Genomic DNA, 57671 nt, shown 5'->3' on the forward strand with positions numbered 1-57671 from the left:
AGGTCCTCGGGCCGGTCCCCCACCACCACGACCGACGCGACGTCGAGGCCGTGCTGGCGGAGCTGCTCGGCCAGCCAGGGGCCGTTGCGGTCGGTCACCCGCCCGGTGAGCACCTCGGTCCCGGTGACGACGACGCCCGCGCGCATACCCACGGGCCGACCCTAGGTGCGCGGGCCGGAACCCGCCGTCGCGGGCTCAGTCCGGCGGGGGCGTCGTGGTGCCGGTGGACGTGCTGGTGCTCGTCGTCGTGGTCGGCCCGGTGTCCGTCGTCGTCGGGCTGCTGGTACCGGTCGGGGTGGTCCCGGTCGGGGCCGTCGAGCCGGTCGGGGTCGTCCCGGTCGGCGCCGCCGTCCCGGACGGGGTCGTCCCGGTCGGAGCGCTGGGCGGAGCGGGATCGGTCGAGGGGGCGGGCGGGACGGCGACCGTGGCCGGGGTGTCCCCGTCGACGACCGCGACCCCGCCACCGCCGGGTCCGCTGCTCCCGGTGGTCCGGCGCGCGGCCGGTGCCACGGCGTACCAGACCGTCACGTCGTCGCCCGGCTCGAGCGTGGTGCCGGTCGGGCTGATCCGCGTCACCGTGCCCGGCGCGACGAGGCTGGTGACGTCGGTGCGGCGGAACACGCTCAGCCCGAGGGCGGACAGCTCGCCGGCGACGTCCTCGATCGACCGGTCCACGTAGTCCCCCGCGACCAGCACGAGGGTGTCGGCCTCCTGCGTCTGCGCGGCCGCGACGGGCGTCGACGGTGCCGGACCCGACAGCGCGAGGAACACCCCTGCGGCCGCGGCGGCACCCAGCAGCAGGGCGACCAGCGGCACCAGCAGCGCGGTGGCGCGGCGGCGGGCCGGCGGCGGCGGTGTGCGCCGCGCGCCGACGAGCGCGGTGTCGGGACCGTCGCCGGCCGAGGACGGCGGCGGGGACGCCGGCACCGCGACCAGGCCGGTCTCCCGCGGCTCCCAGGCCGGCACCCGCCCGGCCCGCACGGCGGCGACCGCCTCGGCGAACGCGTCGCCGTCGGGCATGCGCGCGGCCGGGTCCTTGGCCAGGGCCCGCGAGATGATCGTGCGCACCCCGGTCGGCAGCTCACCGGACAGCGGCTCCGGGTCCTCGCGGAGCTGCTTCAGCGCGATGGTGACGGCGTTGTCGCCGTCGAACGCCGGATGGCCGGCCAGGCACTCGTAGCCGACCAGGCCCAGCGCGTAGACGTCGCTGGCCGGGGTGGCCAGCCGGCCCTCCGCCTGTTCCGGCGACAAGTACTGCGGGGTGCCGATGACCTGGCCGGTGCGGGTCAGCGGGACGCTCCCGGCCGACCAGGCGATGCCGAAGTCGGTGATCTTCACGCTGCCGTCGGGGCAGACCAGGATGTTGCCGGGCTTCACGTCTCGGTGCACCAGGCCGACCCGGTGGGCCTCGCCCAGCGCGGCGGCGGTCTGCTGCAGCACCGACAGCGCGGTGGCGGTGTCGAGCCGGCCCTCCCGGTGGAGGACCGCCGACAACGGCTCGCCCTCGACGAGCTCCATCACCAGGTAGGCCAGCGTCTCCCCGTACTGCGACTCGGTCTCGCCGTAGTCGAAGACGCCGGCGATGTTGCGGTGCGACAGGGCGGCGGCGTGCTGGGCCTCGGCACGGAACCGGGCGAGGAAGGTCGGGTCGCCGGTGTACTCGCTGCGCAGGACCTTGACCGCGACCGGCCGGCCGAGCAGCACGTCGGTGCCACGCCAGACCTGACCCATGCCTCCGGAGGCGATCAGCTGGACGAGCTCGTACCGCTCACCCAGGTCCTGCCGCCCCGGCTCCACCACCGCGGTTCCCCCCTCGCCACCGAGCCCCGTGCACACGGAGGGCGCCGGTCTCCCGAGGTCCACCGACGCCACTCCCGCCCCATCCTCCCAGGCAACGGAGGATCGCGGTACGTGATCCCAGGCGTCACTCTGGTAACGGCGCGGGAACGGCTCTGTACGCCGCGCGGGCGGTGTGGGACGGGCGGCGGGTGCCCGCGTCTCCTCAGCCCTCGAAGAGCGTGCGGCCCCACCAGTCGCTGTCGTCGCGCACGCCCGGAGGGCAGGCGAAGACCGCCGAGGAGGTGTGCCGGATGTACTCGTTCATCGCGTCGGTGCGCAGGTTGCGCTGCACCTGCACGAACCCCGTCTCCGGGTTGGCCTGGAAGGCGATGAAGAACAGCCCGGCGTCCAGCCGGCCCAGGCCGTCGCTGCCGTCGACGAAGCTGTAGCCGCGGCGCAGGATCGCCGTCCCCGAGTTCGTCGGGTGGGCGAGGAAGACGTGACTGGTCTCCGGGATCGCGAACTCGCCGTCGACCTGGGCGGTGAAGTCGACCGGGTCGAACTCCTCCCGCTGCCCGAGCGGCGCCCCCCGGCCCTTGGTCCGCCCGATCGTGGCCTCCTGCTCGTTGAGCGGAGAGGAGTCCCAGGGCTCGATGAGCATCCGGATCTTCCGGGTGACCAGGTAGGACCCGCCGCGCAGCCAGTCGGCGTCGTCGTCCCCGACCCAGACGAAGCGGTCCAGCGTGCTCGCGTTCTCGGCCTTGAGGTTGTCGGTGCCGTCCTTGAACCCGAAGAGGTTCCGCGGCGTGGCCTGCCCGGTGCTCGTGGACGACGTCCGCCCGAACCCCAGCTGCGACCAGCGCACGCTCACCACCCCGGCGCCGAGGCGGACCAGGTTGCGGATGGCGTGCACGGCCACCTGCGGGTCGTTGGCGCAGGCCTGGATGCACAGGTCGCCACCGCTGATCGCCGGGTCGATCTGGTCGCCGGGGAACGAGGGCAGCTCGACGAGCGGCTCGGGCCGCTGCGCCGCGAGCCCGAAGCGGTCGACCCCGTCGGGCGTCGTGAACAGCGTCGGCCCGAAGCCGACGGTGATCGTCAGGCCGGCCGGCGGCAGACCGATGGCCTCGCCGGTGTCGTCGGGGACGTCGTAGTCCCCGCCCCCGACCGCGCCGACCGGTCCCGCGTCCTGCCCCGCGGTCATGCGCCGCGCGGCCGCGGTCCAGTCCTTCAGCAGCTGGACCAGCTCGTCGCGGTCGTCGGTCCGGACGTCGAGCGCGACGAAGTGCAGCCGGTCCTGCGCCGGGGTGACGATCCCGGCCTGGTGCTCCCCGGAGAACGCGACCGCCTCGGTGGCCGCGGTCGCGACGTCGGTGGGTGCCGCGTCGGCGGTGGCGCGGCCCACCGCCGTCCCCGCGACGCCGCCGGCGAGCACACCGGCGGCGCCGATCCCGAAGGCGCCGAGCAGCCGCCGGCGGGACAGGCCCGCGGGGGGCGTCTCCGGCGGGGCGTCGGGGATCGGGGTGTCGGTCATCGCCGTCCTGGGTCCAGGGGAGGGGTCAGGGGGTCACTGCTGGTCGGCCACCACGGAGGCGACCCGGCCCACGGACTCCGAGAGGGCGGTGATGCTGTCGCTCAGGCCCTGCAGCTGGTCCTCGGTGAGCTCGGTCTGGAGCATCCAACCGTCGCCCGACCGGTACTGTTCCAGCTCGGCCTCGGCCGCCGCGAACCGCTCGTCGATCTCGCCGACGAGGTCCGGGTCGGCCTCCTCGAGGAAGGGCCGCAGCGCCTGGACGGCGGCCTGGCTGCCCTCCAGGTTGGCCGCGAAGTCCCAGAGGTCGGTGTGGGAGTACCGCTCCTCCTCGCCGGTGATCTTGCCGGAGGCGATCTCGTCGAGCAGGGCCTTGGCGCCGCTGGCCAGCTGGAGGGGGTCGAGGGTCACCTCGTTCGCCTTGTCGACGATCTCCTGCACGTTGACCAGCAGCTGGTCGGCGTAGGGGCCCATGTCCGAGACGTCGCCGGCCACCCAGAGCGCCTGCTCGATGCGGTGGTACCCGGTGAAGTCCTGGCCCTCCTCCTGGTCGCCCTCGCGCCCGTCGATGATCGGGTCGAGGTCGCCGAAGCTCTCCGCCACGGGCTCGATGCGCTCCCAGTAGGTCCGCGCCACCGGGTAGAGCGCCATGGCCCCCTCGATGTCGCCGGCGTTCACGGCCTCGACGAAGGCCGTCGTCTGCTCCAGCAGCGCGGCGGTCTGGCTCTGCACGTAGCGCTGGTAGTCCTCGCCGGCCTGGGCGAGCGCCTCGTTGTCGCTGAGCTGCTCGGCCTCGCCGGTCACCGTGAGGGCGTTGCGGATGCCGTCGCCGACCATCCCCGGCTTGCAGACGGTCTCGTAGTCGCCGGCGGGGAGCTCGACCAGCAGCGGGCGGGCCACGCCGGGGGCGATGTTCTCCACCTCGGCCATGACCCGGTCGCCGTCGGCGTAGACGTAGAACTCGGTCACCTGCGACCCGCTGTTGGTGATCTGGAACTCGTGCGTGCCGGCCGGCAGCTCGCTGGCGTCGACGTCGCAGGCGTCGTCGGACGCGGCGACGGCGATGGTGTCCTGCGCGTCCCCGGAGCTCCCGGACCCGCCGTCGTCGGAGGAGCAGGCGGCGGCGGTCAGCGCGGCGAGCAGCCCGACCGCGACGAGGGGGAGGCGGCTGCGACGGTCACGAACGGACATGCTCGGTGGTCTCCGACTGGGTGGTGGGGATGGGAGCCGGCGCGGCGCCGGGAGTGCGGAGGGCCGGGCGGGACGGCCAGAGGAACAGCACCAGGACGGGCACGAGGTACAGCAGCCACGCCACGGTCTCCAGCACCGACGGCTGCGGGGTGAGGTTGATCAGCCCGCGCAGGAACTCGGCGTACCAGGTGCCCGGCGTCAGCCAGGAGGACGCGTCGAAGGCCTGCGTGGTCAGGCCGGGCAGGACGCCGGCCTCCTGGAAGTCGTGGACGGCGTACTTGAAGATCCCGGCGGCGACGAGGATGAGCAGCAGGCCGCTGATGGTGAAGAACCGGCCGATGTCGATCCGCACGGCGCCGAGGTAGAGCGCGACCCCCAGCACGATGGCGACCAGCAGGCCGACGCCGAGCCCGAACAGCGGCTGCGAGCTGACCGCGCCCTGGGCGGAGGCGAAGAAGAGCAGGGTCGTCTCCAGGCCCTCGCGGACGACGGCGAGGAACGCGATGCCGACGACGGTGACGACGCCCAGCCCGGCCGTCCGGCCCATGGCGCCGTCCATCTGACCGCGCAGTTCACCGGAGATCCGGCGCCCCGCGGTGCGCATCCAGAAGATCATCCACGTCACGAGGGCGACGGCGATCGTCGAGGTGATGGCGTCGAAGAGCTCCTGCCCGGGCCCGCCGAGCACGGTGGTCGACACGTAGGAGAGGACCGCGCCGAAGCCGATGGACAGCGCGGCGGCGGCCCCGACGCCGGACCAGACGGCGGGCAGGTGCTGGCGCCGGTCGGTCTTGACGAGATAGGCGACGAGCACCGAGACGACGAGGACCATCTCGATGCCCTCACGCAGTCCGATGAGGAAACTCGCGAGGAACACGGGCCACCGCCCTTCCGCGATCGACGGGACCCCGCCATCCGGCTCAGGGCAGGCACACCTTACTCACGATTCCTGGGGCGTCAGCCACTGTCGCAGAACTGACTCGGGTGACGGGCGGACGTTGCTCGACGTTGCACCGGAGGCCGGTGGTCTTGCCCGGCGCCCGCGGCACTGTGACCGTGGACACGTCCCGCCACCCCTCGACGACGAGGAGACCGACGTGCCCGATGCGCCCGACATGACCGAGGTCCTGGCCGATGCCCCGACCAACTGGGGGAAGTGGGGCGAGGACGACGAGGTCGGCTCGCTCAACTACCTGACCGCCGACGAGGTGATGCGGGGCATCCGGCACGTGCGGCAGGGGAAGGTCTTCACCCTGCAGCGGCTGATCGGCGACCCGAAGGGCGACCCGGTGTGGCCGGGCCGCACCCCCGCCGAGCGCACCCAGGTGCTCGACGAGTCCAGCTGGGACGTCGAGGGCGCTCCCGCGTTCCCCGGCGGGCTGCACTACGCCGACGACAAGATCAACGCCTACCTCCAGGGCTCCACGCAGTACGACGCGCTCGGCCACGTCTGGTACGACGGCAAGATCTGGAACGGCTTCGACGCCCGGACGACCGTCGGCGGCATGGACCGGGCCAGCGTCGAGCCCATCGCCCAGCGGGGCGTCGTCGGCCGCGGCGTGCTGCTCGACATGGCCCGCTTCCGCGGGAAGCCGACCCTCGACAAGGGCGAGACGTTCACCCACGAGGACCTGCTGGCGTGTGCCGAGGCGCAGGGCGTCGCCATCGAGAAGCGCGACATCCTCGTCGTCCGGACGAACTTCCTGCAGCTCTTCCACGACCAGGGCGACGCCTTCTACGAGGGCTTCAACGAGCCCGGCCTGGTGTACAGCCCGGAACTGGTCCGCTGGTTCCAGGACATGGAGATCCCGAACCTGGCGACGGACACGATCGCCAACGAGGTGACCTACGACCCCAACAACGGCACCGCGCTGCCGCTGCACTGCGCCCTGATGCGCAACCTGGGCGTCGCGCTCACCGAGATCTGCGACCTCGAGGCGCTGGCCGCCGACTGCGCCGAGGACCGCCAGTACACGTTCCTCTGGGCCGCCGCGCCGCTGAAGGTGCACCTGGCCGCCGGCTCGCCGGCCAACCCGCTGGCGATCAAGTAGGCACCGAGGTGAGCGTCTACGACGAGCGGCCGTGGCTCGCCCGCTACGGGGACCAGCCGGCCGACTACGAGATCGAGTTCGACGACGCGCTCGACATGTTCCGGGCCGGCGTCGCCGCCGACCCGGACGGCGTCGCCCTGCAGTACTTCGACGGCAGCGTCTCGCGCCGGGAGCTCGACGAGCTGAGCGACGCCCTGGCCGTCGGGCTCCTGGCCTCCGGGTTCTCCGCCGGCGACCGGCTCGCCGTCTACCTGCAGAACGTGCCCCAGTTCGTGATCGCGATGGTCGCGACCTGGAAGGCCGGCGGCGTGATGGTGTCGATCAACCCGATGAGCCGGAAGCGGGAGCTGTCGTACCTGCTGGCGGACTCCGGCGCCACGGTGCTGCTCTCGCTGGAGGGGCTGTACGGCGAGGTCGCCCGCGAGGTGGTGCCCGACACCGACGTCCGCCTCGTCCTGACCACCAGCGAGCTCGACTTCCAGACCCGCGACGACGAGCGGCTGTTCGCCGGCACCCGGCGGCAGCGGCACGAGGGCACCGAGGACCTGCTGGAGTTCGCCGGGCGGTACCGCGGGCAGACGCCGCCACCGGTCGACCTCGGCGCGGACGACGTCGCGTTCCTGACCTACACCTCCGGCACGACCGGGGTGCCCAAGGGCGCGATGAACACCCACCGCAACGTGGTCTTCACCGCGCAGGTCTACCGGGACTGGGTGCACGCCGGGCGGGACGGCGCGATCTTCGGCGTCGCGCCGCTGTTCCACATCACCGGACTGATCGGTCACGTGGCGGTGAGCATGCTGGTGCCGGCGCCGCTGGTGCTGGCCTACCGGTTCGAGCCGCAGGTGGTGCTCGACGCCCTCGTCGAGCACCGGCCGACCTTCACGATCGGGGCGATCACCGCGCTGAACGCCCTGCTCAACGCCCCCGGATTCACCCGCGACCACTTCTCCTCGTTCACCTCCGTCTACTCCGGGGGCGCGGCGATCAGCCCGACCGCGGAGAAGGCGTTCAAGGAGGCGACCGGCATCCAGGTGCACAACGCCTACGGGCTCACCGAGACGACGTCCCCGATGACCGTGACGCCGTTCGGGTCGCCGTCGCCGGTGGACCCGACCTCGGGCGCGCTGTCGGTGGGCACGCCGGCACCGAACACGATCGTCCGCATCCAGGACGACGACGGGCGTGACCTGCCCCTGGGCGAGGTGGGCGAGATCGTCGCCGAGGGCCCGCAGGTCGTGGCCGGCTACTGGGGGAAGCCGGAGGAGACCGCCGCCGGCCTCCCCGGGGGCGCGCTGCACAGCGGCGACGTCGGCTTCATGGACCCCGACGGCTGGGTGTTCATCGTCGACCGCAAGAAGGACATGATCAACGCCTCGGGCTACAAGGTCTGGCCGCGCGAGGTCGAGGACGTGCTGGCCGAGCACCCGGCGGTGCGCGAGTCCGCCGTCGTCGGCGTCCCCGACGAGAAGCGCGGGGAGACGGTGAAGGCGTTCGTCAGCCTGCGGGCCGGGGCGCAGGTGACGCCGGAGGAGCTCATCGCGCACTGCAAGGAGCGGATGGCCGCCTACAAGTACCCGCGCCAGGTGGTGGTCATCGACGAGCTGCCGAAGACGGTGACGGGCAAGATCCTCCGCCGCGAGCTCCGGGATCAGGGGAGCTGATCCCGGCGCGTCCTCCCTCCCGGTGTGCGGTGGGGGAGGACGCGCTGCGGTGGGGGAGGACGACGGCTGGCAGGGTGACGTCCGGGTCGCGGGGGTCGCGGCTCTCGACGGCGCGGGAGGACGACGGATGGCCGACACGGTGACCCGGGAGGACGCGGACGGCGTCGCGACCATCACGCTCCTGCGGCCGGGGCTCACCTCGGCGCTGCGCCGGGAGCTGCTCGACGTCGTCACCGAGGTGGCGGCGGACGAGTCGGTGCGCGCGGTGCTGCTGACCGGCTCGGGGCGCGCCTTCTGCGTCGGCCAGGACCTCGCGGAGCACGTGGAGTCGCTGCGCGGGAACGCCGAGACGTCGCTGTCGATCGTCGAGGCGGAGTACAACCCGCTGGTCCTGGCGCTGTCGGGCCTGCGGGTCCCCGTCGTCGTGGGGATCAACGGCGCCTGCGCCGGTGCGGGCCTCGGGATCGCCCTGGCCGGCGACATCCGCGTCGCCGCCGCCGGCGCGAAGTTCACCACCGCGTTCACCGGCATCGGCCTGTCCTCGGACTCGGCGCTGGCGTCCCGGCTGGTGCACTGCGTCGGGGGCTCGCGGGCCGCGCAGCTGCTGCTCCTGCCCGAGCCGTTCCCCGCCGAGACCGCCGAGCAGTGGGGGCTCGTGCACCGGGTGGTCCCGGCCGACCAGGTCGCCGACGAGGCCCGTGCGCTGGCCGTCCGCCTGGCCGCCGGTCCCACGGCCGCCTACCGGGCGGTCAAGACCGTGCTGGCCACGGCGGCCACCGACTCGCTCGAGGAGACCCTCGCGCTGGAGGCCCGGCTGCAGACGCCCCTGGGCACGAGCGTCGACCACCGGGAGGCGGTCGAGGCGTTCCTCGCCAAGCGCCCGGCGGTGTTCACGGGCCACTAGTTGCCGGCTCGCCTGAGCCGGAGGGGTCGGTCAGCCGGCCAGGACGACGCAGGAGACGCAGACGTCGCGGTCGGCGACGGGCCAGGCCTGCTCCACGCTGATCCGTGCGAGCGACCCGCAGAGCGTCAGCTCGCAGGCGCCGTCGACCTCACTGGGGTGGCGGTGCACCTCGACGGCGTGCCACAGGGCGGCGGTCGGGCCGTGCGCCCGGCTGCGGGCGGCGACGAAGGTGGTGGTCCGGGCGAAGGCGGTGGTCATGGACCAGTGGTCGGCCTCGGACGCCCGCCGGCGGAGTCCCGGCCGTTCCGCCTCACCCCTCCGGGGGAGGCCCGGTACGCCCGGCCGGTCGTCGGCGCGCGGGGCAGGATGGCGTCATGGAGATGACCAAGCAGGGGCACGCCTGCGTCGTCGTGAGTGACGCGGACCGCCGGCTCGTCCTCGACCCGGGCATGTTCACCGACCCGGCGGTCCTCCGCGGGGCCAGTGCCGTGCTGATCACGCACGAGCACCTCGACCACTTCGCGCCCGAGGCGCTGCGCGCGGCGATGGCCGACGACCCGGCGCTGGAGGTGTGGACCAACGGCTCGGTCGCCGGCCAGCTGGAGGGCCTGGGGAGCCGGGTGCACGTGGTGGGCGACGGTGACGCGGTCGAGATCGCGGGGTTCGACGTCACGGTGCACGGCGAGCTGCACGCGGTCATCCACCCGGAGATCCCGCAGATCGGGAACATCGGCTTCCTGGTGGGCGGCGAGGTCTTCCACCCCGGTGACGCGTTCACCGTGCCCGGCGCCCCGCTGACGACGCTGCTGCTCCCCGTCTACGCGCCGTGGCTCAAGGTCTCGGAGGTCATCGACTACGTGCGGGAGGTCGACGCGGCCCGGGCGTACGCGGTGCACGACGCACCGCTCAACGACATCGGGCTGAACCTCGTGGGCGGCCTGCTCGGCGAGCGGGGACCGGGGACCCCGACGCCGTACCGCCGGCTGGCGCCGGGGGACTCGATCGAGCTGTAGCGCCCGACCGGGTCCCCCGGCGACCGGCTGGGTCAGCGCAGCGTGCGGCTGCTGCGACCCGAGGAGAGGCGCTCGGCGATGCCCACCAGGAGCACCGCGGCGATCACGGCGAAGACGAAGCCGAGGAAGTTGAGCTCGAACGGGCTCGTGTTGTCGTTGAGCAGGCCGCCGATGAGGCCACCGATGATCGCGCCGACGACACCCAGGGCGAGGGTCGCGACGATGCTCATGTGCTGCTTGCCCGGGGTGATCAGGCGAGCGAGGGCACCGATCACGAGTCCGACGACGATGAGCCCGATGATCTGACCAATCACAGCTGTCTCCTTCAGTCTGTCCGGCCGGGGGCGTTCCCGGCGGTCGCCGGGTGCCCGTGGCCGGTGCACCGGAGGCGCCGTCACCCCCGATCGGGCGCCTGGTGGGGACTCCATACCCGCCTCGACCACCGGTGATGCACGCGTGATCGTTCCGTCACCCGACCGGGTTGCTGCCGGGACCGGTGACCGAGACCTCGAACTCCACCCGGCTGACGTCCGGCCGCAGGCGGGAGAAGCTGTGCACCAGCGGCCTCCCGGTGCTGTCGCGCACCGTCGTCCGCACGACCAGCAGCGGCGAACCGGCCACGATGTGCAGCTGCTCGGCCTCCTCGGGAGTGGCCGTGCCGACGTCGACGACGATCCGCGCGTGCGCCAGGTCGGCGTCGTAGCGGGCCCGCAGGAGGTCGTAGAGGGAGCCGTCGTCGAGATCGGCGTCGACCGTCCCGGGGAACCGCCCGGCGGGCAGGAAGCTGTGCGCGACGTGGTTGGGCAGCCCGTCCACGCTGCGCAGGCGGACCAGCTCCACGACGTCATCGGCGACGTCGATGTCCAGTTCGGCGGCGACCGGCACCGGCGCCGGCACCACCCGCTGGGTGAGCACCGTGGTGCCGACCTGCGCCCCCTGCTCGGTCATCACCGAGCTCCAGCCCGCGATCCGGTGCACGAAGCTCTCGCGGTACTCGTGCCGGATGCCCGGGCGCTTCACGAAGGTGCCCCGGCCCTGCTCCCGGACCAGGTGGCCGTCGGCCACCAGCCCGTCGACCGCGCGGCGCAGCGTGATGCGGCTGACGCCGTACTCGGCGCACAGCACCGGCTCCGGGGGGAGCAGCGTCTGCTCGGGCATCGCCGAGACACGGCGGCGGAGGTGCTCACGGACCGAGAGGTACTTCGGGCCCGACACTGCGCTGGTCACCGTTCGACGGTACGTGAAGAATACGTACGGACGTCATGTCGTCTGGGACGTCTAGTGTGTTGCGACAGAATGTGCCGCGATGCCACGAGAGGTTGCCGTCGTGTCCGAGGACCCTCGCAGCCGCCGGCGCGCGGCCACCCACCGTCGGCTGTACGAGGTGGCGATGGAGCTGTTCCTCGAGCGGGGCTACGACGCCGTCAACGTCGGCGACATCGCCTCGGCCGCCGGGGTCTCCGTGCCGACCTTCTACGCGCACTTCGCCAACAAGGAGCACGTCGTCCTCCCGCTCCCCGATCGGCGCGCGGTCCAGGCCGTCCTGGCCGACGCACTGGCCGGCGGCCCGGTCGAGTCGGTCTTCATGACCGTCCGCGACGCGATGCTGGCGTGGCTGGCCGCGGCGCAGGGCCGGGAGGCGGAGGAGATGCTCGACCGGTGGCGGGTGGTGGTGGCCACGCCGGGGCTGCGGCTGCGAGCGGCCGAGTACGAGCGCGCGACCGCCGAGATCGTCCTGAGCACCCTCCCCCCGGCGGTCCTCGCGCCGGCGCGGAAGCTGGCCACCGAGCTCGTGGTGATGGCGCTGTTCTCGTCCTACACGCTGGTACTGCTGCGCTGGGCGGAGGAAGAGGGCGCCCGGCCGGTGCAGGAGGTCTTCGACGAGGTGCTCACGACGTTGCGCACCATGGGTGGCCCGGTCACCTGACGGAGCTCGCCGACGGGAGGAGCTACAGGTCGGCGCGGCGATGAGTGCCTGCACCGGCTCCCGCCAGGACCGATTCCGTGGGAGGTTGCGACCGTGTCCGGGGACCTGCGCAGCCGACGGCGTGCCGCCACCAACCGCCGCATCTACGAGGTGGCGATGCAGCTGTTCGAGGAGCAGGGCTTCGACCAGGTCAGCGTGGGCGAGATCGCGTCGCGCGCCGGCGTCTCCGTCCCCACCTTCTACGCGCACTTCCCCAGCAAGGACCGGATCGTCCTGCAGGCCGCCGACCACGGCGAGATCAGGCAGCTGCTCGACGGGGCGGGGCCCGCGACGTCGGTCACCGAGCACGTGGAGCGGGTCATCCGCCTCTGGCTGGAGGCGTTCGAGGAGGGCGACGCGCGAGCCGAGCTGCTGCGCCAGTGGCGGCTGGTGGGCGACACCCGGTCGCTGCAGATGCGGGCGTCGGAGATCGAGCGGGACGCCGCGTCGGTCGTCGTCGAGCACCTCGAGTACGTGCGGTGCGATCGCACGTCGCTGGCCGTCCAGCTGACCGTCTTCACGCTGTTCGCGGCGAGCACGCAGATCCTCATGCGCTGGGCGAACGAGGACGGCCGCCGCCCGCTGGCGGAGGTGTGCGACCACGTCATGGGCGTGCTGCGGTCCCTGCGCACCGATCCCGTCTGACCGGTCAGCGCCCTGGGGCGCGCAGCTCCACCACGGTGACCTCCGGCCGCGCCCCGATCCGCATGGGCGGTCCCCAGTACCCCGCGCCCGAGGTGACGTACAGCTGGGTGTCGCCGTGCCGGGAGAGCCCCTCGACCGACGGCTGGTCCAGTCGCACGGCGTAGTCGAAGGGCCAGAGCTGACCGCCGTGGGTGTGGCCGGACAGCTGCAGGTCCACGCCGGCGGTCCGCGCCTGGTCGACCATCACGGGCTGGTGCGCCAGGAGCACCACCGGAACGGCGTCGTCCCGGCCGTCCAGCGCGGCGTCGAGGTCGGCTCCGTGCCCGGCCAGCCCGGAGTCGGCCGCCGTGCGGTCGTCGATCCCCGCCAGGTCGAACGACGCGGCGCCGCGCCGGATCGGCACGCGCTCGTTGCGCAGCACCTCGACGCCGAGCGTGGGCAGGTGGCGCAGCCACGCGGTGGTGTCGACGAAGTACTCGTGGTTGCCGGTGACGAAGAAGACGCCCTGCTCGCTGACCAGGTCCGCCAAGGGGGCCGCGTCCGCGGCCAGCTCGTCGACGTCGCCGTCGACCAGGTCCCCCACGATGGCGACGACGTCGGGGCGCTGGTCGTTGACGATCTCGACCAGCCGCTCGAACCGCCGGCCCCCGTAGGTCGGTGACAGGTGCCCGTCGGAGAAGGTGACGATCCGCAGCCCGTCCAGCGCCGGGTCCAGGCGCTGCAGGGTGACCGGCACCCGCCGGACGACCGGCGCGGCGTTGGCGAGGTACACCCCCGTGCCCGCGGTGCCCAGCGCCACCACGCCGGCCGTTCCGGCCAGCGAGCGCGCCAGGAACAACCGGCGCGAGGGATCCGGGACCGCCTCGCGTTCCGCGTGCGGGCCCCCGGCGGGCTGGAGGACGGCGTCCGGCCGGCGGCTCCAGCGGCGGAGGGCGAGGCGCACCGGCTCCAGGACCACCAGCGTCAGGAACAGGTAGAACGCCGTGCCCAGCCAGGTGTAGGCCACCCAGTCCAGCGGGGTGGCGACGCCGAGGGGCAGGGACCGCCGCAGGAGCAGCGCGGCGGCCGGGAGCACGAAGAGGACGGCGAGCAGCACGGTCAGCCGCCGCCGGACCGGCCCGGGTCGCGTGGTGCTCCGGACGAGCCGGGACCAGAGGTAGACGTGCACCAGCCCGAGGACCAGCAGGAGGACGGTGCCGAACCCCAGCAGGGCGAAGAAGGACACGCGGCCCCTCAGCGCGTCGCGGCGCGGACCGCTGCACGGAGCCCGGGCTCCTGCGCCCAGAACTCCGCCGCGCAGCTCGCGGCGCGGGCCTCCTCGAGCGCGTGGAGCCGCCCCCAGGTCCAGGTCGGCTCCCCCGCCGCGCCGGCGGCCCGGCCCAGCCGCAGGCACAGGTCCCGGGTCACGACCGTGTCCTGCGCGTTCCCGAGGACCTCCTGGACGTCCTTCATGGTGCCGATCAGCTCCTCGGCCGGCCTCCCCAGCACGGGGACGGCGACCTCCGCCGTGTACCGGACGCGCTTGGCGGCCTTGCGGACGTCGTGCAGCGGCGAGTCCTCCCCCACGGTCTCGCCGTGCACGGCACGGGCGGCCTCGATCCGTGCGTACATCCGCTTGCCGCTGCGGTGGATCGCCTTGGCCAGCACCGGTCCGGCCGGGTCGCCGGCGGACCCGGCCAGCGGAGGAGAGGCGAGCAGGTCGTCGAGGGAGTCCAGGACGGCGAGGTACCGGCGGTCGGTCAGGGCGCGCAGGGTCGCGCGCCGTGCCGCGTCGCCCTCCTTCACCGTGGCGGTCCGCAGCCGCGCCAGGACCGGGCCGCGCACCTGTTCGACCGGCTGGGCCTCGACGAGCTCGCGCAGGTGGGCGAGGGCCACCTCGCCGTCCCGGGCCGGGGAGAGCGCCGCCCCCACCCAGCGGAGCTCCTCCCGCAGTGGATCCGTGGCCTCGCGCTCGAGCACGGGCCGGAACGCCGCGAGGATGCTGCGCAGCCGCCGGCAGGCGACCCGGAGGTCGTGCACGCCCTCGTGGGCTCCCTCTCGTACGGACAGGTCCGCGGCCTGCAGCGCCGCCGCCTGGCCCCGCAGCGCCTCCAGCACGACGTCGCCGGCGGTCGCCCCCGCCGGCTTCGCCTTCTTGCCCTTCCCGCCCTTCTTGCCCCTGCCGCCGTTCGTCCCGGCCGTCGCGGCCGGCACCTCGGGGAGGCGGTGGGCGAGCACCCGGGAGAGCTTGGAGGGCGAGTCCGAGGGCGCGGCACCCGCCTCGACGAGGGCGCCGACCAGGGCGTCCAGGAGCGTCTCGTCGCCCTCGACGAGCTCGACCTCGACCTCCCGCCAGGTGGTGACCGTCGCCGGGTCCCCCGGGTCGGGCGCGAACGCGGTGCCGGTGACGGAGTCCTCGGCGACCTCGGCGAGCACCCGGCCCCCGTCGGCCAGGACCGTCGTCACCACCCGGGTCGTGTCCAGGGCCGCGACGGCGGCCACGGGCGCGGTGCGCACGATGCCCAGCACCGGCGCGACCACCGCCTTCGGCGGGACGGCACGGCGTGGGCCGAGTGGGTGGTGCACCTCCGTGCGGGCGTGCCCGGCGGCGGGCAGCTTCAGGTGCCAGCCGGCGTCGGTCCCGCCGGTGCGGCGGCGCAGCGTCACCCCGGCCCGTGCCAGGCGCAGGTCGGCGGTGTCGAAGTAGGTGGCCGCCAGGTGGTGCTCGACCGGTTCGCCGACCGCCGCGACGCCGTCGACCGCGGTGAGGTCCGGAACGGCGAAGTCCGGGCCGGGTTCGACCTTGCGCTCGATCTCCACGTGCCCGTCCACCACGTCGTCCTCCTCCGGGGACCGGGTCCTCCGGTCGCCCTCCCCGCCCGACGGTAGGGCACAGGGGCGACCCCCGGCCCGCCCACGATGTTCACCCGGCCCGACGGCTGGGCACGCTCAGGCCGAGCACCGTCCGACGGACGGTCTGCCTGAGGGGAGCCCACCCATGTTGAGCGAGCGCGAGGTGTCGGCCGCCATCGGTGGCCACGCATACGGCCAGGACGGAGAGCGGATCGGCACCGTCGAACACTTCTTCGTCGACGACCGCACGGGGGCGCCGACCTGGGCCGCCGTCACCACCGGGCTGTTCGGCACGAAGCACTCGATCGTGCCGGCGGTGGACGCGTCCTACGCCGACGGCGGCCTCCGGCTGCCCGTGACCAGGGACGCCGTCCGGGCGGCGCCGCACCTGACCGGGGACCACCTCGACCCCTCCGACGAGGCGGAGCTGCGCCGGCACTACGGGCTGGACACCGCGCTGCCCGCCACCCCGGAGACCGCTCCGCGCACCGATCCGGGCATCCCGGTGGCCACGCCGACGGACACCGCCGAGACCCCGGTCGTCGCCGCCGCTCCCCCGCCGCCGCCGGCGCCCGCCGCGGCGCCGTCCGGGGACGGCGGCATGGTGCGCAGCGAGGAGCGGCTGCAGGTCGCCACCGAGCGGGTGGCCGCCACGCGGGCCCGCCTGGTCAAGTACGTGGTCACCGAGGAGGTCCAGATCACCGTGCCGATCCGGCGCGAGGAGATCCGGGTCGAGGAGGTCCCGATCGACGCCCCCGACCCGGGGCCCGGCGAGTCGCTGACCGGCCCGGACGAGGTGGCGGCGGGTGCACCCACCACCTCCCCCATCCCGGTCGTGGGCGGCGGGCTGCCCGAGGAGATCGTGCTGTACGCCGAGCGCCCGGTCGTGACCGTCGAGGTCGTGCCGGTGGAGCGCGTGCGACTGCGCACCGAGGTGGTGACCGGCACCGAGACGGTCACCGACCGGGTGCAGCGGGAGCAGGTCGTGGTGGACCAGAGCGGCTCTCCCGCCGGGGCCTGATGCGGAGTGCGGCAGCGCAGGAAACCTGCGCTGCCGCACTCCACTACAGGGCGCGGCGGTCGGGGAGGAAGCGCAGGCGGTCGCGGGTCGCGGCCACCTCGGCCGGGTCGACGTCGGCCAGGACGAGGGTCTCCACGCCGGCCGCGGTCGCCAGGAGCTCGCCCATCGGGCTGACGATCCGGCTGTCCCCGGCGTGCTCGGTGCCGTCGCCGGCGACGCCCACCCGGTTGCAGCCGACCACGTACGCCTGGTTCTCGATCGCGCGGGCCTGCAGCAACGTCTGCCAGTGCAGCCGCCGCGCGGCCGGCCAGTTCGCCGTCACCAGGTAGACGTCGGTGTCCGTCGCCGCCCGCCAGAAGACGTCGGCGAAGCGCAGGTCGTAGCAGACGAACGGGGTGACCCGCAGGCCGCCGATCTCCACGGTCAGCGGCGCCTCCCCGGCCCGGAAGCGCTCGTGCTCGCCGCCGTGCGTGAACGGGTGCAGCTTGCGGTAGCGGTGCACCGTTCCGTCCGGTCCGGCGAGGACGAAGGAGTTGAACGGCAGCGCGCCGTCGTCGGCGATCTCCGGGCAGCTGCCCGCCACCCAGACGCCGTACTCGGCCGCCTGCTCCCGCAGGAACGTCGACGACGGGCCGCCCTCGGGCTCCCCGATCCCGGGGGTCATCGAGAAGCCGGTGGAGAACGTCTCGCTCAGCAGGACCAGCTCGGCACCGGCCGCCGCGGCGCCGGCCACCCGGGGGCCGAGCCGGGCGAAGTTCGCGTCCCGGTCCTCCCAGACGATGTCGTGCTGGACCACCCCGATCCTCATCGCCCCATCCTGCCCAGCCGCGCCGGCCGCCGTGTCACCGAGCCTGCTCGAACCGGACCGACCGCTTCCCGGGGTCGGCCTCCGCCAGGCGCACCCGCACCCGGGTGCCGGGGGTCAGGTCCCCGGTGCAGCGGGCCCGGATCACCGGGTCGGTGAGGACGACGGTGCCCCGCGACCCCTCGGCGTCCACCACGACGGCGTCGAACTCCTCGCCGACGCGGTCGCTCAGCAACCACGCCTCCGTCGCGTCGACGACCGCGCGCTCCACCGCGTGGGTGCGCCGGTCGGAGGCGGCCATCAGCGCCGGCAGCTCGGGCAGGGCCGCGCGGATGGCCGGGTCCGGCTGCTGACCGGCGGCCAGCGCGAGGCAGACCTCGGTGCCGAACCGGTCGACCAGCCGCCGCAGCGGCGCGGTGACGTGCGCGTACGGCGCGCCGACCCCGCCGTGTCCGGCCTGCTCGGGCGGGCTGCCGTCGAACGGGGTGTAGGCCGCTCCGCGCAGCAGGGCGGCGGCCTCCTCGAGGAAGGCGGCGTGCTCGGGCCGGTCGGCGTCGAGGGCGGCGATCACGGCGCCCGGGCTCGCCCCCTCGGGCCAGTCGACCCCCAGGTGCGGGGCGATCCGGCGCAGCGCCGCCACGGCCTCCGGAGCGGCCGGCGGCAGGGTGCGGAGCAGGCCGACCCCGCCGTCGAGCATCAGCGCGGCGGCGCACCGGCCGGTGAGCAGCGAGATGGTCGCGTTCCAGCCCTCCACCGGGAGGGCGCCGCGGGCGGTCAGGGTCCAGCCGCCCGCGGGGGTCCGCTCGACCTGCTGCTCCGGGGTGCCGAGCTCGGTGGCGCCCCGCGCCAGCGCGCCCTGCTGCAGGAGCCGGCCGAGCTCGGGGAGCAGCGCGAGCGGATCGGGCAGCCCGCCCGCGTCCGCCTGGCGCTGCACGTCGGGATAGCCGAGCTGGGCGCGGCTGCGGACCCGGGCCCGGCGGACGTCGACCTCGCGGACCCCGCCGTCGGCGTCCAGCCGGATCGTCCAGAGGGCGGCGGCGCGGTCCTGGCCGGGCAGCAGGCTGGCCGCGCCCTCCGACAGCACCGGCGGGTGCAGGGGGACGCGCAGGTCGGGGGTGTAGAGCGTCTGGCCGCGACGCCGGGCCTCGGCGTCCAGGGCGCTGCCGGGCCGGACGACGGCGCCGACGTCGGCGATCGCGTAGCTGACCCGGTAGCCGGCGCCGTCCCGGGCCAGGTGCACCGCCTGGTCGAGGTCCTGGCTGCCCGGCGGGTCGAGGGTCACCAGCGGCAGGTCGGTCGCGTCCAGCTCCGGCATCGGCGGGGTCGCCGCGGCGGCCCGGGCCTCGGCGAGCACCTCGGGCGGGAAGTCGACCGGGACGTCGAACTCGGCACGGACGGCGGCGAAGTCCGGGCCCCCGGGCGCGTCGGCCGGCCAGCGCGGGGAGCGCCACGGCCCCGTCCCGGCCCGGTTCCACGTGGAACCGGTGCCGACGTCCACCGCTCTGCCCTCGGTCGGCTTCCGCGCCCGGTCCGCTCCTCGCTCGTCCCTCGCTGCGATGCTCCCGCGGCTGTCACCCGACACGGATCTCCTCGACGCCCTCGATGGAGACGACGTCGCCCTTGCGGACCTGCCGGCCGCGCCGGTCCTCGGGCTCGCCGTTGACCCGGACGTCGCCGGTGACCAGCACGTCCTTCACCTGGGCGCCGGTGGGCACGGCGTCGACGAGCTTGAGCAACTGGCCGAGCCGGATGGAGTCCTCGCCGGGGCGGAGGGAGACGGTGCGCACGGGCTGATCCTGCTCCTCGTCGGCTCCGCGCACCTCAGCGCGCGGGGTCCCAGGCCAGCGTCCACGTCCCCGACCAGGTCGCCGCGGGCTCCAGCACCACGAGGTCCACCCCGTCGGCCAGGGCGTTGGGCGGGCACGTCATCGGCTCGACCGCGACGCTGCGCCGGCGCTGGCCGGCCGGGAGCGTGTCGCCGGTGTAGACCTGCAGCCACGGCCAGGCACGGTCGACGGCGAGCTCCACCGAGCCGGCCGGGCCGCGCAGCCGCACCCGGGCCCAGCCGTCGTCGTCCCGCTCCAGGCCGGTGAACGGGGTGTCGATCGCCCGGTCGCCGATCCGGCCCACCGCGCCGTCGAACGGCTCCCGCCCGCCCGTGGGCAGCCCGCCGTCGGTGACCAGCGCGGTGGATGCCGGCACGGTGAGCTCCGCCTCGGCGATCGCGCCGTCGCCGTCCCCGCCGACCGCGAGGTAGGGATGCATCCCGACCCCGAACGGAGCCGGCTCGGCGGAGGCGTTGCGGACCCGCACGGTCACCGAGAGCCGCTGCGGCGTCAGCGCGTAGTCCAGCGCCACGAGAAGCCGGAACGGGTAACCCGACCGCGGCTCCAGCACGGCGCCGACGGTGACCGCGTCGGAGAAGCGGCTGAGCACGCCGAACGGCTGCCAGGAGAGCAGTCCGTGGATCGCGTTCGGCGCGGCCGGCGACACGACGTCGAGCTGCCGCTCCCGGCCGGCCCAGCTCCAGCGCCCGCCCCGGAGCCGGTTGGGCCAGGGCAGCAGGACCCCGCCGCGGCGGCCCGAGGGCACCGTGCCGGTCGGGTACCCGTCGACGACGGCCCAGCCGCCGGCCGACAGCGCCCGGATCCCGCCGCCGCGGAGGTCCACGGCCAGCCGCGCGTCGCCGCTGACCAGCTCGACGTCGAGCGGCTCGATCGGGGGCCAGGTCGTGTGCGGCGGCACGCTCATGCCGAGCAGCCCACCACATCCCGGGCGGTCAGGTCAGGTCGTAGTCCAGGGTCAGGACGGCGCCGGACTCGTCGTGCGTCAGCTCCACGGTGCCGCGCAGGCCGGAGAGCTCGCCCGTGCCGGTCCCGGGCAGCACGACACCGGAGGCCCGTGAGTCCGCGCCGTCGACCACTCCCGAGTGCTGGACGACGAACGTGCCGGTGCGGCCCTCGAGCGTGCCGGTGACCAGCTCCTGCGCCACGTAACCGGCCGGGGTCTCCCCCACGGCCGCCGAGGTCATGGCCACCACGCTGGTGCCGGTCAGCGGGCCGTGGAACGTCTTGCGCAGCGTCACCCGGCCGAAGGCGACGGGGCCCGGCTCACCGAGCACGAGCTCCTCGGGCTCCCAGCCGGTGACCTCGAACGGGATGCGGACGACGGTGCTCACGGGTCCTCCAGGAGTGGGTGGGTGGACCAGCCACGTTGCCGCACCCCACCGACGAGATCGTCACGCGCCGGCAAGCCCCGCTCGAAGAAGACCGCGAAGGGGTCGTCGTCGGCCACGTAGGCGCCGAACGCGGGGATCGGCCGGTAGCCGGCGGACTCGTACAGGCCGACGGCCTCGGGCTGGCGGGTGCCGGTCTCCAGCCGGAGCGTCGTCCAGCCCCGTTCCAGGGCGGCGGCCTCCAGCGCCGTGAGAAGCCGGCGGGAGACGCCCCGGCCGCGGGCCGCCGGGACCACGTACATCCGCTTGAGCTCCGCGACGCCCGGCTCCAGTTCGCGCAGCGCGCCGCAGCCGATCGCCGTCCCGTCGGCGTCCCGGGCCAGGAGCACCACGCCGACGTCCGCCGCCGAGGGCGGGACCCCCGGCTCGCCGGCCCCGTCGTACCGGGCCCGCAGCTCGACCTGCTGGGCGGCCGTCAGCCCGCGCACCTCGGCGTCGTCCCAGGCGGCCGGCTCGATCCTCACCGGCTGATCCCGTGCAGCAGCAGCGCGGCGAGCTCCCGGTAGGCGGCGGCGTCGCTCAGGCCGGTGGCCCGGCCGGTCTCGCCGCGACCGATGCGGAACATCAGCGTGGTGACGGTGTCGGCGACCAGCGCCGGGTGCGCACGCCGGAACCGGCCGGCGGCCACGCCCTCGTCGACCAGCTCGCGGACCCGCTCGGCGGCGAGCGCGGTGTGCCGCTCGTACACCGCGCGGGCCGGCTCGAAGCGGTCGAGATCGCGGTGGAACGCCGGGCCGGCCGGCGCCAGCTCGCGCGCGACGGCGGCGAGGTAGGCGGTCACCCGGAGCGCCGGGTCGTCCTCGTCGACCGCCGAGGCCTCCACGGCGGCGGCGGCCCGGCGGAAGAAGTGGCGGACCACCCGCGCGGCGAGCTGCTCCTTGCTCCCGGCCAGCGCGTAGAGGGTGCTCTTGGAGCAGTGCAGCCGGTCGGCCAGCTCGTCGAGCGTGAAGCCGGCGAAGCCCTCGGCCAGGAAGAGCTCCTCGAGCTGGTCGAGCAGCTGGGCCTGCCGCGCGGTGAGCACCCGCTCGCCCGTCGCCTCCAGCGACATCGTCACCTCCTGACTCGGCGGGCCAGCATCCCCCAGGACGACGAACAGTACGGAGGTACCGTTCTCCGTACTGCTCCCTTCTGGAACGAGGACCCCGTGCCCGTCGTCGACCGCGAGCTGCCCACCCCGGAGGCGGCCGACCTGATCGCCCTCACCCGCGAGATCGCCGACGGCGAGCTGGCCCCGAAGGCTGCGGCGTACGAGCGGGAGGAGCGCTTCCCGCGCGAGGTGTTCACGCTGCTCGGGGAGGCCGGGCTGCTCGGCCTGCCCTTCGGTGAGGACGTCGGCGGCGGGAGCCAGCCCTACGCGGTGTACCTGCAGGTCGTCGAGGAGCTGGCCGCCCGCTGGGCCAGCGTCGCGCTCGGCGTCAGCGTGCACACGCTGGCCTGCTTCCCGGTCGACCGCTTCGGCACCGACTCGCAGCGCCGCGAGTGGCTGCCGGAGATGCTCGGCGGCCGGCTGCTCGGCGCCTACTGCCTCTCCGAGGCGCACGCCGGGTCCGATCCCGCGGCGATGCGGGCGTCGGCGAAGGCCGACGGCGACGGATGGACGGCGACGGGCGAGAAGGCCTGGGTCACCCACGGCGGGCAGGCGGACTTCTACTCGACGTTCCTGCGGACCCCGGACGACGGCGAGCGGGCGATCTCCTGCTTCCACCTCACCCCGGACCTCGCCGGGTTCAGCGCCGCGCCACCGGAGCAGAAGATGGGCCTGACCGGCTCCACCACCGCGGCGATCCGGCTGGACGACGTCCCCGTCCCGGCCGACCGGCTGGTCGGCGATCGCGGCCGCGGGCTGGGCATCGCCCTCGCGGCGCTGGACTCCGGCCGGCTCGGCGTCAGCGCCGTCTCCGTGGGCCTGGCCCAGTCCGCGCTCGACCTCGCCGTCTCCTACGCGTGCGAGCGGGAGGCCTTCGGCAAGCGGATCGTCGACCACCAGGGCGTCGCCTTCCTGCTGGCCGACATGGCCGCCGCGGTGGAGTCCGCCCGCGCCACCTACCTGGCCGCTGCCCGCCGCAAGGACGCCGGCAAGGACTACGCGCGGCAGGCGAGCATCGCCAAGCTCGTCGCCACGGATGCGGCCATGAAGGTGACCACGGACGCGGTCCAGGTGCTGGGCGGTGCCGGCTACACCCGCGACCACCCGGCCGAGCGGTACATGCGCGAGGCGAAGGTCATGCAGATCTTCGAGGGCACGAACCAGATCCAGCGGATGGTCATCGGCCGGTCCCTGGCCCGCGAGGCGGCGCCGGCCGCCGGCTGAGCCCCGCCACCGGCGCAGGACCGCCGTTCCGCACCCCGGATCCGTGACGTCCGTCAGTGGTGGGACGGCGATCGCGGCCGCCACACTGGTCACATGCCCGAGCCGCACCTCCGCGCCGCCGACGCCGACCGCACCGCCGTGGCGGAGCTGCTCGGCCAGCACATGGCCGCCGGGCGCCTGACGGTCGCCGAGTACGAGGAGCGGCTGGCCCGCGCCTACGCCTCACGCACCTACGGCGACCTCGACGAGCTGACCACCGACCTCCCCCCGCTGCAGCCGGCCCGGCCCGCCACTCCCCCGGCGCCGGTCCCGTCCCGCGCGGCCGCGTACCGCGCCGGCGTCTGCGGACCCTGGGCGGCCGCGCACGGCGCCGGGGGCTGGGGCTGGGCGGCGTGGGGTGGCAGCCGCGCCGCCGCGTGGGGCAGCTGGCTGTCCACGGCCGTGATCGTCGTCGGCATCTGGCTGGTCACCTCGCTGGCGTCCACCGACTGGATCTACCCCTGGCCGATCTGGGTGATCGGCCCGTGGGGCGTCGTGCTGCTCGCCCAGACCCTCACCGAGGGGCGCGGCGACCGGGACCGCGAGCGCCGGCTGCACTCCTGAGGAGGTCGCCTGCGCGCCGCGTGCGGGCGGCCCGTCGCGTCCCTAGGCTCCGGCCATGACCGTGGTCGTCGGCTACGTCCCGGGCCCGGGCGGGGAGGCGGCGCTGGAGACGGCGCTCGCCGAGGCCGACCGGCGCCGGGAGTCGCTGCTGGTGGTGAACGTGGGCCTGCCGGACGCGGCGAACGACCCCCGGTTCCTCGACGAGGGGGAGCGGGTGCGGCTGGCCGACCGGCTGCTGTTCGCCGGCGCCGCCTTCGAGATCGAGCAGCTGGTGCGGGGCCGCGACGCCGCCGAGGAGCTCGTCGAGGCCGCCGCGCGGGTGCGGGCGAGCGTGATCGTCATCGGCATGCGCCGCCGGACGCCGACCGGGAAGCTGCTGTTCGGCAGCCAGGCCCAGCGCGTGCTGCTGGACGCCGACTGCCCCGTGCTGGCGGTGAAGGCACCGCACTGACCGCGCGGGCGCCCCGCCGCGGGGTGGTCGTCGGGCCCGGGTGACGCAGGTCATCCCTATGCTGCGCCGCATGACCGTCGTCGTCGGCTACACGCCGAGTGCTGAAGGACAGGCCGCCCTGGACGCGGCCCTCGAGGAGGCCGGCCGCCGGGGGGAGTCCCTCCACGTGGTGAACGTCGGCCAGAGCAACGCGAGCAACGACCCCAAGTTCCTCGACGAGGGCGAGGTCGAGCGCCTGCGCGCCCGGCTGACCGCCACGGGAACTGCGTTCGAGATCGAGCAGCTCGTCCGCGGCCGCGACGCCGCCGAGGAGGTCGTGGACGCCGCCGAACGGGCGGGCGCCAGCCTCGTCGTCATCGGCATGCGCCGCCGGTCGCCGACCGGGAAGCTGCTGTTCGGCAGCCAGGCCCAGCGGATCCTGCTCGACGCCGACTGCCCGGTGCTGGCGGTCAAGGCCACCCGCTGACCTCTCCCCACCCCGCAACGACGGAGGAGCCGGCCCCCGAGGGGACCGGCTCCTCCGTGCTGGTGGGCAAGGGGGGAGTTGAACCCCCACGTCCTTTCGGACACACGGACCTGAACCGTGCGCGTCTGCCATTCCGCCACTTGCCCGGACGCCCGACGAGATTAGCAGCCACCGCAGGCGGTCCCGGGAGGGGGTCGGACTCCTGCGGACAGGTCCGGGGAGTCGCGGTCCACTGCCCGGTCCGGGCGGCGGTGCCCGGCTACGATCACGGGTGGACCGGACGTCGGCGCCGAACGAGCCTGGAGGAGCGACTGTGGGTGTGCTGCAGCGCTTCGAGCGTCGGCTGGAGGGCATGGTCGGACTGGCCTTCGCCCGGCTCTTCAAGGGCAAGGTCCACCCCGCCGAGATCGCCAAGGCGCTGACCCGCGAGGCCGATGAGCAGCGCTCGGTGCTCGGCGAGGGGCGGGTGCTGGCACCCAACGTCTACGACGTGCGGCTGGGCCGCGCCGACTTCGACAACCTCGCCGAGTGGTCCGCGCAGCTGGCCGCCGAGCTGGCCGACATGGTCGCCGAGCACATCGCCGGCGAGGGCTACCAGCTGTTCGGCGACGTGCAGGTCCGCCTCGAGCTCGACGAGTCGCTGCCGACCGGGGTCTTCGAGGTCGGCTCGCACGTCGCCGACCCGGCCCGTCCCGGCTCGCGCGCGGACGCCGTCGGGGTCGCACCGGCCGTCCCGCCGGGCGCGGAGGGCGTTCCCCCGCTGCCGCCGCTGCGTGCGCGGATGGCCACCGACACCGGTCGCCAGCAGCCGTCGTCGGTCGTGGGCCGGGCCGGCTCCAACCCCGGCGTCACCCACGTGCTGATGGTCGACGGCCCGGGCACCCGGCACGAGCTGACCACCGGCCGCAACGTCATCGGCCGCGGCACCGACGCCGACATCCGGCTGCCCGACACCGGCGTCAGCCGCAAGCACGTCGACGTCGTCCTCGACTCGGGCACCGCGTTCGTCGAGGACCTCGGCTCCACCAACGGCACCCTGGTCAACGGCCGCCGGGTCACCCGTCAGGCGCTGGCCGACGGCGACGTGATCCGCATCGGCCACTCCGTCCTGGTCTACCGCCAGGAGGGCGCGTGAGCGGGCAGGGCTGCCCGTGCGCCTCCGGGGTGGCGACGCCGTGACGGCCGAGATCGTCCTGCAGATCTTCCGTTTCGGCTTCCTGCTGCTGCTCTGGCTCTTCATCTTCGCCGCGTTCCGCGTCGTCCGCGCCGACCTCTTCGGGGGGCGGGTCGGCCGGGTGGCCGCCGTCCCGCCGCGCGCGGCCGCGGCCGGCAAGCGCAAGAACAAGGGGCCCCGGACACTGGTGGTGACCGCAGGGCCGCTGGCCGGTACGAGGATCACCCTCGGCGAGCAGCCGATCCTGATCGGGCGGGCAGACGACTCCACCCTCGTGCTGACCGACGACTTCGCCAGTTCCCGGCACGCCCGGCTGACCAACAGGGGTGGCCAGTGGTACGTCGAGGACCTGGGCTCGACCAACGGCACGTTCCTGGACCAGCAGCGGGTGCAGGGACCGCTGCTCGTGGCCCCCGGCCAGCCCATCCGGATCGGCCAGACGGCGCTGGAGCTGCGCTCATGAGCACCGACGGGAGCCCGCTCCGATGACCCTCGCGCTGCGCTACGCGGCCCGGTCCGACCGCGGCCTGGTCCGCGGGAACAACCAGGACTCCGTCTACGCCGGGCCGCGGCTGCTCGCCGTCGCCGACGGCATGGGGGGGCACGCCGCCGGTGACGTCGCCAGCAAGGTGGTCATCGCGGCGCTGGAGCACCTGGACGAGGACGCCCCGCCCAGCGACATGCTCGAGGCGATGCGGGCCGCGGTGTTCGACGGCAGCGAGCACCTGCGCGAGGTGATCCGGGAGTCCCCGCAGCTGGAGGGCATGGGGACCACGCTCACCGCCATCCTGTTCGCCGGTGGCCGGCTCGCGCTCTGCCACGTCGGCGACTCCCGCGCCTACCTGCTGCGCGACGGTGAGCTGTCGCAGATCACCCACGACGACACCTTCGTGCAGACCCTGATCGACGACGGCCGGATCACGCAGGAGGAGGCCAACCACCACCCGCAGCGCTCGCTGCTGCTGCGGGCGCTGAACGGCCAGGACGTCGATCCCGAGCTCTCCATGCGCGAGGCGCGCGCCGGGGACCGCTACCTGCTGTGCTCCGACGGGCTGTCCGGCGTGGTCAGCGAGGAGACGATCGCGACCACCCTCGCCGACCCGGACCCGCAGTCGTGCGCCGACCGGCTCATCGAGCTGGCCCTGCGCAGCGGCGGCCCGGACAACATCACCGTGATCGTCGCCGACGTCATCGAGGACGACGGCTCGGGCATGCTCACCGAGCCCGTGGTGGACGGCGCCGCGGGGGCGAACGTCGGCCAGCGGGCCGTCGACCCCGGGTCGGCCGCCGGCCGCGCCGCCCTGCACGACCCGCCGGCTGCCCCGCCGCCCGCGACCCCGATGGCCAGCGCCCCGCCGCCGGACCGCCGTCGCACCCGGCGCCGCTGGTGGTTCGCCCTGGCCGCGCTGGTCGTCCTGGTCGGCGCCGGGATCGGCGCCTACGCGTGGGTGTTCGACCACTGGTTCGTCGGGGTGGACGAGGAGACCGACACGGTCACCGTCTACCGGGGGATCAACGCCTCCGTGCTCGGTGTGGACCTCTACCGCGAGGAGACCGGCACCGACGTCGCCGTCGAGGACCTCAGCTCCGACGTCCGGAGCAAGGTGACCGATGGGATCGCCGTCGACGACCGCGCGTCCGCGCAGGACCGCGTGGACATGCTGCGGGAGCAGTCGCTGCCGCGGTGCGAGGAGGAGCCGGCCCCGGCCACGTCGACCCCGACGCCGACGCCGGAACCGTCTCCGCTCGTCCCGCCCGGCCTCCCCTCCTCTCCGCCGGCGGTGGGCTCGCCCTCGGAGACCAGCACCACGGGCACGACCGCGCCCCCCTCGAGCGAGTCCACCTCCTCGTCCGGCACGGGACGGGACTGCCGGGAGGCGGAGTGATGGCGGGCGCGGCCACCGACGCGGCGTCGGCAGGCGCACCCGGTACGGCGGCGGCCGCACCGACCCGGCGCGGCACCGAGCTGCTGATGCTCGCCTTCGCCGTCGTCATCACGCTGGCGGCCCAGTGCGTCGTCGACATCACCCTGACCGGGTCGCTGCGCCCGGAGCTGGCCACCTTCGGCGGCTGGTTCACCGCGCTGTGGGCGGTCATGCACCTCGCCGTCCGCCGGTTCGCCCCGTACGCCGATCCGCTGCTGCTGCCCGCGGTCGCGCTGCTCACCGGGCTGGGCCTGACGATGATCCACCGGCTGGACCTGGCCGGGGACCAGGTCGGTGCCGCGGCGACCCGCGAGGACGCCCCCGTCCAGCTGGTCTGGGCCACGCTCGGCGTCGGCCTCTTCGTGGCCGTGCTCGTGGTGGTGCGCGACCACCGGATGCTCTCGCGCTTCGCCTACACGCTGGCCCTCGTCGGTCTGGTCCTGCTGGCCCTGCCCGCGCTGCTGCCGGCGTCGATCTCGTCGGTCAACGGCGCGAAGATCTGGATCCGCCTGGCGGGCTTCAGCATCCAGCCCGGCGAGTTCGCCAAGATCTGCCTGGTCATCTTCTTCGCGGCCTACCTCGTGGACAAGCGCGACGTCCTCGCCCTGGCCAGCCGGCGGGTCATGGGCCTCGAGGTGCCCCGCGCCCGCGACCTCGGCCCGGTGGTCGTCGCCTGGCTGCTGTCGATCCTCGTGCTGGTCTTCGAGCGCGACCTGGGCAGCTCGCTGCTGCTGTTCGGGATCTTCGTGGTGATGCTCTACGTCGCCACCGAGCGGGCGAGCTGGCTGGTCATCGGCGTCCTGCTGTTCGGCGCCGGGGCCTCTCTCGCCTACAAGCTCTTCGGCCACGTGCAGGTGCGCGTGGACACGTGGCTCGACCCGTTCGCCTACCGGGACGGCGGCGGCTACCAGATGGTCCAGTCGCTGCTGGGCCTGGGCACCGGCGGCCTGTTCGGTGCCGGACTCGGCGGCGGGCGTCCCGACCAGGTGCCCGTGGCCAAGAGCGACTTCATCGCGGCCGCCATCGGTGAGGAGCTCGGGCTGTTCGGCCTGGTCGCCGTGATCGTGCTCTACCTCGTCCTCGTCGAGCGGGGGCTGCGCAGCTCGCTGATCGTCCGCGACGCCTTCGGCAAGCTGCTCGCCGCCGGCCTGTCCTTCGCCATCGCCTGGCAGGTGTTCGTCGTCCTCGGCGGCGTCACCGGCCTGCTGCCGCTCACCGGCCTGACCACGCCGTTCGTCGCCTACGGGGGTTCCTCGCTGGTCGCGAACTTCGCGCTGCTGGCGATCCTCGTGCGGATCAGCGACGCCGCCCGCCGGCCCGCCGCGCCGCCTCCGCCGCCCGGTCCGGCCCGCGTGGTGCTCGGCGACGCGCCCACCGAGGTGGTGCGCCCGTGAACGCCCCCCTGCGCCGGGTCGCCATCAGCGTGCTCGTCCTGTTCACGCTGCTGATCGTCAACGTCAACTACATCCAGGTGGTCCGCTCCGAGGAGCTCCGCGCCGACCCGGGCAACCGCCGGGTGGTCTACGAGGAGTACGACCGGCAGCGCGGCTCCATCGTCGTCGACGGCAACGAGGTCGCCCTGTCCACCGAGACCGACGACGCCCTGACCTACCTGCGCCAGTACCCGCAGGGCCCCCTCTACGCCGCGGTCACCGGCTACTACTCCGTGCGGTTCGGCTCCCGCGGCATCGAGCGGGCCGAGAACGACGTGCTGACCGGCGACGACGCCCGCCTGTTCACCCAGCGGCTGAGCGACCTGTTCACCGGGCGCGACCCCTCCGGCGGCGACGTCGTCCTCACCCTGGACGCCCCGACCCAGGAGGCCGCCATGGCCGGCCTGGACGGGGTCACCGGCGCGGTCGTGGCGCTGGATCCCTCCACCGGCGCGATCCTGGCGATGGCGAGCACGCCGACGTACGACCCGAATCAGCTGTCCAGCCACGACGCCGCGGCCGTCGACGCGTACGCGGCCGGCCTGGAGGCCGCCGACCCCGACCCCCGGCTGAACCGGGCGATCAGCGACAACTACCCGCCCGGCTCGGTGTTCAAGGTGATCGTGTCCGCGGCCGCCCTCTCCAGCGGCGACTACACGCCCGACACCGTCATCCCCGCGCCGGACGTGCTCACGCTGCCCGGCACCTCCACGACCCTGGAGAACTTCAACGGCTCCCGGTGCGACGCCGCGCAGGAGCAGCCGCTGATCCGGGCCCTGACCATCTCCTGCAACACCGCGTTCGCGCTGCTGGGCATCGAGCTGGGCGAGGACCGCGTCCGCGACATGGCCGAGGCGTTCGGGATGGACGGCGAGGGGTTGTCGATCCCGATGGAGACCGAGGGCAGCAGCGTCGGCGAGATCGAGAGCGACGCCGCGCTGGGTCAGACGTCGATCGGCCAGCGCGACGTCCGTGTGACCCCGCTGCAGGCGGCCATGATCGCCGCCGGCGTGGCCAACGACGGCACGCTCATGACGCCGTACCTGGTGGACCAGCTGCGCGCGCCCGACCTCACCGTCATCGAGCAGACCGATCCCGAGGAGTTCTCCCAGCCGGTGTCGCCGGAGGTCGCCGACCAGCTCACCGAGATGATGGTGAGCGTCGTCGAGAACGGCAGCGGCCGCGCCGCCCGGATCCCCGGGGTGGAGGTCGCCGGCAAGACCGGCACCGCCCAGGTCCGCGAGGGCGTGCCGGACCACAACTGGTTCATCGGGTTCGCCCCGGCCGACGACCCGGAGATCGCCGTCGCGGTCTTCGTGGCCAACGGCGGGGGTACCGGCGGGGACGTGTCGGCACCGATCGCCCGCCAGGTCATGCAGGCCTACCTCGACGGTCAGGGCGACTGATGGCGCTGTCGACCGGCACCGTCCTCGCGGGGCGGTACGAGATCACCTCCCCCATCGCCACCGGCGGGATGGGCGAGGTCTGGCGGGCCCGTGACCGCGTGCTGGACCGGGTGGTCGCCGCCAAGGTGCTCCGCAGCGAGTACACCGGGGACCCGAGCTTCGTCGCCCGGTTCCGCAACGAGGCCCGGCACACCGCGGCGCTGACGCACCCCAACATCGCCTCGGTCTACGACTACGGCGAGACCGAGGACGAGCGCAACCCCGGGCAGCGCCTGGCGTTCCTCGTCATGGAACTGGTCGAGGGCCAGCCGCTGGTCACGATCCTGCACGAGGAGGGCCACCTCCCCGTCGACTGGACGCTGCACGTCCTCGGGCAGTCCGCCGACGGCCTGTCCGCCGCGCACGCCGCGGGCGTGGTGCACCGCGACATCAAGCCGGGCAACCTCATCGTCCGTCCCGACGGCGTCGTGAAGCTGACCGACTTCGGCATCGCCCGCGCCCGGGACGCGACGCCGCTCACCCGCACCGGCATGGTCGTCGGCACCGCCCAGTACCTCTCCCCCGAGCAGGCGCAGGGCTTCGAGGTCACCGCCGCCTCCGACGTCTACTCGCTCGGGGTCGTCGGCTACGAGTGCCTGACCGGCTCCCGCCCGTTCGACGGCACCTCGCAGGTGGCGATCGCCCTGGCGCACATCAACCGGCCGCCGCCACCGCTGCCCGCCGAGGTGCCGCTCGCCGTCCGCCAGCTGCTGGCGCGGGCGCTGGAGAAGCACCCGGAGGACCGCTTCGACGACGGCGCGGCCTTCGCGGCCGCCATCCGGGCCGTCGCCGCCGCCGTCGGCAGCCGGGCCCCCGCCGGGACCGGCATGGCCGCCGCCGCCGTCGCGGCCACCCAGGTCGTTCCCCTGCCGGTCGACGAGCCGGCACCGGAGGAGCCGAGCACCCAGGTGCTCGATGCGGCGCCGGTCGCCGCCGCGACGGGCCTGCGCACCTCGGCACGGCCCATGCCGCCGCTGGAGGGCCCGCCGGCCGACGAGGACCCCTGGGACGGCGACGGGGCCGCCGCCGCACCGCCACCCCGCCGGGGCCGGCGCTGGGTGTGGCCGGTCGTCGCGGCCGTCGTCCTGGCCCTGCTGCTCGGCCTGGGCTACGTCCTCTACAGCGGCGGTGGCGCAGGGGACGGCGACACCGACCGCGACCCCGCCTCGACGTCGGCCTCGAGCTCGGCTCCGTCGTCCGCGCCGGCGGCGGGGACGGCGCTGTTCGACCCGGCCGCGCTGCTCGGCGAGGACGTCGACGCGGCGGTCGCGGACCTGCGCGCGCAGAACTTCACCGCCGTCACGACCGAGGAGGCCGGCGACCAGCAGCTGGCCGACTACGGAGCGGAGCTCGCCGAGGGCGGGATCGCCGCCACGGACCCGGCGACCGCCGGGACGATCCCCCTCGACCAGCCCATCACGCTCTACTACGCGCCGGACGGCTACACGCCTCCGGCGGAGCAGACCGAGGAGGAAGAGGAACAGGGCGGCGACGACGCGCCGGCCCCCGCCCCGACGTCGGCCTCCGTGCCCACGAACTCGTCGCCGGCGACGGTCTCCTCGTCGACGTCGACTTCCGCCTCGACGTCCACGTCCACGTCCACGTCGGTCTCGGCGCCGGGCACCACGCTCCCGCCACCGCCGCCGCCGGAGACCTCGGCGGAGCCCCCCGCCGATGCTGGCGCGCCCGTTGGGGCGCAGGGGGTGGCCGGGTGAGCGACGCCGCTCGCGCCGTCCCGGTGCGGTCCTGCGCCGTCGATACGCTGCCGGACGGTCCCGCTCGCGAGGACCGGCTGTGCCCCCGCTCCGCCCGGAAGGACCCGCGATGACCACCCCCCAGGTGCTCGGTGAGCGCTACGAGATCGGCGGGGTGCTCGGCCGCGGCGGCATGGCGGAGGTGCACCGCGGGCGCGACCTGCGGCTGGGCCGCGAGGTCGCCGTCAAGGTCCTGCGCAGCGACCTGGCCCGCGACCCGTCGTTCCAGGTCCGCTTCCGGCGCGAGGCCCAGGCGGCCGCCTCGCTGAACCACCCGGCGATCGTCGCCGTCTACGACACCGGCGAGGACCGCGGACCGACCGGGAACACGCCCTACATCGTGATGGAGTACGTCGAGGGCGAGACGCTGCGCGACGTGCTGCGCCGCGAGGGCGTGCTCCCCCCGGAGCGGGCGATGAGCCTGGCCGCCGACATCTGCGGCGCCCTGGACTTCAGCCACCGCAACGGCATCGTGCACCGCGACGTGAAGCCCGGGAACGTGATGATCACGCCGGCCGGCTCGGTCAAGGTCATGGACTTCGGCATCGCCCGTGCGGTCTCCGACTCCGCGGCGACGATGACCTCCACCGCCGCGGTCATCGGCACCGCCCAGTACCTCTCCCCCGAGCAGGCGCGCGGCGAGGGCGTCGACGCCCGCTCCGACGTCTACTCGCTGGGCTGCCTGCTCTACGAGCTCGTCACCGGCGCCCCGCCGTTCACCGGTGACTCCCCCGTGTCGGTGGCCTACCAGCACGTCCGCGAGGACCCGCGGCTGCCGTCGTCGATCAACCCGGCCATCTCGCCGGAGCTGGACTCGATCCTGCTCAAGGCGATGAGCAAGAACCCGGCCAACCGCTACCAGTCGGCCGCCGAGATGCGCAACGACCTGCTCCGGGCGCTCGCCGGTCAGCGGGTCGAGGCCACCCCGGTCATGGGCGAGGCGGAGCGGACGGCCGTGATCGGCGTCGTCCCGCCGGCCACCGGCCGCGGCCGGGACGACTGGGACGACGACGATGAGGCGGCCCGGCGCAAGCGCAACCGGATCATCGCCGCCGTCGTGGGCGCCCTCGTGCTCATCGGCGCCATCGTCGGGATCGCGATCGCCATGAGTGGCGGAAACGACGAGGATCCCCCCGCCGCGGCGGCCACCGTGACGGTGCCCCCGAGTCTGGTCGGCATGCAGCAGGCCGACGCGGAGGCCGCCATCACCGGCGCCGGCCTGGTCGTCGGCGACGTCACCCAGCAGGAGGTCCAGGACGAGTCGCAGGTCGGCACCGTCCTCGACACGCAGCCCGGCAGCGGCGCCGAGGTCGACGAGGGCAGCGAGGTCGACCTGACCGTGGGCCAGGCACCGGACACCATCACCGTCCCCTCGGTGGTCGGTCTGTCCGCGGACCGCGCCCAGGCAGCGCTCGAGGACCAGGGCTTCACCCGGATCAACACCGTCGAGGTCGACTCGCTCGAGGACGAGGGCCAGGTCATCGCCGTCGACCCGGAGGAGGGCGCCGCGGTCGCGCCCACCACGGCGATCAGGTTGTCGGTCTCCAACGGCACCCTGCCGGTCCCGGCGGTGGCGGGCCAGACCCAGGACGCCGCCACGCAGGCGCTGCGCGGCCCGGGCTTCACCAACATCACCGTCGAGGAGGTCGAGGACCCGGCCGCGGCCGGCACCGTGCTCGGCACGACCCCGGCCGCCGGTACGCCCGCCACCGCAGCGACCGAGATCGTGCTGCGGGTCTCCCAGGGCCCGGCGCAGCCCACCACTGTGGCGGTCCCCTCGATCGCCGCGAACACGGCGGGAGACCAGGCCTACGCTCGGCTCCAGAACGCCGGCTTCACCAACATCGCGATCGTCGACCCGGCTGGCAACGAAGCAAGCCCTGACGCCGCCGCGCGGTTCGTCCGCACCGACCCGCCCGCCGGCACTCAGGCGGACCCCGATGAGCGCCTTGTGCTCATCGTCCAGCCAGCGACGACGCCCGGCGGCAACGGGAACGGGAACGGCAACAACAACTGACGCGGCCGCACGGGACGACAGAGGGGCTCCACCCGGTGGGTGGAGCCCCTCTGTCGTTGCGGGAGAACTAGGCGCTGACGGTCGACAGCCGGCGCGCGCCGGCGGCGGCGGCCTCGACGACCGCGGGGTCCGGCGCCTGACCGCAGGCCGCCAGCCAGGTGGCGAGCATCTGGTGACCGCCCTGGGTGAGCACCGACTCCGGGTGGAACTGCACGCCCTCGATCGGCAGCTCGCGGTGCCGCAGGGCCATGACGACGCCCGACGGGGTGTGGCCGGTGACCTCGAGCTCGTCGGGCACGGTGGCCAGGTCGACGGCCAGCGAGTGGTAGCGGGTCGCGGTGAACGGCGACGGGAGCCCGGCCAGCACGCCCACGCCGTCGTGGACCACCTCGCTGGTCTTGCCGTGCAGCAGCTCGGGCGCGCGCACGACCTCGGCCCCGAAGGCCTCGGCGATGGCCTGGTGGCCCAGGCAGACGCCCAGCACCGGCGTGCCGGCCGCCGCGGCCGCCCGGACCATCGGGACGGTGACGCCGGCGTCGGCGGGGGTGCCCGGCCCGGGGGAGAGGAGGACGCCGGCCACGTCGAGGTCGGCCAGCTCGTCCACGGTCACCGCGTCGTTGCGCCGCACGATGCAGCGGACGCCGAGCTGCCCGAGGTATTGGACCAGGTTGTAGACGAAGCTGTCGAAGTTGTCGACGACGAGGACCGGCCTGCTCACTCCCCCTGTGTACCAGCCGGGGAGCTACCGGACGGGGGTCGCGTACTCCATGGTGGGGGTGCCGCTGTGGGCCGGGAGGTCGACGGTCTCCACGCCGCGCACGGAGAAGGTCAGGCCGAACGCCGAGACGGCCTCCTGGAAGACGCCGACCTGGGGCGAGGCGGCCAGCTGGTCGACGAACGCGTCGACGTCCCCGATGGCCGCGATCTGGAAGGGCGGCGAGTAGGTCCGCCCCTCGAGCAGCAGGACCGGGCCGACGCAGCGGACGGCGCTGGTCGCGACCAGCCGCTGGTCCATGATCGAGACCCCGTCGGCCCCCGCGGCCCACAGCGCGTTCACCACGGCCTGGACGTCGCTCTGGTGGATGACGACGTCGTCCGGCCGCGCGCCGCGGGGCAGGCTGCCGTCGGGCCGGCGGGGCGCGTCGTCCAGGGTGATCCGCACCCCCGGCCCGGTGAGCGGGACGAGGCCCGCCGACAGGGTGAGGGCCTCGGCCGCCATGCGGGCCGCCGCGACCGCACCGTCCTGCGTGGCGGCCTCCCCGGCGAGCCGATCGACCTGGGCCTGCAGGTCCTCGGCCTCGGCCGTCTGCGCCGCCACGGCCGCCCGCCGCTGGCTGATCAGCCCGGACAGCTCGATCACCTCCCCACCGCGGAGGTCGGTGCCGCGCGCGGTCTGCCCCGACGTCGCGAACAGCAGGCCGGCGGCCAGCGCCACGACGGGCACCAGCGCCGCCCAGGCCGCGCGCCGTCCGCGCAGCCGGCCTCCCCGGCGACCCAGCAGGCCACGGACGCGGTCGCGCAGCACGGGCACCTCCTGGCGTGGGCGGGGACGGGGGCGGGACACCCGCAGGGGGCGGGTTCCCGGCGTCGATGACCCACCGCCTGCCCCTCGCAGCTTAGGCTGGGGGGAGATCCGGCCGGTGCAGACCGATCCCGGCCGGTGCGCGGAGGGAGAAGCAGGGTGCCCAAGTCGAAGGTGCGGAAGAAGTCCGCCTACACACCGCCACCGACGGCCCTCCAGCCGGGCGCTGCGCGCGCACTGGCCCCGAGCCCGCGCTGGTACGCCCCGCTCATGGTGGCGCTCATGCTGGTGGGCCTGCTGTGGATCGTCGTCTTCTACGTCGCCGGCGACGAGATCGGGTTCATGGTCGACCTCGGTTCCTGGAACTTCGCGATCGGGTTCGGCGCGATGGTCGCCGGCCTGGTCATGTCGATGCGCTGGCGCTGAACCGAACCGCCGCCGAGGCCCTCGTCCCCCTGGGGACGGGGGCCTCGCTGCGTTCCGGGCCCGGCGAGTGCCTGTGGGTTCTGTGCACAGCCGCCCATGCTGTCCACAGGTCGACATGGCGCTGGATACCCAGGGTTGTCCACCGGATGTGGAGTACGCATGTTCGACGACAACCCGTTGACCTGCGCTTTTCCCCGCATTGAGACGGGTGTGACGGGGAGGACGCGCAGGTAACTACAGCCCTGTGCTTCTGTCCCCAGCTGTGTACTCAGCTGTGGAGAAGTCGACATACCGAGCGTGACAGGGCGCTGACCTGCAGTGGAGCACTACCCACAGCCCCCTCTGGGGACACCCGCCGCTGCGGACCTCTGCCCCGGCGTGCACGCTGGGGGTGTGGAGTGGTCGGCGCGTCCGGGGACCGTCACCGCGCTCGCGGTCGCCGGCCTCGCCCTGGGGACGGCGGCGTGGCTGCTCGAGCCGGTCGGCCGGGTCCTCGTCGGTGCCGCGGCGGTGCTGCTGCTGGCGATCGCCGGCCGGTCCGCGGTGCTGCGCCCGCGACTGGCAGCGGGACCGGACGGCGTCGTCGTCCGCACCCTGACCGGTCGCCTCGTGCTCCCGTGGTCGCACGTGCGCGTCCAGGTGCGGGAGACCCGGCGCCGGGGCCTGCGCTCCCGGCTGCTGGAGCTCGACACGGCCACCGGGACCGACGCCGCCGGCCAGCTGGTGCTGCTGGGCCGCTGGGAGCTCGGCGCGGACCCCGACGAGGTCGCCCGGTCCCTGGCCGGCCGGCGGCCGGCCTGAGGCCTAGAGGTTCAGGACGACGATCGTCGACGCGGTCAGCGCGGTCACGGCCAGCACGGCGGTGAGCAGCAGCAGCCCGAGCACCTGGAGCTCGGTCCGCCCGCGGGCGAGGACCACCACGGCCGAGGAGAGCACGCCGGCCACGAACCCGCCCAGGTGGCCGAGCAGCGAGATGCCCGGGACGAAGACGCTGATGGCCAGGTTGATCGCCAGCAGGGTCGCGATGCCGCGGACGTCGCCGCGCTGGGTGAGGGCGAGGACGGCGAAGGCGCCCATCAGGCCCCAGATCGCCCCGGAGGCGCCGGCCACGGGTTGGAAGGGGTCGCCGAAGAGCTGGATGGCCACCGAGCCGCCGAGCGCCGACAGCAGGTAGACGGCCAGGTAGCGCCACCGGCCGAGGGTGCGTTCCAGCTCCGAGCCGAAGAGCAGCAGGGCCAGCATGTTGAGGGCCAGGTGGGTGATGCCGATGTGCAGGAAGGCGGAGGTGATCAGCCGCCAGTCCTCCCCCGACCCCTGCACGAGGGCCGGCGCCAGCAGCAGGTCGCCGAACAGGGGCGAGCGCTGGTTGTCCAGCGGGCTGGAGCCGTCGATCCCCGCCGAGACGGCCGTGGCGACGAAGACGGCCACGTTGATCGCGATCAGCGTCAGCGTGACCACGCCGAAGCGCTGCCCGGCCGAGCGCACCGCCGGCGCCCGCTTCGGGGCGCGCACGGACGCCTGGCCGGCGCGGATGCACTCGGGGCACTGGAAGCCCACCGAGGCCGAGGTCATGCACTCGGGGCAGATCGGCCGGCCACAGCGGACGCAGGAGATCCCGGTGGGCCGGTCGGGGTGCCGGTAGCAGGTGGCCTGCGGCGGCACGGGCGGAGGCTGCTCACCCCAGCCCGTGCCGCCGCCGGGTGGCGGCTGGGTCAGCTGCGCTGCACCTCGACCGACTCGATGACGACGTCGTCGACCGGCCGGTCCCCGCGCGCGGTCGGCGTCGTGGCGATCGCGTCCACGACGTCGCGGCTGGCCTGGTCGGCCACCTCGCCGAAGATCGTGTGCTTGCGGTTCAGGTGCGGCGTCGGGCCGACCGTGATGAAGAACTGGGAGCCGTTGGTGCCGGGGCCGGCGTTGGCCATGGCCAGCAGGTAGGGCTTGTTGAAGACGAGCTCGGGGTGGAACTCGTCGCCGAACTGGTAGCCGGGGCCGCCGATGCCCTGACCCAGGGGGTCGCCGCCCTGGATCATGAAGCCGGAGATCACGCGGTGGAAGACGGTCCCGTCGTACAGGCGGTCGGTCGTCTTCTCGCGGGTGGCCGGGTGGGTCCACTCGCGCCGGCCCTCCGCCAGATCGGCGAAGTTGGCCACGGTCTTGGGCGCGTGGTCGGGGAACAGGTCGACGGTGATGTCCCCGCGGTTGGTGTGGAGGACGGCACGCCGGGCGGGAGAGGTCGCTTCGGTCACGACGTCCACTCTCCCACCGCCGCGCAGGTCGCGGGGCACCCGGGAGGGTTCTCCGTCGCCGCCGGGTGCCCTAGCGTCGCGCCGACGTCAGCACAGACCCCTGAGGAGGCCCGACGTGGGCGGTGAGACCGAGGCACCGGACGGCGGCTTCCTCGCTGCCCCGCCGTCCTCCCCCGGAGCCGACCGGCTCGCCGCCGGTGACCGGGAGCAGAGCGGTTTCGTCATGAACCTGACCCGCGCCTGGAGCCACCTGCCCGACGAGCACGACGCCCTGTTCGACCTCCTGGGCCGCGCCGCCGACGCGGCAGGCCTGGACCGGCGCGGCCGCGGTGTGCTCGTGGCCGCCACCGCCGGTGTGCTCGGCGATCCGCACTGCTCGCTCGCGTGGGGTACCCGGCTGGCCGAGGAGATCGGGGACGACGCGGCGGCCGGGGTCCTCGCCGGGGACGACACGGCCCTGGACGACCGGGACGCCGCCCTGGCGGCGTGGGCGCGCCGGCTGGCCCGCGATCCGAACGGCGCCGGGCCCGCTGAGGTGCAGCGGCTGCGGGACGTCGGCTTCGACGACCGGCAGATCATGGCGCTGACCCTGTTCACCGCGCTGCGCCTGGCGTTCTCCACGGTCAACGACGCCCTCGGCGCCCGGCCCGATCGTTCCCTGCGGGACGCGGCTCCGGCCGCCGTCCGCGCCGCCGTGGGCTACGGACGTCCGGTCGCCGCGGCCGACAGCGCGCGCTGACCGCTGCCGAACGCCCTCCGGGGCGGACGGGGCGGCGACGCCGTCCTATCGTCGCGGGATGCGGACCCAACCGGCGGTGGAGGTCGAGGGGCCGGTCGAGGGTGCGCGACCGCCGTACGGGGCGCCGCCGGCCGAGGTCCTCGCCGCGCACGGCTACGTCTGCGAGGAGTTCCGGATCAGCGGGGAGGCCGCCGCCTACGCGCACCCGGCCGGCGCCCCGCCGAGCGACGACGGCCGGTGGACCGCCGAGCCGGTCGCCACGGGCTCCTACCGGACCCGGCTGCTCGTCGTCCGCCCGGCGGACCCGGCCGTCTTCACCGGAACGGTCTTCCTGGAGTGGCAGAACGTGTCCGCCGGCGCCGAGCAGCCGGCTCCGACGGCGGGCGAGGTGTACCGGGGCCACGCGTGGGTCGGCGTCAGCGCGCAGATCGCCGGCGTCTACGGATCCCCGAGCCGGCTGGCCCGCGCCTCCCGGCGGGCGCCACTGCTGGACGCCGACCCGGAGCGCTACGCCGAGTTGCTGCATCCCGGGGAGCCGGCCTGCTTCGACATCTTCTCGGCCGCCGCCGGCGCGGTGGGACGGCACCGGTCGACCGCCGTGGACCCGCTGGCGGGACTCCCCGTCGCCCGGGTCGTCGCGCTCGGCGGCTCCCAGTCGGCCATGCGGCTGTGCGCCTACGCGAACGCCATCCACCCGCGTCAGCCGCTGGTCGACGCCTTCCTGCTGACCGTGTGGGAAGGGCGCGCCCCGCGGCTGGATGCCGACACCGACCCGATGTACCGGCGGACCACCGTGCGCGAGGACCTGGGCGTGCCGGTGCTCGTGCTCAACAGCGAGTTCGAGGTGACCGCGACCGCCGACCTGGACCTGCACGACACGTCGCTGCGACGGGTCTGGGAGGTCACCGGGACCCCGCACGGCACGCTGCGGTCGTTCCCGCCTCCCGCGGCGGGCGAGTGGGGGCCGAACCCGGTCAGCTGGCGTCCGGTGTACGAGGCGGCGCTGCGCGCGATGCACCGGTGGCTCGCCGAGGACGAGCCGCCGCTGGTCCAGCCCCGGATCACCCTGGCCGGCCGGCCGAACCCGCGGATCGTGCGCGGCGAGGACGGGAACGCCTGGGGCGGGATCCGGCTGCCGGAGCTGGCGGTCCCGGTGGCCGAGCACCGCGGCCGCAAGGGCGGCACCGGCAGCGGTCCGGTCTTCGGCGGGCGCCGGGCGTATCCCGACGCCCTGGTGGCCCAGCTCTACCGCTCGCGGGCGGAGTACGTCGAGCTGTGGGAGCAGGCCGTCGACGACGCGGTGGCCGCCGGCGTCGTCCTGCCGGAGGACGCCGGGGCGATGCGGGCCCGCGGGGCCGAGGTGGCCGCGACCCTGCCGCTGCCCTGAGCCGGTGGAGTGGAGACGAGGGGAATCGAACCCCTAACCCCCGCCTTGCAAAGGCGGTGCTCTGCCAATTGAGCTACGTCCCCGTGGTGGCCGGCCAGCTGCCGGCCGGGGGTTCAGCGGGTGGTGGGCGTGCTCACCGCCTGCGGGCCGGTCGTGGCCTCCGACCAGAGGTCGGCCTCGTTCTTGCCGGCCGATCGCTTGCGCACGACGGCGGCCGTGGCCGCCACCGCCGCCACCAGGGCGATTCTCTTGATCACGCGGCTCCTCCTCGAAGGACGCCGCGGCCCCTGTTCGGCAGGGGCCGCGGGGACCGGTGGACGCCGGCGGACCGGCACACGGGTGGGCCTGGGAGGACTTGAACCTCCGGCCTCATCCTTATCAGGGATGCGCTCTAACCGCCTGAGCTACAGGCCCGTGGACCTCGAACAGCATACGTGGAGTCGAGGGGACCCCCGCAGGGGGGTCGTCCCTCTCAATCCCGCTCGGAGAGGGTGACCTCGAGCCCGCCGACGAGGTCGGAGCACAGGTTGTAGATGAAGGCCGCCACCGTGCACAGGGCGGTCATGAGCACGATATTGATGGCGCCGATCACCGCGGCACCGCCGAACACGATGCCGGGCGTGATGGCGTTGCTGGCGGCTTCCTCGCCGTTGTCGCTGCCGACCTGACCGATCAGGTCGTTGACGGAGTCGAAGACGCCGAGGCCGGACAGCACGCCGTAGAGGATCCCGACCGCGACCATCCAGATGAAGAACATCGCGATCGACAGGACGAGGGAGATCTTCAGGGCCGACCACGTGTCGATGTGCCGCAACTGCAGCCGGGCACGGCGCGGTCCGCGTGCCTTGCCCTTGCCGCCGGCCGGGCGGCCCGAGCCGTTCCGAGGCGCCACCGTCTGGCCGGCACCGGTCGCCGTCCCACCGGCCGGCGGGACGCTCCCGGCCGGCGTGGCACCGGCCGGGGGGACGCTCTCGGCGGCGGGCCCCGAGGGCGCGCCGGCGGGAGGGGCGGAGTCGGTGGCCTGGCCGGGCCGGGTGCCGGTCTGCACCGCACCCTGGTTCCGGTCGCTCATGCTGGTCTCCGCTCCCCGGCGGGTGTCCGCCGCCGTGCCGCGCCCGGGGTCTCCGGGCACGCCCGGAGGCGCCCGGAGCGCCGGTCAGATCCTGGTCATCGGATCGGACGACCCCGGTGTCCGCGCACAGCACGGCACCGGGGGCCTCCGGCCCTGCTCCCCACCCTAGGCGGCGGGCTCGTCGTTGTCCGTCGTACGCGCGATAGCCACGATGGAGACGTCCTCCGGCAAGTTCATGAGCTTGACACCCATGGTGGCGCGGTCCTTGTTGTGCCGCACGCCGTTGACCGGCGTCCGGATCACGCCGCCGCTGGAGGTGATGGCGTAGAGCTCGTCGCCGAGCGTGACCGCGAGCGCGCCGACCAGGTTGCCCTTGCGGGCCTTGGGGTCGGCGGTGAGCACGCCCTTGCCCCCGCGGCCCTGCGCCGGGTAGTTCTCGATCCCGGTCCGCTTGGCGAAGCCGCGCTCGGTCGCCACGAGGACGTCGACGCCCTCCTCCACGACCATCATCGACAGCAGCCGGTCGTCGGACGCGAGCGAGATGCCGCGGACGCCCTCGGTGGCCCGCCCCATCGGCCGCAGCGCCTCGTCGTCGGCCCGGAAGCGGATCGACATCGCCTTGCGGCTGACCAGCAGCAGGTCCTTGTCCGAGGAGATCAGCTGCGCCCCGACCAGCTCGTCGCCCTCGCGGAGGTTGATGGCGATGACCCCGCCCTGGCGCGGGGAGTCGAAGTCGGTGAGCCGGGTCTTCTTGACCTGGCCCTTCGCCGTCGCGAGGACCAGGTACGGCGCGACGCCGTAGTCCTTGATCTGCATGACCTGGGCGATCTTCTCGTCGCCCTGGAAGGCCAGGATGTTGGCGACGTGCGCGCCACGGGCGGTGCGGTTGGCCTCGGGCAGCTCGTAGGCCTTCGCCCGGTAGACGCGGCCCTTGTTGGTGAAGAAGAGGATCCAGTCGTGGGTCGAGCCCACGAAGAAGTGGTCGACGATGTCGTCCTGCTTCAGCTGGGCACCCATCACGCCCTTGCCGCCGCGGCGCTGCGACCGGTAGAGGTCGCTCTTGGTCCGCTTGGCGTACCCGGTGCGGGTGATGGTGACGACGACCTCCTCCTCCGCGATGAGGTCCTCCATGGAGACGTCGCCCTCGTTCGCGACGAACTGGGTGCGGCGGTCGTCGCCGTACTTCTCGACGATCTCGGTGAGCTCGTCGCGGACGATCTGCCGCTGGCGCTCCGGGGAGTCGAGGATCGCCTGCAGTTCGGCGATGCGCGCCTCGATCTCGGCGAGCTCGTCCATGATCCGCTGCCGCTCGAGGGCGGCCAGCCGGCGCAGCTGCAGGTCGAGGATCGCGACGGCCTGGATCTCGTCGACGTCGAGGAGCTCCATCAGCCCGGTGCGGGCCGTCTCCGCCGAGGTGCTGTTGCGGATGAGCGTGATGACCGCGTCGAGCATGTCGAGGGCCTTGGCGTAGCCGCGCAGGATGTGCGCGCGCTCCTCGGCCTTGCGCAGCCGGTAACGGGTGCGCCGCTGGATGACCTCGATCTGGTGGATGACCCACTGGCGCACCAGCTCGTCGAGGCGCAGCGTCCGCGGGACGCCGTCGACGATGGAGAGCATGTTGCAGCCGAAGGAGGTCTGCAGCTGGGTGTGCTTGTAGAGGTTGTTCAGCACGACCTTGGCGACGGCGTCGCGGCGCAGGGTGAACACCAGCCGGCGGCCCACCCGGTCGGAGGACTCGTCGGCGATGTCGCTGATGCCCTGGAGGCGGCCCTCCTTGACCGACTCCGCGATCGACTCGGCGAGGCGGTCGGGGTTCACCTGGTAGGGGAGCTCGGTGACGACGAGCTGGACCCGGCCCTTGGCGTCCTCCTCGACGGTGACGACGGCGCGCATGCGGACCGAGCCACGGCCGGTCCGGTAGGCGTCCTCGATCCCCTCGCGCCCGACGATCAGGCCGTGGGTCGGGAAGTCCGGGCCCTTGACCCGCTCCATGCAGGCGGTGAGCGCCTCCTCGGCCTCGGCCTCGGGGTGGTCGAGCATCCAGAAGACGGCCTCGGCCACCTCGCGCAGGTTGTGCGGCGGCATGTTCGTGGCCATGCCGACCGCGATGCCGGCCGAGCCGTTGACCAGCAGGTTCGGGATCCGGGCCGGCAGCACGACCGGCTCCTGCGTGCGGCCGTCGTAGTTGCCCTGGAAGTCGACGGTCTCCTCGTCGATGCCGGCGAGCATCTCCATGGCCAGCGGCGTGAGCCGGCACTCGGTGTACCGCATCGCGGCCGCCGGGTCGTCGCCCGGCGAGCCGAAGTTGCCCTGCCCGTCGATCAGCGGGTACCGCATCGACCAGGGCTGGGCCAGCCGCACGAGGGCGTCGTAGATCGCCGAGTCGCCGTGCGGGTGGTAGTTGCCCATCACCTCGGCGACCGGGCGGGCGCACTTCACGTAGCCGCGGTCCGGGCGGAAGCCCTGGTCGTACATCGCGAACAGGACCCGGCGGTGCACCGGCTTGAGGCCGTCGCGGACCTCGGGCAGCGCGCGGCCCACGATCACGCTCATCGCGTAGTCGATGTAGCTGCGCTGCATCTCCTGCTGGAGGTCGACCGCTTCGATGCGGTCGCGGGCTGGGGTCTCGGTCACGTGTGGTCTCTCCGGTTCACGCACGGGGCTCGGACGTCAGGTGGCCCCCGTGCAGGGCCCCGGCGCGTGCTCGCGAGCGCTGGGGGGCACGGGGATCCGTCATCAGACGTCGAGGAAGCGGACGTCCTTGGCGTTGCGGGTGATGAAGCTGCGACGGGCCTCGACGTCCTCGCCCATGAGGATGCTGAAGATCTCGTCCGCGGCGGCGGCGTCCTCGAGGGTGACCTGGCGCAGGACCCGGGTCTCGGGGTTCATCGTGGTCTCCCACAGCTCGCTGGCGTTCATCTCGCCGAGCCCCTTGAACCGCTGGATCGACTCGTCCTTGATCTTGCGACCGGCCTCGGCGCCGGCCTTGACCACCGCGTCGCGCTCCCTGTCGCTGTAGGCGTACTCGTCGCCCACCTTGCCGCCCCACTTGATCTTGTACAGCGGCGGCTTGGCCAGGTAGACGTACTGGCCCTCGACCAGCGGCCGCATGAAGCGGAACAGCAGGGTCAGCAGCAGCGTGCTGATGTGCTGGCCGTCGACGTCTGCGTCCGCCATCAGGACGATCTTGTGATAGCGGAGCTTCGTGATGTCGAACTCGTCGTGGATGCCGGTGCCGAAGGCCGTGATCATGGACTGGACCTCGGTGTTCTTGAGGACCCGGTCGATGCGCGCCTTCTCGACGTTGATGATCTTGCCGCGGATGGGCAGGATCGCCTGGTACATCGAGTCGCGGCCGGACTTGGCCGAGCCGCCGGCGGAGTCGCCCTCGACGATGTAGACCTCGGAGTTGCGCGGGTCGGTGGACCGGCAGTCGGCCAGCTTGCCGGGCAGGCCGCCGACCGAGAGCACGCTCTTGCGGGCCAGCTTGCGGGCGTCCTGCGCGGCGCGGCGGGCGCGGGCGGCGGACGACGCCTTGGTGATGATCGTCTTGGCCTCGGTCGGGTTGGCCTCGAACCAGTGGCCGATCTGCTCGTTGCAGACCCGCTGCACGAAGCCCTTGACCTCGGTGTTGCCCAGCTTGGTCTTCGTCTGGCCCTCGAACTGCGGGTCACCCAGCTTCACCGAGACGATCGCGGCGAGACCCTCGCGGATGTCGTCGCCGGTCAGCTTCTCGTCCTTCTCCTTGAGCAGCTTCTTCTCGACGGCGTACCGGTTGACGATCGAGGTCAGCGCCGCGCGGAAGCCCTCCTCGTGGGTGCCGCCCTCGTGCGTGTTGATGATGTTCGCGAAGGTGTGCACCGACTCCGAGTAGGCGTCGGACCACTGCATCGCGACCTCGAGGCTCATCGCGGTGTCGTTCTTGCCGACGCCGTCGGCGGAGAAGCTGATCACCGACTTGTGGATCGGGGCCTTGCGGCGGTTGATGTGGGCGACGTAGTCCACGAGGCCGTGGTCGTAGCGGTAGGTGATCTCGGTGGGCTCGAAGGCCTCGACCTCGTGACCGGCCTCGGTGGCGGCCTCGGCGAGGGAGGTCTCCTCGGACATGCCCGTCTCGGCCTTGCTGTGCCCGGGGCGCTCGTCGCGCAGGACGATGGTCAGGCCCTTGTTGAGGAAGGCCATCTCCTGCAGGCGGCGGTTGATCGTGTCGAACGAGTAGTCCGTGGTCTCGAAGATGTCGCCGTCGGCCCAGAAGGTGATCGCGGTGCCGCGCTTCTTCGTGGTGCCGACCTGCTCCAGCGGGCCCGGCTTGGCGTAGGAGTAGCTCTGCTTCCACTCGATCCCGGTGTGGGCCCAGACGGTCACGTCCAGCCGGGTGGACAGCGCGTTGACGACCGTGACGCCGACGCCGTGCAGACCGCCGGAGACGCCGTAGCTCTTGCCGTCGAACTTCCCGCCCGCGTGCAGGACGGTCATGATCACCTCGACGGTGGGCCGCTTCTCCACCGGGTGCATGTCCACCGGGATGCCACGGCCGTTGTCCTCGACCCGGACGCCGCCGTCGGCCAGCAGGGTCACCCGGACCGTGTCGCAGTAACCGGCCAGGGCCTCGTCGACCGCGTTGTCCACGACCTCCCACACCATGTGGTGCAGGCCGCGCTCACCCGTGGAACCGATGTACATACCGGGGCGCTTGCGCACCGCCTCCAGGCCCTCGAGGACCGTGATGGAGGAGCCGGAGTAGCCGTTGTCGGACGTGCTGTCGGTCTTCGGTCGAGCGACCACGTGGGACCCTTCTGTCGCGCAACCGGCGGCCCGGGCGGCCCACTGCCGTGAGGCGCCCCGGGGGCACAGGGAGGCACTGAGCCGGTTGCTGGCGGTGTTCACCGTCCAGACTACCGGGTGGTACGACAGGAACGGCGCCGTCCACGCCCTCAGGGCGCTCCTGCGCCACTCCCGGCCCCTCCGCCACCACCGGGGCAGCCCCGCGGGTCGACACGCCCTCTCCGGGCCGCTGGGAGCTCAGCCGCGAGGGGCGTCCACCGGCTCGTCGGCCAGGTGCTCGGGGTCGATGCGGGCGGGGCCGGCGCCGGTGCGCTTGTTGACGGCGACCGTGACCCCCCAGAGGGCGATGCCGATCACGAGCAGGACACCGGCGATCCGGTACTGCTCCGCCGGGCGGCCGGAGAAGGGCGTGGCGAGGAAACCGCAGGCCAGCGCCCCGACCACGGGCAGGATCGTCGGCGTGCGGAAGTGGTCGGCGTCCACCGGGTCCTTGCGCAGCACGAGCACGGCGACGTTCACGACGGTGAAGACGACGAGCAGCAGCAGCGCCGTCGTCCCGCCCAGGGCCGGCACCTCGCCCACGAAGAGGACCAGGCCGAACGCCAGCAGCGTGGTGAACGCGATGGCGGTCCACGGCGTCCGGCGGCCGGGCAGCACCCGGCCGAGCACCGGCGGGAGCACCCGCTCACGGGCCAGGCCGTAGACCAGCCGGCTGGCCATCAGCATGTTGATGAGCGCGGTGTTGGCGACGGCGAACATGGTGATGACGCCGAAGAGGCTGAGCGGGAAGTCCGGCGCCCCGGCCTCCACCACCCGGAGCAGCGGCGGGGTGTCGGGGTCGCTGAGCTGGTCGGCCGGCACGAGCGCGATCGCCGAGATCGACACCAGCACGTAGATCAGGCCGGTGATGCCGAGGCCGGTCAACAGCACCTTCGGGAAGATCCGCCGCGGCTCCTTGCACTCCTCGGCCATGTTCACCGAGTCCTCGAAGCCCACCATCGCGAAGAACGCGAGGCCGGTCGCCGCGATCACGCCGGCCAGGACGCCCTTGTCGCCGGTGTCGAACTCGCTGACCCGGCCGAAGTCGCCCTCGCCGCCGAAGAGCGCCCAGGCGCCGATGCCGATGATGATCAGCAGGCCGGAGAGCTCGACGCAGGTGAGCACCACGTTGCTCTTCACGCTCTCGCCGACGCCGCGCAGGTTCACCGCGGCGACCAGGGCCATGAAGCCCAGCCCGATGAGCGTGATGCCCCAGCCGTCGATGTCGACCTCGAACACCTCGGCGGCGTTCTCGCTGAACGCCCGCGCCGCGGTCGACGCCGAGGTGATCCCCGAGCTCATCACGGCGAAGGCGACGAGGAACGTGACGAAGTGGATGCCGAAGGCCTTGTGCGTGTACAGCGCGGCGCCGGCGGCCTGTGGGTACTTGGTGACCAGCTCCAGGTAGCTGAAGGCCGTGATCAGCGCGACCAGGAAGGCGATGAGGAACGGCAGCCACACGACCCCGCCGACCTCCGCGGCGACCGTGCCGGTCAGCGCGTAGATCCCGGTGCCCAGGACGTCGCCGATGATGAACAGCAGCAGCAGACCCGGGCCCATGACCCGCTTCAGCGACGGCTGGCCGCTGGTGGTGGTCGCCTCGCCGGTCTCCGTGCTCGCCATCTGCGGCCTCCTGCTCGTCTCGGGGCTGGGACGACCGCCGTTGGTCGGTGGTCGAGATGATCTCCGCCCCGACCGGGGACCGCGACTCGGAGCGGGCACCGGGATGCCGGTGCCGCACGCGGCTGCGTTCCACGTGGAACGCGGGCGCCGGCTACGGCTGGACGAGCAGCTGCGCGGCGGCGAGTTCGCGGTACAGGGGGCTGGTCCCGAGCAGTTCGTCGTGCGTGCCGGCGGCGACGACCCGGCCGCCGTCGAGGACGACGATGCGGTCGCTGTCGAGCACCGTGGACAGCCGATGCGCCACGACCAGCAGCGCCCGGTCCGCCGAGGCCGCGGCGAGGGTGCGCCGGAGCAGCTCCTCGTTGCGGGCGTCGAGGCTGGCGGTCGGCTCGTCGAGCAGGAGCAGCGCCGGCCGCGCGAGCAGCGAGCGGGCGATCGCCAGCCGCTGCCGTTCGCCGCCGGAGAGGAGCACGCCGTCGTCCCCGACCAGGACGTCCAGGCCCCGGGGGGAGCGCTGCACCACCCCGGTCAGGCCCACGTCGGCCAGCACCGCCCACAGCTCGGCCTCCGCGGCGTCGGGCGCGGCGAGCAGCAGGTTCTCGCGGATGGTGCCGGCGAGCACCGGCGCCTCCTGCTCGACGTAGCCCAGCCGTCCGCGCAGCGCTGCCCGGGGCAGGTCCCGGACGTCGGTGCCGGCCCAGCGGATGGCGCCACCGGTGAGCGGGTAGAAGCCCTCGACGAGCGCGAGCACCGTGGACTTCCCGGCACCGGAGGGCCCGACCAGTGCCACCCGGGAGCCCGCCGGCACGGTCAGGGAGACCCGGTCCAGCACCGGCGTCCCGTCCGGATAGGCGAAGGACACCTCGTCCAGCTCCAGCAGCGGGGTCCCGGTCGCCGGGAGCCGGGGGACGGCGACGGCGGTGCCGCCCCGCTCGGGCCGGGCGTCGTCCTCCGCGTCGAGCGCGAGCACCTCCTGGATGCGGGCCAGCGCGCCGAGCCCGGTCTGCAGCTGGGTGTAGGCGTTGATCGCCTGACCGAGCGGCATCACGAGCAGGAACAGGTAGAGCACGAACGCGACCAGGTCGCCGACGGCGATCGAGCCGGACGCCACCCGGTAGCCGCCCAGGCCGAGCACCGCGAGGAACGCCCCCTGGACGGCGATCGACCCGGCGGGCTGGACCAGGGCCTGCAGCCGGGCCACCGCGACCCCGGCGCGGTAGGCCCGCGTCGCCGCGGCGTCGACGGTGGACACCTCGCGGGCGGTCGCGCCGCTGGCCCGGATCGTCCGCACCGCCGAGAGCGCGCGCTCCACCGCGGCGCTCATCGCGCCGACCTCCTCCTGCGCCTGCCGGGACAGCCGCCGCACGCGCCGGCTCGTGGAGAAGGCCACGGCCAGGCCGAGGCAGACCGCGCCGACGGTGACCAGCAGCAGCCAGACGTCGACGAGGGCCATGGCGATCAGCGCACCGACCGCGACGACCACCGAGCCGGCCATCTCGACGACGCCGGAGGTGACGGTGGCCCGCAGCAGCGTGGTGTCGGCGCCGACCCGCGACATCAGGTCGCCGGTGCGCCGGCGGTCGTACTCGGCCACCGGCAGCCGCAGCAGCCGGTCGGCGAGGGTGCGGCGGGTGGTCAGGACGACTCCCTCGGCCGCCCGCTGCAGCACGAAGGACTGGACGGCGCCGAGCAGCGAGGCCACCACCAGGACGAGGACGAGCGCGCTGACGATCGGCAGCAGCGCGCCGCCGTCTCCGACCGCGGAGATCAACCGGTTCACCAGCGCCGGCTGGGCCAGCGAGGCGGCGGCTCCGAACAGGGAGAGCACCGCGGCCAGCGTCAGTGCCCGCCGGTGCGGCCGCAGGAACGGCAGCAGCTGCCGCAGCCCGGCCGCCGGCCGCGGGGGCGCCGCGGGGTGCTCGCTCAGGGCGCGGACCTCAGCCGGCGACCGCGAGCGCGGCCACGACTGCCGCCAGCAGCCGCGCGTGGTGCTCGATGAGCTCGGGCCGGTGCCCGTCCGGGCGGATGGCCGCGACGTAGCCGCCGGACAGGCCGCCCTGTCCGCCCCCGGTGGTCCAGAACTCGTCGCCGTCGTCGCTGGCCAGCAGCAGGCTCCGCACCGTCGGGTCCTGCGCCAGCCGGCGCACCGCCGGGGTGTCCTCGCTGCTCAGCAGCACCCAGCGCCCGTCGAACTCCGGGTCCCCGCTGGGGACGGGGACCAGCCCGCCGGTGCGGTGCTTCCAGAACCGGGCCGGCGACAGCCGCAACCCCGGCACGGTCGCCAGGACAGGGGCGGCGGTGACCGCGTACTCCGGGACCACCCGGCGCTTGTCGGCGTACACGACGTCGAAGGCCACCAGCTCGAGCGCGCCGTAGCGGCCGCGCATCACGCCGGCCGCCCGGTGGTCGCGGGTGAGCCGGGTCGGCGCCGTCGCGACCAGCTCGGCCAGCCCGGCGTCGCCCGGGCCGGTGCCGTCGGAGATCTCCCAGCCGTGCTGCACCGCCCAGCCCTGCGCGCCGACGGTGTCGCCCTGGTAGGCGAACACCTGCTCGACGTCGGTCGGGCGGCGCGGACGGCGCGGTCCGAACAGGCCACCGCCGCGGGGCGGGGACTCCTGCGGCGGTGCCTGCCGGCCGCCCTGCTCCGGCCACGACTCGTAGCCCTCCCGGGGACGGGCCGGCTCGGCGGCCGGCAGGTCCCAGCCGGGCGGCTGCCAGCCGGCGTCCCCGGCCGGCCGGTCGGCACCCGCCGGCCGGTCCGGGCCCGCGGGCGGGACCGCTGGCGGATCGGCGGGCGGGGGCGTGCTGCCGCCCTGCGGCCCGCCCTCGCCGAGGTGCGCCGGCTCCTGCCAGCCGCTGCCGTCGCGGTCGTCGAACCCGTCGCGGTCCCGGTCCTGCGGACCGCTCATCGCCGTGCCCCGGTCGTGTCGCCGGTCATGTCGCCGTCCTCCCCGGGGCGGCCTCGCGCGAGGCCGCCCTATCCGTACGTGTCGCGTGGCCCTCGCCCGCGGACCGACCGCGGGCCCTTCTTCCAGCTCGGGGCCGTCGGTCCGACAACGCGCAAGCGGGTGACGACGTCCCCGCCCACCCCTGCCCGCAGCCGGCCGAGGATCGACGGCGCCATGTAGCGCAGCTGCGTGGCCCACGCCGTGGACTCCGCCTCCACCAGCAGCTCGCCCTCGGACAGCGACTTCGGGCGGCAGTGCGCGGCGATGTCCGCGCCGACCAGGGCGTCCCAGCGACCGAAGACGCTCCCCACCCGGGTGTGGGCCGTCCAGTCCTGGTCGGTGACCAGGGAGTCGACCAGCCGGCCCAGCGGCTGGGGGTCGTCGGCGCTGGGCCCGGCCGGCGTCCAGCGGCGGCGCGGACCGGCGATGCGGCGCCGGGTCGGCTGCGGACGCGAGGCCGCGGCCGCGCGCGCCGCCTCCAGGGCCGCCCGCGCCACGTCGCTGGGCCGGGCCGGCCGTTCCTCGGTCACGGCACTCCCTCGCTGCTCTCCTCGACGACGAAGGCTGCCCCGCCGGCGATCTGGACCCGGGTGCCGCGCAGCTCGGCCGGCACGTCGTCGAGCACGGCTGCGGTGATCAGGGTCTGCTCCGCCGTCCGCGCCACCGCCGCCAGTGCTGCCCGCCGCTCGGTGTCGAGGGTGGCGAAGACGTCGTCCAGCACCAGGATCGGCTCCTCCCCGTCGGCGCGGAAGAGCGCCAGGCAGCCGAGCTTGAGGGCCAGCGCCAGCGACCACGACTCCCCGTGGCTGGCGAACCCCTTGGCCGGGACCGGGCCGAGGGCGATGACCAGGTCGTCGCGGTGCGGCCCGACGAGCGTCATCCCCCGGTCGACCTCGTCCTGCCGCCGCTCGGCGACCCGCTCGCGCAGGGCGTTCGCCAGCTCGGCCACGTCCGGCAGCGGCGTCCCGGCGCTCATCGGGGTCCCGTCCCCCGCCAGCGCCACCGTGCTGGTGTAGCCCAGCCCCGCCACCGGCGCGTCGGGTCCGGCGACCTGCGCATGGGCAGCGGCCACGTGCGGCACCAGGTCCGCGACCAGCCGCAGCCGGGCGGCCAGGAGCTGGCTGCCGAGGTCGACGAGGTGCCCGTCCCAGACGTCGAGGGTGGCCAGCGCTCCGCCGCGGGCCAGGCGGGCGGTCTTGAGCAGGGCGTTGCGCTGCTTGAGCACCCGCTCGTAGTCGCTGCGCACGCCGGCCAGCCGCGGTGTCCGGCTGACCAGCAGGTCGTCGAGGAAGCGGCGGCGGTCCGACGGGTCGCCGCGCACCAGCACGAGGTCCTCGGGTGCGAACAGGACCGTCTTCACCAGGCCCAGCAGCTCCCGCGGCCGGGGCAGCGGCGCCCGGTTCACCCGGACCCGGTTGGCCCGCCCCGGGTTGATCTCGATCTCGACCAGCAGCTCCCGGTCGTCGCGGCGCAGCGCCGCCCGGACGACCGCCTGCTCCGCTCCGTGGCGCACCAGCGGGGCGTCGGAGCTGACCCGGTGACTGCCCATGGTCGCCAGGTACCCGACCGCCTCGACGAGGTTCGTCTTGCCCTCGCCGTTGCGCCCGACGAGCACCGTCGGGCCCGGGCCGAGAGCGAGGTCGACCCGCTCCCAGTTCCGGAACGAGCCCAGCTGGAGATGCCGGACGTACACCCTCAGACGCTCATGCGGGGCGCTCGGCCTCCTGCTCGCGGACGGCCTGGACCGCGTGCCCGCCGAACTGGTTCCGCAGGGCGGCGACGGCCTTCATCGTCGGGGAGTCCTCCTGCCGCGAGGAGAACCGCGCGAAGAGCGAGGCGGCGATCGTCGGCATCGGGACGGCGTTCTCGATGGCCTGCTCGACCGTCCACCGGCCCTCGCCGGAGTCCTCGGCGTAGCCGCGGATGCGGTCCAGCCGGGGGTCCTCCTCCAGCGCCCGGACCAGCAGGTCCAGCAGCCAGGAGCGGATGACCGTGCCCTGCGTCCAGGACTTGATGACACCGGGGACGTCCTCGATCAGGTCGACGGCCTCGAGCAGCTCGTAGCCCTCGCCGTAGGCCTGCATCATCGCGTACTCGATGCCGTTGTGGACCATCTTGCTGAAGTGCCCCGCGCCCACGGGCCCGGCGTGCACGAAGCCGGCGTCGTCGCCCACGGCCTGTCCGGACTCGTCGGTGGGGGCGGGCGGCTTGAGCGCGTCGAAGACCGGCTGGACCTTGGCGACGTCGTCCTTGCTGCCGCCGACCATCAGCGCGTAGCCGTTCTCCAGGCCCCACACCCCGCCGGAGACGCCGGCGTCGATGTAGCCGACGCCCTTCTCGCGGCACATGACGTCGTGCACCTGGTCGTCGGTGTACTTGGAGTTCCCGCCGTCGACGATGACGTCCCCGGCCTCGAGCAGCTCGGACAGCTCCTTGACCGTCGACCGCGTGGGATCGCCGGCCGGGACCATCACCCAGACCACGCGCGGCGCCTGCAGGGCCCCGACGAGCTCCTCGAGGCTGGTCACGTCCCGCTTGTCCGAGTGGCGGTCGTACCCCACGACCTCGTGGCCGGCCCGGCGGATGCGCTCCGCCATGTTGCCGCCCATCTTGCCCAGCCCCACCAGTCCCAGCTGCACGACGACGTTCCCCTCTCGGCGATCTGCGACATCCGTGTCCGGGACGTCGGTGTCCATCGTGCTGGTCGACGCCGCAGCGCGCGACGGCGGCCCGTCGCCAGGGCTCAGCCGGGCAGCCGCACCGGCATGATCAGGTAGCGGTAGTCGGGGCCCTTCTCCACCGGCCGGCCGCCGCCCGTGCCGTCGTCCTCGGCCGGCTCGGCCACGCCCGAGAGGACGGCGGGCTTGAGCGGGCTGGTGAAGTCCATCCGCGCCCGCGGGGTGTGCACCGCCGCCAGCCCGTCGAGCAGGAACGACGGGTTGAAGCCGATCGTCAGCGGCTCGCCGTCGAACTCGACGTCGCAGCGCTCCTCGGCCTGGCCCTCGTCGTCGGTGCCACCGGCCCGGAGGGTGACCTGGCCCGGCGTGAACTCGCAGCGCAGCGGCGTGCCGCGCTCGGCGACCAGCGCCACGCGCTTGGCCGCGTCGGTGAACAGGCCCACCGGCAGCGTCGCGTACGCGTGGGACTCGCTCGGCATGATCGCGCGGTACTTGACGAACTCCGCGTCCAGCAGCCGGGTCGTCGTCTGCCGGTCCTTGCCCGACAGGCCGAGGATGCCCTCGCCCGAGCCGCTCGAGGACAGCGACAGGAGGATCTCCGGGCCGCTGGTGAGGGTCTTCGCCGCGTCGGCGAGGGTGCGCGCGGGCACCAGGACCGCGGCCGACACCCCCGGCGTCTCGGGGCGCCACGCGAACTCCCGCACCGCCAGGCGGTACCGGTCGGTGGCCGCGAGCGTCACCCGGTCGTCGTCGATCTCCAGGCGGACGCCGGTGAGCATCGGCAGCGTGTCGTCCCGCCCGGCCGCCACCGCGACCTGACCGACGGCCTCGGCGAAGACGTCGCTGTCGACCACCCCGGCCGACGACGGCATCGAGGGCAGCGACGGGTAGTCCTCCACCGGCAGCGTCGGCAGGCTGAAGCGCGCGTTGCCGCAGGTGATCGCCAGCCGCGGCCCCTCGGCCCGGATGTCGACCGGGTGCGGGGGGAGGGCACGGGTGATCTCGGCCAGGAGCCGGCCCGGCACCAGGGTGCGACCGCTCTCGGTGGCCTGGACGTCGACCTCGGCCCGCGCGGAGACCTCGTAGTCGAAGCCGCTCACCGACAGCTGGCTGCCGTCCACCTCCAGCAGGATCCCGGCGAGCACCGGCACGGACGGCCGGGCCGGCAGGCTGCGCGACGTCCATGCGACGGCATCGGCGAGCACCTCTCGCGCCACCCGGAACTCCATGACCTGACCCACCCCTGCTCGTCGTCCACTGCATCGGCCCGCGGCGGTGGCCGGAGGCCGGACCGCGGGTGCGGTCCCCCATCGTGCCGTGCGCACCGGGCCGGGGGGAAACCGCTGTCCCGCGAACGGGTCCCATCGGGGCCGTTCCCGGTCCTGTCAGACCCTCCTGCTCTGCTGCCCTCATGAGCTCTTCGACGGCCCGCGAGGCGGCTGCCAGCGGGCCGTCCCCACCCAGAGTGCTGTTCAAGGATCTCCCGGAATAACTCCCTCATCCTCGTCATCACAGGTGTGGAAGCTGGGGAACGGGCCCCTTCGTGCAGGTCAGCGCCGAAGTCGACATGTGGGCGCGCTGTGCGTGGCCACCGTCGCGCCTGTGTCGACACGTGGACAACTCCGCGGTTGTCAACCGGCGGCGGTCGTCGTCCACCCCTTGTCCCCGCCGTTCCCACGGTCGGTCCCCAGGCACTGTGCACCCGACGTGGCCCGCAGGTGTCGACGACGTGGCGCGCAGGGAACGAAGTCGCTGGTCAACAGGCTTATCCACCTCGGTGGACAGCGGATCCGGCGCGACGGTCCGACGTCGTCCGGCGGGAGTGCTCCACACCGGTTCCGGACCGGATTCCCCAACCTGTGCACATCCCTGGGGACAACTAGGCGACGTGTCGACCGAGGTCACCGCCCCGGGAGCGCCGATGACCGCCTCCCGAGCGGGCGGTGACCGCACCACGACGTCCCCAGGCCTGTGGACGATGGCGATGACATCGCGGTCCTCCGGACCGCACCGCGGCCACGCGCCGCCCCCGACCGTCGACGAGCCGCTGCCCGTGTCCGGCTACCGCTCTCCGTCAGCTGCGGGCGCGGCTCTTGATCCGGGCGGTCAGCTCGGTGACCTGCGTGTACGTCGCCCGGCGCTCGCTCATCAGGTTGGTGATCTTCTTGACGGCGTGCATGACCGTGGTGTGGTCCTTGCCGCCGAAGGAGGCGCCGATCCGCGGGAGCGACAGCTCGGTGAGCTCCCGGCACAGGTACATCGCGATCTGCCGGGCGTTGACCAGCGTGCGGCTGCGGTTGGAGCCCTGCAGCTCCTCCATCGTCACGGAGAAGTACTCCGCGGTGGCGGCCATGATGATGGCCGCGGTGATCTGCGGCCCCTGCTCGTCGCTGATCAGGTCCTTGAGCACGAGCTCGGCCAGGGGCAGGTCGACCTGCTGCTTGTTGAGGCTGGCGAAGGCGGTGACCCGGATCAGCGCGCCCTCGAGCTCGCGGATGTTGGTCTGCACCTTGCTGGCGATGAACTCCAGCACCTGGTCGGGAGCCTGCAGCCGCTCGCCGTAGGCCTTCTTCCGCAGGATCGCGATGCGGGTCTCGAGGTCCGGCGCCTGGACGTCGGTGATGAGGCCCCACTCGAAGCGGGTCCGCAGCCGGTCCTCCAGCGTCGTCAGCTTCTTCGGCGCACGGTCGGAGGTGATCACGATCTGTTTGCTGGCGTTGTGCAGCGTGTTGAACGTGTGGAAGAACTCCTCCTGCGTCCGCTCGGCGCGCTCCAGGAACTGGATGTCGTCGATCAGCAGGAAGTCGATGTCCCGGAACCGGCGGCGGAACTCCTCGGCCCGCCCCGAGTGCACCAGGTTGATGAACTCGTTGGTGAACTCCTCGGTGCTGACGTAGCGCACCCGCACGTTCGGGAACATCCGCGCGGCGTAGTGGCCGATCGCGTGCAGCAGGTGGGTCTTCCCCAGGCCGGAGTCGCCGTAGATGAACAGCGGGTTGTAGGCGCGGGCCGGCGCCTCGGCCACGGCGACGGCTGCGGCGTGCGCGAACCGGTTGCTGTTGCCGATGACGAAGGAGTCGAAGACGTACTTGGGGTTGAGCCCCGGGTCCGAGCCCGCCGGGCGCCGGTCACCACCGAAGAGCGGGACGGCGTCGCCGCCCCGGGCCGAGCGGCGCGGCCGGCCGGCCGGCTCGTCGTCGCGCTGGTCCGTCGCCGGCTCGTCGAACTCGAAGGGCAGGACGCCGGCCTCGTCGCCGCCGCCCCAGTCGCGCTCGGCGGCGCGCCGGCGGCGGCCCGCGGGACGCTCCGGCGGCAGCTCGGTCGGTGGCGGGGACGGCTCCCGCTCCCAGGCCGGCGGGGCGTCGGCGCGCACCCCGAAGGCGCTGCGCCCGTCGTCGGCGCGGTCCCGGGTCTGCTGGTCCTCCTCCAGGCGGGAGGCCTCGGCCGCCGACCACGGACGGCGGGTCGGCAGGTCGTCGGCGTCCGGCTCGGGCTCGGCCTCGGTCGGGGAGTCCTCGAGCTGGACGGCGACACGGATGGCCCGGCCCAGCTGGTCGGACAGCGCCTCGGCCAGCACCCGGCGCATGCGGGACTCGAGCACCGCCTGGGTGAACCCGTTCGGGGCGGCGAGCACCATCGTGTCCTCGAACAGGCCCAGCGGCCGGGTCAGGTTCAGCATCGCGTTCTGCTGGGGGGACAGGCTGGTCGCCAGCCGTTCCCGGATCTGGTCCCAGACCGTGGCCAGGTCCACCGTGGCATCGGCCATGGCCGTGTCCTCCTCCAGCTCCCGCTGTGTCGTCCGGCCGACCACTCCCGTGGCCGGGTGCCCTGCGCGACGCTCCCTGCCTCCGACAGCGGCTCCGCCGGGCTCGGGGAGTCCCTGGTGTGGACATCCGGACACAACGGTTCCACACCGGTGTCCACAGGATGTGCACGGCCGGCGGAGAACGGGGACCAGGCTGGAGGTGCTGGGCCCGGTACAGAGCG

55 protein-coding genes and 3 tRNA genes (1 of these 58 only partly in view) are annotated in these 57671 nt (G+C 74.0%); 22 read left to right on the top strand and 36 right to left on the bottom strand.

Annotation, left to right across the window (positions count from 1 at the left end):
• From N555_RS0106320 to efeU, 5 genes are all read right to left on the bottom strand, one after another.
• On the bottom strand, positions 1-146 hold the beginning of the coding sequence (locus tag N555_RS0106320; protein ID WP_029430651.1) for a competence/damage-inducible protein A. The gene continues 1132 nt to the left of window position 1, outside the view; the window shows 146 of its 1278 coding nt (coding positions 1-146); its start codon is at positions 144-146; its stop codon lies beyond the left edge, outside the window.
• A 49-nt stretch (positions 147-195) separates the two neighbouring features.
• Complete coding sequence (locus tag N555_RS0106325; protein ID WP_029430652.1) at positions 196-1800, bottom strand: protein kinase domain-containing protein; 1605 nt, start codon at positions 1798-1800, stop codon at positions 196-198.
• 202 nt (positions 1801-2002) lie between these two features.
• Entirely contained in the window at positions 2003-3313 is a 1311-nt protein-coding gene (efeB, locus tag N555_RS0106330; protein ID WP_051683797.1) for an iron uptake transporter deferrochelatase/peroxidase subunit, read from the bottom strand.
• A 33-nt stretch (positions 3314-3346) separates the two neighbouring features.
• Positions 3347-4501, bottom strand: a complete 1155-nt coding sequence (gene efeO / locus N555_RS0106335; protein WP_029430654.1) for an iron uptake system protein EfeO — start codon at positions 4499-4501, stop codon at positions 3347-3349.
• Positions 4488-5378, bottom strand: coding sequence for an iron uptake transporter permease EfeU (gene efeU, locus N555_RS0106340; protein ID WP_029430655.1), 891 nt, complete (start codon positions 5376-5378; stop codon positions 4488-4490). Before efeU ends, efeO begins: the two co-directional genes overlap by 14 nt.
• Before the next feature lie 220 nt (positions 5379-5598).
• On the opposite strand from efeU, the gene N555_RS0106345 reads away from it, so the two are divergent.
• The 3 genes from N555_RS0106345 (at position 5599) to N555_RS0106355 (ending at position 9120) form a co-directional block, all read left to right on the top strand.
• Positions 5599-6552 carry a cyclase family protein gene (locus N555_RS0106345; RefSeq protein WP_029430656.1) on the top strand — a complete coding sequence of 318 codons (954 nt, stop codon included), beginning with the start codon at positions 5599-5601 and terminating at the stop codon, positions 6550-6552.
• 8 nt (positions 6553-6560) lie between these two features.
• Positions 6561-8216, top strand: a complete 1656-nt coding sequence (locus N555_RS0106350; RefSeq protein ID WP_029430657.1) for a class I adenylate-forming enzyme family protein — start codon at positions 6561-6563, stop codon at positions 8214-8216.
• A 127-nt stretch (positions 8217-8343) separates the two neighbouring features.
• The gene (locus N555_RS0106355) at positions 8344-9120 is read left to right on the top strand and encodes an enoyl-CoA hydratase-related protein (protein WP_029430658.1); all 777 of its coding nucleotides are present in this window, start codon (positions 8344-8346) and stop codon (positions 9118-9120) included.
• Between the two features lie 30 nt (positions 9121-9150).
• Here the strand turns inward: N555_RS0106355 and N555_RS0106360 are convergent, their stop codons facing one another.
• Positions 9151-9378: a hypothetical protein gene (locus tag N555_RS0106360; RefSeq protein ID WP_029430659.1), complete on the bottom strand. Its 228-nt coding sequence runs from the start codon at positions 9376-9378 to the stop codon at positions 9151-9153.
• A 116-nt stretch (positions 9379-9494) separates the two neighbouring features.
• Between N555_RS0106360 and N555_RS0106365 the strand changes: the two genes are divergently transcribed.
• Complete coding sequence (locus N555_RS0106365) at positions 9495-10133, top strand: MBL fold metallo-hydrolase (RefSeq protein WP_029430660.1); 639 nt, start codon at positions 9495-9497, stop codon at positions 10131-10133.
• A gap of 32 nt (positions 10134-10165) precedes the next feature.
• Here the strand turns inward: N555_RS0106365 and N555_RS0106370 are convergent, their stop codons facing one another.
• Both N555_RS0106370 and N555_RS0106375 read right to left on the bottom strand, forming a co-directional pair.
• Complete coding sequence (locus N555_RS0106370) at positions 10166-10447, bottom strand: GlsB/YeaQ/YmgE family stress response membrane protein (protein WP_231502621.1); 282 nt, start codon at positions 10445-10447, stop codon at positions 10166-10168.
• 154 nt (positions 10448-10601) lie between these two features.
• Complete coding sequence (locus N555_RS0106375; RefSeq protein ID WP_029430662.1) at positions 10602-11360, bottom strand: GntR family transcriptional regulator; 759 nt, start codon at positions 11358-11360, stop codon at positions 10602-10604.
• Positions 11361-11460: 100 nt separating this feature from the next.
• Between N555_RS0106375 and N555_RS26650 the strand changes: the two genes are divergently transcribed.
• Positions 11461-12060, top strand: coding sequence for a TetR/AcrR family transcriptional regulator (locus N555_RS26650; protein WP_029430663.1), 600 nt, complete (start codon positions 11461-11463; stop codon positions 12058-12060).
• 93 nt (positions 12061-12153) lie between these two features.
• The gene (locus N555_RS26655; RefSeq protein WP_029430664.1) at positions 12154-12744 is read left to right on the top strand and encodes a TetR/AcrR family transcriptional regulator; all 591 of its coding nucleotides are present in this window, start codon (positions 12154-12156) and stop codon (positions 12742-12744) included.
• A 4-nt stretch (positions 12745-12748) separates the two neighbouring features.
• On the opposite strand, the gene N555_RS0106390 is transcribed toward N555_RS26655, so the two are convergent.
• The gene (locus N555_RS0106390; protein WP_081866028.1) at positions 12749-13969 is read right to left on the bottom strand and encodes a metallophosphoesterase; all 1221 of its coding nucleotides are present in this window, start codon (positions 13967-13969) and stop codon (positions 12749-12751) included.
• An 8-nt stretch (positions 13970-13977) separates the two neighbouring features.
• The gene (locus N555_RS0106395; RefSeq protein ID WP_029430666.1) at positions 13978-15558 is read right to left on the bottom strand and encodes a CYTH and CHAD domain-containing protein; all 1581 of its coding nucleotides are present in this window, start codon (positions 15556-15558) and stop codon (positions 13978-13980) included.
• Positions 15559-15721: 163 nt separating this feature from the next.
• Here N555_RS0106395 and N555_RS0106400 point away from each other — a divergent pair, with 163 nt between their 5' ends.
• Positions 15722-16597, top strand: a complete 876-nt coding sequence (locus tag N555_RS0106400) for a PRC and DUF2382 domain-containing protein (RefSeq protein WP_029430667.1) — start codon at positions 15722-15724, stop codon at positions 16595-16597.
• A 43-nt stretch (positions 16598-16640) separates the two neighbouring features.
• Here the strand turns inward: N555_RS0106400 and N555_RS0106405 are convergent, their stop codons facing one another.
• From N555_RS0106405 to N555_RS0106435, 7 genes are all read right to left on the bottom strand, one after another.
• Complete coding sequence (locus N555_RS0106405) at positions 16641-17405, bottom strand: nitrilase-related carbon-nitrogen hydrolase (protein WP_029430668.1); 765 nt, start codon at positions 17403-17405, stop codon at positions 16641-16643.
• A 34-nt stretch (positions 17406-17439) separates the two neighbouring features.
• Positions 17440-18900 carry an RNB domain-containing ribonuclease gene (locus tag N555_RS0106410; RefSeq protein WP_081866029.1) on the bottom strand — a complete coding sequence of 487 codons (1461 nt, stop codon included), beginning with the start codon at positions 18898-18900 and terminating at the stop codon, positions 17440-17442.
• Positions 18901-18973: 73 nt separating this feature from the next.
• Complete coding sequence (locus tag N555_RS0106415; protein ID WP_029430670.1) at positions 18974-19189, bottom strand: RNA-binding S4 domain-containing protein; 216 nt, start codon at positions 19187-19189, stop codon at positions 18974-18976.
• A gap of 34 nt (positions 19190-19223) precedes the next feature.
• A complete protein-coding gene (locus N555_RS0106420) occupies positions 19224-20153 on the bottom strand; it encodes an aldose 1-epimerase family protein (RefSeq protein WP_051683798.1) in 930 nt (309 codons plus the stop codon).
• Between the two features lie 28 nt (positions 20154-20181).
• Positions 20182-20580, bottom strand: a complete 399-nt coding sequence (locus tag N555_RS0106425) for a DUF3224 domain-containing protein (protein WP_029430672.1) — start codon at positions 20578-20580, stop codon at positions 20182-20184.
• Positions 20577-21101, bottom strand: a complete 525-nt coding sequence (locus N555_RS0106430) for a GNAT family N-acetyltransferase (RefSeq protein WP_081866030.1) — start codon at positions 21099-21101, stop codon at positions 20577-20579. The genes N555_RS0106425 and N555_RS0106430 overlap by 4 nt, the downstream gene beginning before the upstream one ends.
• On the bottom strand, positions 21098-21685 hold the full coding sequence (locus N555_RS0106435) for a TetR/AcrR family transcriptional regulator (protein WP_029430674.1): 588 nt from the start codon (positions 21683-21685) through the stop codon (positions 21098-21100). The genes N555_RS0106430 and N555_RS0106435 overlap by 4 nt, the downstream gene beginning before the upstream one ends.
• A 96-nt stretch (positions 21686-21781) precedes the next feature.
• Between N555_RS0106435 and N555_RS0106440 the strand changes: the two genes are divergently transcribed.
• The 4 genes from N555_RS0106440 to N555_RS0106455 all read left to right on the top strand — a co-directional run bounded on the left by N555_RS0106440 (position 21782) and on the right by N555_RS0106455 (position 24468).
• Complete coding sequence (locus N555_RS0106440; protein WP_029430675.1) at positions 21782-22948, top strand: acyl-CoA dehydrogenase family protein; 1167 nt, start codon at positions 21782-21784, stop codon at positions 22946-22948.
• A 93-nt stretch (positions 22949-23041) separates the two neighbouring features.
• Positions 23042-23551, top strand: a complete 510-nt coding sequence (locus N555_RS0106445) for a DUF1707 SHOCT-like domain-containing protein (protein WP_029430676.1) — start codon at positions 23042-23044, stop codon at positions 23549-23551.
• Between the two features lie 55 nt (positions 23552-23606).
• Entirely contained in the window at positions 23607-24002 is a 396-nt protein-coding gene (locus N555_RS0106450; RefSeq protein WP_029430677.1) for a universal stress protein, read from the top strand.
• 70 nt (positions 24003-24072) lie between these two features.
• Positions 24073-24468: a universal stress protein gene (locus N555_RS0106455; RefSeq protein ID WP_029430678.1), complete on the top strand. Its 396-nt coding sequence runs from the start codon at positions 24073-24075 to the stop codon at positions 24466-24468.
• Positions 24469-24528: 60 nt separating this feature from the next.
• Here the strand turns inward: N555_RS0106455 and N555_RS0106460 are convergent.
• Positions 24529-24614, bottom strand: a tRNA-Leu gene (locus N555_RS0106460).
• Positions 24615-24781: 167 nt separating this feature from the next.
• On the opposite strand from N555_RS0106460, the gene N555_RS0106465 reads away from it, so the two are divergent.
• The 7 genes from N555_RS0106465 to pknB all read left to right on the top strand — a co-directional run bounded on the left by N555_RS0106465 (position 24782) and on the right by pknB (position 34216).
• The gene (locus N555_RS0106465) at positions 24782-25603 is read left to right on the top strand and encodes an FhaA domain-containing protein (RefSeq protein ID WP_029430679.1); all 822 of its coding nucleotides are present in this window, start codon (positions 24782-24784) and stop codon (positions 25601-25603) included.
• 40 nt (positions 25604-25643) lie between these two features.
• Positions 25644-26105, top strand: a complete 462-nt coding sequence (locus tag N555_RS0106470; RefSeq protein WP_029430680.1) for an FHA domain-containing protein FhaB/FipA — start codon at positions 25644-25646, stop codon at positions 26103-26105.
• A 22-nt stretch (positions 26106-26127) separates the two neighbouring features.
• Positions 26128-27528, top strand: coding sequence for a PP2C family protein-serine/threonine phosphatase (locus tag N555_RS0106475; protein WP_029430681.1), 1401 nt, complete (start codon positions 26128-26130; stop codon positions 27526-27528).
• Positions 27528-28961, top strand: a complete 1434-nt coding sequence (locus N555_RS0106480) for an FtsW/RodA/SpoVE family cell cycle protein (protein ID WP_029430682.1) — start codon at positions 27528-27530, stop codon at positions 28959-28961. The genes N555_RS0106475 and N555_RS0106480 overlap by 1 nt, the downstream gene beginning before the upstream one ends.
• A complete protein-coding gene (locus N555_RS0106485; protein WP_029430683.1) occupies positions 28958-30406 on the top strand; it encodes a peptidoglycan D,D-transpeptidase FtsI family protein in 1449 nt (482 codons plus the stop codon). Before N555_RS0106480 ends, N555_RS0106485 begins: the two co-directional genes overlap by 4 nt.
• Entirely contained in the window at positions 30406-32160 is a 1755-nt protein-coding gene (locus tag N555_RS0106490) for a serine/threonine-protein kinase (protein WP_051683799.1), read from the top strand. The genes N555_RS0106485 and N555_RS0106490 overlap by 1 nt, the downstream gene beginning before the upstream one ends.
• 109 nt (positions 32161-32269) lie before the next feature.
• Complete coding sequence (pknB, locus tag N555_RS0106495) at positions 32270-34216, top strand: Stk1 family PASTA domain-containing Ser/Thr kinase (RefSeq protein ID WP_034509083.1); 1947 nt, start codon at positions 32270-32272, stop codon at positions 34214-34216.
• Between the two features lie 67 nt (positions 34217-34283).
• Here pknB and N555_RS0106500 read toward each other — a convergent pair whose 3' ends face one another.
• Together N555_RS0106500 and N555_RS0106505 are read right to left on the bottom strand one after the other, a co-directional pair.
• Entirely contained in the window at positions 34284-34934 is a 651-nt protein-coding gene (locus N555_RS0106500) for an aminodeoxychorismate/anthranilate synthase component II (RefSeq protein ID WP_029430686.1), read from the bottom strand.
• 24 nt (positions 34935-34958) lie between these two features.
• The gene (locus N555_RS0106505; protein ID WP_231502622.1) at positions 34959-35741 is read right to left on the bottom strand and encodes a DUF881 domain-containing protein; all 783 of its coding nucleotides are present in this window, start codon (positions 35739-35741) and stop codon (positions 34959-34961) included.
• 156 nt (positions 35742-35897) lie between these two features.
• Here N555_RS0106505 and crgA point away from each other — a divergent pair, with 156 nt between their 5' ends.
• Together crgA and N555_RS0106515 are read left to right on the top strand one after the other, a co-directional pair.
• The gene (crgA, locus tag N555_RS0106510) at positions 35898-36164 is read left to right on the top strand and encodes a cell division protein CrgA (protein ID WP_029430688.1); all 267 of its coding nucleotides are present in this window, start codon (positions 35898-35900) and stop codon (positions 36162-36164) included.
• Positions 36165-36557: 393 nt separating this feature from the next.
• Positions 36558-36965: a PH domain-containing protein gene (locus tag N555_RS0106515; RefSeq protein ID WP_029430689.1), complete on the top strand. Its 408-nt coding sequence runs from the start codon at positions 36558-36560 to the stop codon at positions 36963-36965.
• 3 nt (positions 36966-36968) lie between these two features.
• Here the strand turns inward: N555_RS0106515 and N555_RS25665 are convergent, their stop codons facing one another.
• On the bottom strand, positions 36969-37826 hold the full coding sequence (locus tag N555_RS25665; protein ID WP_231502623.1) for a rhomboid family intramembrane serine protease: 858 nt from the start codon (positions 37824-37826) through the stop codon (positions 36969-36971).
• Positions 37827-37876: 50 nt separating this feature from the next.
• Complete coding sequence (locus N555_RS0106525) at positions 37877-38413, bottom strand: peptidylprolyl isomerase (protein WP_029430691.1); 537 nt, start codon at positions 38411-38413, stop codon at positions 37877-37879.
• A 115-nt stretch (positions 38414-38528) separates the two neighbouring features.
• On the opposite strand from N555_RS0106525, the gene N555_RS0106530 reads away from it, so the two are divergent.
• Both N555_RS0106530 and N555_RS0106535 read left to right on the top strand, forming a co-directional pair.
• Positions 38529-39152, top strand: a complete 624-nt coding sequence (locus tag N555_RS0106530; protein ID WP_197028912.1) for a carboxymuconolactone decarboxylase family protein — start codon at positions 38529-38531, stop codon at positions 39150-39152.
• A 58-nt stretch (positions 39153-39210) separates the two neighbouring features.
• Positions 39211-40539, top strand: coding sequence for an alpha/beta hydrolase domain-containing protein (locus tag N555_RS0106535; protein ID WP_029430693.1), 1329 nt, complete (start codon positions 39211-39213; stop codon positions 40537-40539).
• 10 nt (positions 40540-40549) lie between these two features.
• Here N555_RS0106535 and N555_RS0106540 read toward each other — a convergent pair.
• The 14 genes from N555_RS0106540 to dnaA all read right to left on the bottom strand — a co-directional run bounded on the left by N555_RS0106540 (position 40550) and on the right by dnaA (position 57450).
• Positions 40550-40622: transfer RNA gene (locus N555_RS0106540), tRNA-Ala, on the bottom strand.
• A gap of 30 nt (positions 40623-40652) precedes the next feature.
• Positions 40653-40796 (bottom strand): DLW-39 family protein, encoded by a 144-nt coding sequence (locus N555_RS28210; RefSeq protein ID WP_197028913.1) that lies wholly within the window; start codon positions 40794-40796, stop codon positions 40653-40655.
• 83 nt (positions 40797-40879) lie between these two features.
• Positions 40880-40953 (bottom strand) — tRNA-Ile (locus N555_RS0106550).
• Between the two features lie 58 nt (positions 40954-41011).
• Entirely contained in the window at positions 41012-41611 is a 600-nt protein-coding gene (locus N555_RS0106555; protein WP_029430694.1) for a DUF3566 domain-containing protein, read from the bottom strand.
• A 165-nt stretch (positions 41612-41776) separates the two neighbouring features.
• On the bottom strand, positions 41777-44245 hold the full coding sequence (gene gyrA, locus N555_RS0106560) for a DNA gyrase subunit A (RefSeq protein ID WP_029430695.1): 2469 nt from the start codon (positions 44243-44245) through the stop codon (positions 41777-41779).
• A 102-nt stretch (positions 44246-44347) separates the two neighbouring features.
• On the bottom strand, positions 44348-46396 hold the full coding sequence (gene gyrB / locus N555_RS0106565) for a DNA topoisomerase (ATP-hydrolyzing) subunit B (RefSeq protein ID WP_029430696.1): 2049 nt from the start codon (positions 46394-46396) through the stop codon (positions 44348-44350).
• Between the two features lie 237 nt (positions 46397-46633).
• Positions 46634-48058 carry an APC family permease gene (locus N555_RS0106570; RefSeq protein WP_029430697.1) on the bottom strand — a complete coding sequence of 475 codons (1425 nt, stop codon included), beginning with the start codon at positions 48056-48058 and terminating at the stop codon, positions 46634-46636.
• 151 nt (positions 48059-48209) lie between these two features.
• Entirely contained in the window at positions 48210-49886 is a 1677-nt protein-coding gene (locus N555_RS0106575; RefSeq protein ID WP_231502624.1) for an ABC transporter ATP-binding protein, read from the bottom strand.
• 109 nt (positions 49887-49995) lie between these two features.
• A complete protein-coding gene (locus N555_RS0106580) occupies positions 49996-50967 on the bottom strand; it encodes a hypothetical protein (protein ID WP_029430699.1) in 972 nt (323 codons plus the stop codon).
• Between the two features lie 68 nt (positions 50968-51035).
• Positions 51036-51536, bottom strand: coding sequence for a DciA family protein (locus N555_RS0106585; protein WP_029430700.1), 501 nt, complete (start codon positions 51534-51536; stop codon positions 51036-51038).
• Positions 51533-52699 (bottom strand): DNA replication/repair protein RecF, encoded by a 1167-nt coding sequence (gene recF, locus N555_RS0106590; protein WP_029430701.1) that lies wholly within the window; start codon positions 52697-52699, stop codon positions 51533-51535. The genes N555_RS0106585 and recF overlap by 4 nt, the downstream gene beginning before the upstream one ends.
• A gap of 10 nt (positions 52700-52709) precedes the next feature.
• On the bottom strand, positions 52710-53645 hold the full coding sequence (gene gnd / locus N555_RS0106595; protein WP_029430702.1) for a phosphogluconate dehydrogenase (NAD(+)-dependent, decarboxylating): 936 nt from the start codon (positions 53643-53645) through the stop codon (positions 52710-52712).
• A 104-nt stretch (positions 53646-53749) separates the two neighbouring features.
• Positions 53750-54925, bottom strand: a complete 1176-nt coding sequence (gene dnaN / locus N555_RS0106600; protein WP_231502625.1) for a DNA polymerase III subunit beta — start codon at positions 54923-54925, stop codon at positions 53750-53752.
• 833 nt (positions 54926-55758) lie between these two features.
• A complete protein-coding gene (dnaA, locus tag N555_RS0106605) occupies positions 55759-57450 on the bottom strand; it encodes a chromosomal replication initiator protein DnaA (protein ID WP_029430704.1) in 1692 nt (563 codons plus the stop codon).
• Between the last annotated feature and the right edge of the window lie 221 nt (positions 57451-57671).

It is taken from the genome of Blastococcus sp. URHD0036 (assembly GCF_000701365.1).
Taxonomy (GTDB): domain Bacteria; phylum Actinomycetota; class Actinomycetes; order Mycobacteriales; family Geodermatophilaceae; genus Trujillonella.

Bases quoted from the DNA above. Each gene is read 5' to 3' on its own strand.
- pknB (WP_034509083.1), top strand. From the start codon at position 32,270: ATGACCACCCCCCAGGTGCTCGGTGAGCGCTACGAGATCGGCGGGGTG.
- N555_RS0106490 (WP_051683799.1), top strand. From the start codon at position 30,406: ATGGCGCTGTCGACCGGCACCGTCCTCGCGGGGCGGTACGAGATCACC.
- N555_RS0106580 (WP_029430699.1), bottom strand. From the start codon at position 50,967: ATGAGCGGTCCGCAGGACCGGGACCGCGACGGGTTCGACGACCGCGAC.
- N555_RS0106435 (WP_029430674.1), bottom strand. From the start codon at position 21,685: ATGTCGCTGGAGGCGACGGGCGAGCGGGTGCTCACCGCGCGGCAGGCC.
- N555_RS0106420 (WP_051683798.1), bottom strand. From the start codon at position 20,153: ATGAGCGTGCCGCCGCACACGACCTGGCCCCCGATCGAGCCGCTCGAC.
- N555_RS0106535 (WP_029430693.1), top strand. From the start codon at position 39,211: ATGCGGACCCAACCGGCGGTGGAGGTCGAGGGGCCGGTCGAGGGTGCG.
- N555_RS0106475 (WP_029430681.1), top strand. From the start codon at position 26,128: ATGACCCTCGCGCTGCGCTACGCGGCCCGGTCCGACCGCGGCCTGGTC.
- N555_RS0106570 (WP_029430697.1), bottom strand. From the start codon at position 48,058: ATGGCGAGCACGGAGACCGGCGAGGCGACCACCACCAGCGGCCAGCCG.
- N555_RS0106455 (WP_029430678.1), top strand. From the start codon at position 24,073: ATGACCGTCGTCGTCGGCTACACGCCGAGTGCTGAAGGACAGGCCGCC.
- N555_RS0106400 (WP_029430667.1), top strand. From the start codon at position 15,722: ATGTTGAGCGAGCGCGAGGTGTCGGCCGCCATCGGTGGCCACGCATAC.
- N555_RS0106450 (WP_029430677.1), top strand. From the start codon at position 23,607: ATGACCGTGGTCGTCGGCTACGTCCCGGGCCCGGGCGGGGAGGCGGCG.
- N555_RS0106405 (WP_029430668.1), bottom strand. From the start codon at position 17,405: ATGAGGATCGGGGTGGTCCAGCACGACATCGTCTGGGAGGACCGGGAC.
- N555_RS0106480 (WP_029430682.1), top strand. From the start codon at position 27,528: ATGGCGGGCGCGGCCACCGACGCGGCGTCGGCAGGCGCACCCGGTACG.
- efeO (WP_029430654.1), bottom strand. From the start codon at position 4,501: ATGTCCGTTCGTGACCGTCGCAGCCGCCTCCCCCTCGTCGCGGTCGGG.
- efeB (WP_051683797.1), bottom strand. From the start codon at position 3,313: ATGACCGACACCCCGATCCCCGACGCCCCGCCGGAGACGCCCCCCGCG.
- N555_RS0106360 (WP_029430659.1), bottom strand. From the start codon at position 9,378: ATGACCACCGCCTTCGCCCGGACCACCACCTTCGTCGCCGCCCGCAGC.
- N555_RS0106365 (WP_029430660.1), top strand. From the start codon at position 9,495: ATGGAGATGACCAAGCAGGGGCACGCCTGCGTCGTCGTGAGTGACGCG.
- N555_RS0106355 (WP_029430658.1), top strand. From the start codon at position 8,344: ATGGCCGACACGGTGACCCGGGAGGACGCGGACGGCGTCGCGACCATC.
- dnaA (WP_029430704.1), bottom strand. From the start codon at position 57,450: ATGGCCGATGCCACGGTGGACCTGGCCACGGTCTGGGACCAGATCCGG.
- N555_RS0106555 (WP_029430694.1), bottom strand. From the start codon at position 41,611: ATGAGCGACCGGAACCAGGGTGCGGTGCAGACCGGCACCCGGCCCGGC.
- N555_RS0106445 (WP_029430676.1), top strand. From the start codon at position 23,042: ATGCCCGAGCCGCACCTCCGCGCCGCCGACGCCGACCGCACCGCCGTG.